Origin of the sequence: Aeribacillus composti (assembly GCF_007827555.1) — a bacterium.
GTDB classification, from domain to species: Bacteria; Bacillota; Bacilli; order Bacillales; family Aeribacillaceae; genus Aeribacillus; species Aeribacillus composti.
In genome coordinates this window covers 1-57,671 of the sequence record NZ_VISS01000025.1, presented here as the reverse complement: position 1 = coordinate 57,671, position 57,671 = coordinate 1, and the positions used below count along the sequence as shown (strand labels likewise).

Here is a 57,671-nt window from a genome sequence, read left to right as displayed (position 1 = left end):
TCGTTCTTCATAAAATGCCTCAAATAATCCATTTATGACAACTTGTTCAATCTCTGCTCCTACAAACCCCTCCGTCATGTCAGCCAATTTTTCCAGGTTTTCAGTACTAATTTCAAAATTACCTTTTACGCTTGGGTTATTTAATCTTTTCTTTAAATGAACTCGGAAGATTTCAATACGTTCTCTATGTGTTGGTAAATCAACAAAGAAAATTTCATCAAATCGACCTTTTCGCAACATTTCAGGAGGAAGTGCCGATATATTGTTTGCAGTGGCAACTACAAATACGGATTTTTCTTTTTCTTGCATCCAAGTTAAAAAGTGTCCAAAAACACGAGAACTTGTCCCGCTATCTCCAGATGAACTAGTTCCGTTAAATCCTTTTTCGATTTCATCAATCCATAAGATGGAAGGAGCAATGGCTTCAGCTGTTTGAATCGCTTTTCTCATATTTTCTTCACTACTACCAACAATGCCGCTAAACACTTTTCCAATATCTAATCGCAGTAATGGAAGCTGCCACATTCCACTAATCGCTTTACTTATTAAACTTTTACCACAACCTGGAACACCTGTAATGAGCACACCCTTTGGAGCTGGTAAACCATACTGTTGCGCAGACTCTAACCAAGATTTATCTCTTTTTTTCAACCAACGTTTTAAATTTTCTAATCCACCGACTTCATCCATATTAAGATTACTCGATATAAATTCTAGTATCCCTGTTTTCTTAATGATTTGTTCTTTTTCTTGAAGGATCACTTCAACATCCTTGATTGATAATTTTCCATCATCAACCATTGCCCGTGCAAAGGCATTTTCGGCTTCCGAAAGTGTTAAACCCAATGATGCTTTTACGAGTTTTTCTTTTTCTTCTTCATTTAAGTTAATTTCAATTCTTCCTGTTTGTCGGTTTACTTCAATCATTTCATCAAGCAGTTGCTTCATTTCAGTAAAGGTTGGTAAAGGAAAATCAACAATTGTAATATCTTTCTCCAAATCTTGCGGTAATTTAAGAATTGGAGATAAAAATACAATATTCTTTGGATTAACACTTTGTTTTAAACTCATTACAATGTCACGTAGTTTTCTTATCACAAGAAGATCTGGTAATCTTCCTTGATCACCAAAATAAACATGGAAGTCTTGCAGTACAAAAATAGCGGGCTCATCATACTTTTCAATAAATTCTAATGCTTTTACAGGAACCTTCGTATCGTCTTTACGTATACCCTCTCCTACAATCCCTTCCGTAATCTTCCAAGTAAATAATTTTCTTGTTGTTTTAATCAACTGTTGATCATAGGCAATGTCATTAATAAGTGCTAGTGCTCTTTGCTCTTCCCAAGTTGGAATATATATAAATGGGAATCTAGCTTTAAACAAATTAGCTACAAATCTTTTTTGCTTTACTAAGTAATTCAATGCTTTCCCTTCTTCCTTTAGATTTTTGGGTTATTAAGAATTTTATAAGCAGTTGTAATGTTTAAAATATATCTTTACCCATATATCCTATAGATACCTGAATCCGTGATAAAAGGTAGCTTACCTAGATAATTTTGGAATAACTTTCTTTTACCTTAACTTTGGATATTTTTACTGGAATTAACGTTTTTGGGTATATCAAATAAGTTTCCCATACTGATAAAAGCTAGCAGTCTAAATAAATCAAAGCTTTGTAATTAGTTTCTTGTTCAAGGCATTTAAGCAAGTGTATGAGTTTAGTGTTGTAATTTTACCTTTCTCTTCATCATTAATATTACATTAATTTTGAACAATACTAAAAATAATAAATTGAATGAATTTTATAAATATTATTCATCCAGACTCAAAGATTTCTAAGCACTAAATAAGAAGTACTCCCGAAAATGTCGAAATAAGTAAGCGGCCAAACAATCTATCGACTTAAGGTTGACCCCCTATGCCTATTATAAGACAAGGAAGCTTTTTTGACATCAAGATTTATGCAGATTTACCAGTTGCAAAGTTAGATCGGAGTGGCTCAAAATTCAATTATCAAATACAATCGGATATTGGTTGATACAGGCTCTGATAGTAACGGTTATTTCAAGTGAATTGGCTGAGACAATATTGTTCTTGAGGAAAATGATACGATTTATAGAATAAGTGGCGTTGGCGACTCTGAATTTGTATTTTCGAAAAAAGTAGATTCTATTAAATAGGATTCGAAAGTGCAGCCGCATTCATATGGTTGGCTGTTCTTTTTTCTATATATTTGGAACGATTATAGATTGAAAGAGGCGTGAGGATAAAAAAATGAAGGATATTTCTTTCGTATCTCGAATTATTTAAAAGAGTTACTTTTTTGTTAAACGAAAAGAACTCTTCTCATCCTCGGTAATTTGTTTTCCATATAAGGATGTCATTCATTGTATAGGCTGCATTATTGAATATGAACCGGCCGATGCTCTCAGTAAACATTTAAAAAGATGACTTCAACAATAAAAGATAGCGGAGGAGTAGTCACTATATGTTACGTTTATTCATTATTTTTGTAGCTACAGCAAATGCGTTCATTGTTCTTTATGCACCACAGCCTCTACTCCCGTTGTGGACTCAAGAATTTAATATATCGATAGCAACGGCAAGCTCAGCTATTTCGATTACCATTATTTCATTAGCCGTGTCATCTTTTGTATTTGCTCAATTATTGGACCAATGGGATCGAAAAAAAGTTATTCTTTTTGCAAGTATATTATTAATTTTTCCGAGTATGATGATTTACATTAGTGAATCATTTTCATCAATTTTATTTTGGAGATGTATGTATGGTCTCATCATACCTGGCATCTTGGCTGTGATGATGGCATATGTATCTGAAGAATTTCCTCTAAATCAACGTGGAAGAGTGATGGGAGTATATGTAAGTGCTAATGTGGCGGGCGGATTGCTGGGACGGGTTATTTCTGGACCGATAGCCGACACATTTTCCTGGAGGACTGTTTTTTCAATAATCGCGGTGTATTCCATGGTCGTTGCTTTTTTAGTTTGGAAATATCTCCCTAAACCTAACTATCAAAGAGAAAGGAAGAAACAAAGTTTTGGCATACATTTTAAAAATCCTGCTCTGATAGGTACATTCACTATAGGTTTTTCGCAATTCTTCGCATTTATTAGCTTTTTCACATATATTCCTTTTTATGTTGCTCAACCTCCTTTTCAGTTAAGCAATACACAAATTTCGTTGCTTTATGCTACATATGCGTTCGGCATTTTCTCCGCTCCTATAGCCGGCATGATATCTGATAAGATTGGCCGGCGTTGGACAATGAGTATGGGGCATATTCTTGGCGGAATCGGTATTTTCATAACGCTTTGGCCAACGATTCCTGCGCTTGTTGTGGGATCATCATTGTTGACGCTCGGAAATTTTGCTTCTCAATCAGCAACAACAGCTTATGTGACAGATATGGCCGCCGATTCACGGGGAGCTGCTACGTCTTTATATTTGGTGTTTTTCTATTTAGGAGGAAGCCTCGGCGGTTGGATTCCCGGCCTTTTATGGGAAAATTACGGATGGCATGGTGTCGTTTTTTTAACAATTGGAACAATCATTTTGGCACTATTAAGTAATTTATTTCTCGCAGGAAGAACCCCAGGGAGATTGAAAGTTTCTGAATTATGATATGAACAAAACAGTATTATTTCCTTGCCGAATCATAGTGAATATTTATGACTAAAATAAGGATTCTTTTTCCACAATGGGATTGTCCCGAAAGTCATTGAAACTTGACTTGTATCGTCTCCTTAATGAATTAAGGTGAAGCAGACGGGAACATACTGCGATTTGATTTTGAGCCACTGTGTATGCTTTTTCAGCCAGGAAGACAGTTAGCTAATTCAGCCTTGTTAGCTTACCTACCACTCAACGTAAAGTTTTTCGTTTGATCGGTGGTGCATGAAAGATTTTTCCCCATGGTTTTCTTAACTTTATAAGAACTTCATTTTATTGTTCGATTAAGTGTAACTTTTCGAATAGGAACCACCTTTTCCAAGGGTTATGTACTTTATCATTTTTGAACATTGTTAGTGTGGTGGAATCATCGGATTTATTTGCAATGGTAGCGATTTAAAATATAAATCTAACGATGATACCTCCCAAAATAAATAAACTAAATATGAGATACCATATACTTTCGCTTCGGTTTTCTTTCCATCCCTTAATTGCGTAATAAAAGGCAAATGCAAAAAGTATAAAGAGAAGTATATCCCCAATATATTTGAACACATTCCTCATCCTTCCTCAGTTGAAAATACATTTAAATAATATTCCTCAAGACTGCTAGCTGTCTCTTTGATCTCGGAAATAGATATATTATTTTTTAATATTTTCCCATTGGAAATTAAAATAATTGAATCACAACATCTTTCACAAACCTCTAGTTGGTGTGTAGACATAAAAATACTGCATCCATTTTGTGCGTATTGAATTAAGATGTTTTTAATATCTTTCATACTGACAGGGTCAATTCCTGATAAATACTCATCTAGCAAAAGCAGCTTCGGTTTTTTCATTAATAATGGAATAAGATTGAGTTTCTTTTTCATCCCAAGCGAATAATTGAAAATTTGCTTATTTAAGGAATTTAATAATCCCAATAACTGGAGCATTTCTTTAATTTCCGGACTGTCTATATCAAAATTTAATAACTCGCTCATGAATTTTAAATATTCTTTTCCGGTCAGCACGGAAAATAATAATGGGGCATCAGGAAGTAACATGATTTCTTTTTGATCCAGATCTGACAGTTTTACACCATTGACGTAAATTTCTCCATCATCGTAGCCGGTCAATTCAGATAAAATTCTAAAGGTTGTGGTTTTCCCCGCTCCATTTGGCCCGAGAAATCCGACAATTTTATTTTCAGCAATTTCAAACGTTGCTTGATCTAATATTTTTTTCCCATTTTCAATTTTGGTCAGATTATGGACTTTCAATAAATAATCAGAAGATGCTGCTCCCACTGGATTTTCACTCCTAATAAATAAATTGTTTTTTATTTAGCTTTCTTTTTACTAATAAAAGTGATATAAAGAGCATTCCGAATAGATAAATAGCAAGAAAAATAGGATTGATGAACAAATATTGTGATTTAGTTAAATAACCCATGATAAATAAAACCATGGGGATTGTCATACTAGGAAGTATGATAAATAAAGACATTGCATCTAAGATAGAATCGACCATTTTTTTATCGCCAAATTCATTCAATTCTTCAGCGTTTCGAAATTCAAAATGAGGATAGAAGGCGCTGGAAATATAATTTAAAGCGCCAAAAGCATTTAAAGCTAAAATTTGCATTGAGAGCAACCATATAATAGTAGTTAATGAAATGGGAGTGAGTATATAAACAATGAAATCACCTATTATGATTAAAGGAATTAACGTGATGATGTAGACAAAAAACTTTTGTTTAAATACATACCAAAGATTTTTTCCAGCATTTAAATAAATTAAGACATTGGTGCCATCACTTTCTAAGGCCATTCCCCCTATAAAATGCTGATAATGACGTTCCGCCAAAAAATAAATATGGTACAAAATAAAAAATGAAAGTACTAATTGCTGCACTTTGTACTCATCATCTAAATTGGCGAGCAATCCGCTAAATATGCCAACAGAAAACCAATAAACGAAATCGCCAAACATATACGGAAGCCTCTTTTGAAAAAAGCTCGATCTAATAAATAAAAGAATCGTAAAAGCTTTTTTCTTTAAAAACGGCACTTTTAATAACGGGGAAGGCAGCCGATCAAAATACTCCGCTGATCGCCTGTTGGGGTTTTCTTTAAAAAGAATGATAAATAACAAGTAAAATACCATAGTAAACATACACATCAATATCGTGCCAATATATGTATATAGAGAATTAGCAGTGAAAATATCAAAAAAGCTTAAATTGATTTTGATCGTCGTTACACTGTCAAACAGAATTTCCCAACCTTTGTTAGACCATTTTTCAAATGACTCGGATGTGGGATTTTCTTTAATAAAGGGAATATCAATAAGCCATCCTGTAAACTTTGCAGCGAAAAAATAGCCTATTGAAAATATGATCATTCTTGATATGACAATTTTGGCTACTTTGTTTACGAAAGGTTTTTCTATTATAAACTTGTATACATAAAATGTGTGCGAAAAAGAGACAGCAATGCTGACAAACAAATATAAAGAAAAGCTGAGCAGTGTTAATCCAATTACCATAGATATGTTTAAACCGATTGCGTATGATAAGCTAAAAAGCAATGTTAAAATATGTATGATGAAACTTCTTATGTTCCAGCAGATTGTTTCGAAAATAACCATAGAGTTGGCTTTACTTAAACTCAATTTAAAATGTGACAACAGCCACTCCTTGTCCATTGAGCTTAAATTCCACTTGGAAGCTTTTATGCCAGCAATAACAGAGAAAACTATTACATATACAAAATAAAACTGCCAGAGAATATAAACATTGTTGTTAATTTGGGAAATTTTTTGCAATAAAAAGTCCAAAAATGGCGCACCTGTCGTTGCTGTATGTAAAAATTCATTCATAATTACCAGTTTTAATACAGCATATGCAGAAAAAAAATAAAAAATAGCCTCTATGACATCAAGAAAAAAAGCTATGATCGCAAATATATATCCTGAATACCCTCTTCTATTTAAAAATTTACTCCATTGATTTTTCCATCTTATATAAATCTTCCATTTAATCCATGCTGCTCTCATTTTGACTCCCGACTTTCATAAATTTAATGTAATCAATCCCTCTACAATGGAAGCTAGAAGGATTCCTATAATTACCATTACGACATGTTTTAATAAAAATTTCAACCCATATTTTCTATTAAAATAAAATGTAAATCCTAAAAAGCCGATAGCTCCTGCTAATAAAAAAAAGGGGATTTCAAATATTCCATGAGGTATAACCTTTAAAAATATATTTAATAAAGGTTGATCAGATAAAATAAGATGAGTTAGACCTGCTCCGATAGATATGCCATTAAAGAGTAAATAAATAAACGTAGGAATCCCAAATGTAAATAAACCCAGCATTAAAACTAGACAAACAAGTATATTATTTAAAAAAATAGAATACACTGAGTACCAGCCAGCTTTATAAGTTCTTTGGAGCTCAGCTGCCTCCTCCATTTGAGGCGAAGTCGAAAAAATTATCATGACCCCAATAATTAAACCTATACCAAATACAATGGCAGAAAGGATAAAAGTGTTTCGTAGACGGGAAAAATAGTTCAACATCACTCACTCGCTAACTTTTTCTTAAATTAAATAGAAGGTAGGATAGAGAAAGACTAACGGCTCTCTATCCTATCCTAAAAACATTATGCTACTACAGCTTTTTTGCCTCCGGCTCTTAGAGCTATCTGCAAGGCTTTTAATGTGAGACCTGCTCCGGTTATCAATGTCAAGAATGAAGCTATTCCTAAACCGGCGTCCAAAAATGCGGCAATAGTATTTGCAGTAGTTTCATTAATGCCATAAGCAACTAAAAGATCAAGTTCCAACATTATAATTCACCTCCTTTCAAATAAGTTCAATTAGTGTGTTAAATATAATTATTACTGGGAATAATATGGAAACTATCTTTGTTAAAGACTGCTTTGTAACAATTGTTAAGCTTAAACAAATTAGAAATAATGACCACAAATTAAATAATTCAATTTTCGATAAAAATATTTGCACAAATTGATTCATGTTTAATCCTGAAAATAGGTAGGCCAAGCTGGTGACAGGAATATGATATTGAGACGGATCAGATAACACGTATTTTATACCGAGCCCCAAAACAACAGGGGATTGAGCGATGATGACAAATCTCAATAATTCCCTGAATTTTACTTTCAATTTTACGATGGAGAGAACTATTTTTATTAAGGCTGTAAGTAAAAGAATATTAACGAAAAATAAGAAGACTTGCATAATTGCGGCAAAAATAGTAAGAGCATTTTTAAACGATTGTGATGGATTGTTTCCTAAAAGATCTGCTATATATTCGGATTCCAATAAATTTTGACTTATAACAATACTTATTGCGGCAAACAATATAACTAATGTCAAAGTAGCTAGTATTCCTAGTTTTTTTTCATTATGTATGTTCAATAAAGTTTTTTGCGGCGAATAAATGATTTTAAATGGATAAAATATCCTTTTGATAAAAACATGACTAGGGTTTCTTACCAATTGCTCTTGCTCTTCAAGACGCATTATCAAATCACCTGCTTACATAATTTAATGAGTTTTCGATATTTATTTGCTAAAAAACAATGTCAATATTTCATATGATCACAATGCTCCGGCTTGTTGTTTAAAGTTTTAGAGAGAAGAGAAGAATTGATATATTTTTGGTAGAATTTACAATTTATTCTTCTTAATTCAAAATATATTACAAATCTTCTAAAAAAACATCGGTATTTTCCACAAAAAATGATGTGGAAAATACCTATTTTTAGAAAAAACAATGAAAAAAACTGTCATTTAGTGTAAAATTTTTACTATAAATACTAGTTGAAGGAGGGATAAAAAGCGAGAATCGATAGGATTCACTGAACTTTGCATTCGCAAAAGAAAAGATTGGATTTGGATGTGTTCTCTCACTTGTGTATATATGAAAAACAGACGGACAGTTAACGGAAAAGTAAATGAGTTTTTGAAAAAAACACTTGTTTAGCTCTAAGCTTGAAAAAAGGCATCTTTAAACTGTTGCGCCTTTAGAGGAAAATGATTTGGAAACGAAGATTATTTTTTTCGAGATGTGTATACGCTTTTAGTCTATAATCGCTAATTGTTTATGCTGGTGCCAATGTACATCTGATTTTAGTGAAGCTAGTCTAAATACATTCTGTTCTAATTGAAATTTTTTTAATGGAAATTTTGTGAATTATTCTCACATCTGTTCTCTTCAATATTTTTTAGACTTATAAAATGCTTTAAAAATAAAAGGGTGTTTATATTGAGTTTTCCGAAAAAATCAATTAGGGTGAGTGACGATCTAAAATCTTCGAAGAAGATGGCTACGCTTAAATGCAGTCAGAACTGGGCATTGTAACTTCCTGATAACTTTGCCGAGATTAGGATGATTGAAATGAAAATTAAAGTACTACTGGTAGATGATCACTTACTAGTCTTGTTAGGAATCAAACAATTATTAGAACACGAATCAGATCTTGAAGTTGTAAATACCATTTGCGACCCTGCCGGCATCAATGCAGCAATATCAAAAAATCATCCGGATGTTGTGGTAATGGACATAAGAATGAAAGGCTACAATGGAATTGAGTTGACAAAGAAATTAATCGAAAGCTATCCGAATCTGAAGATTGTCATATTATCAGCTTATAACGATGATGAATATATTGACGCATCTTATCATGCCGGTGCTTATGCGTTCATTACGAAGGAAAACTCTGCTACAGAACTTGCAAATGCGATCAGACAAAGTTTTTTGGGCAACAATATCATTCCTAGAAAAAAAATAGAATATCAGAATCACTATTTAACCAAAACTGAGTTAGAAATTTTAAAGCTGATTTCTGAAGATAAAACGAACGCAGAGATCAGTGATATTTTGATGGTAAGCAGAAGAACGGTCGAACACCATGTTTCATCAATTATTAAAAAGCTGAATGTGTACTCAAGAGTTGGTGCAGTGGTAAAAGGAATAAAACTGGGACTATTAAAAACTATTTAAAATCGATATATTTTGTTCAAACCGGAAGCCTACATTCCAGCATGTAGGTATTCAAGACATAGATATTGTGTCTGAACTCAATTGCGCTTTAAACAACAAAACCGCTGTACCGTGTGTGAGAGTGTCTATCAAACATAGTGATTCTCTTATTTTTTAAAGCCGAAATGTATAAACTTGACTTTTCCAGGTGGAGGATTTAGCAAAAAGACCTATTTGTTCTCTCAATTTCATTCTTAAGCACTATTCAGAATAGGACATTTTATCTATAGGAAGATAAAGGTAAATATGTTATTTTTAAACAGAAAATTTTTTAATATTTTGAATAGGAGGAATCAAAAATGAAAAAGAAATTGTTTATTGAAGAATTGGAAGTAAGGCAATCTAGCTCTCCGTTATTTGTAAGCCCTATTGTGGATCCGGGATATGCCACAACGTTAGCTTTAGGCGAAGAAGGAGGATATACAACTCAAGCTATCGGGGAAGAGGGCGGACCAATTGTTACCACATATGCACTTGGCGAAGAAGGCGGTTTTATAAAATAGGTTTTGTTAAAAGTTGGACAAGCGCCCCAGAGAATGTTTTCTGGGGCGATAAAATTCGGAAAATTCTCATTTATTTCATCGGAGGTGCGAAATGGCGGAAGTATCTGTTGGTATTATCGGTTCACAATTTGAAAGGCATTGTCTTTATTTACAAAAGGAATTGGTTCGACAAGGCGCCCAAGCATTCATTTTAGATAATTCGCCGGATGTCCCCTACCCCTTAAGCTTTGGCGGTGAAGACAGCCATTATGAAAACCGTGATTTATCGGAAACGAACGTTTACTTTTTGAGAGCATTATTTGTTCCTACTCCTGCATTCGATACTTCTCAAATAAAGGAACAAATCAAGGAGAATGGATTTTTGGCATATGCGGCGGAGCGGGAGAGATATGCTGCTTGGCTGTCTTGGTTAAAATCTTCCTCTTACTTCGGCAGACTCATCGTCAATCCTGTTGATACACTGCTCATTCATTTTGCAAAGCCTTATCACCTTGAGTGTCTAAGAAGAGCAGGTATTCCCGTTCCTAAAACGTTAGTAACCAGCAATCCGGAAAAAGTTTTGGAATTCAGCCATAACTGCGATGTCATCTATAAACCTGTTGCTGGAGGAGCATTGTGCCGTCTATTGACAGAGGAAGATAAAAAACCTGAAAGATTAGAAGCATTGAGCACAGCACCGGTGCAATTCCAAGAATACATACAAGGCCAGGATGTACGTGTATTTGTCCTGGACGGAAAAGTCATCGCATCATTTATCATTGAGGGAGAAGGAATTGATTATCGTGAAGGCGCCCATCAAGTCAAACCCTTTGAGATAACGCCAGAGATCGCTCAGTTATGTATAGAGGCATGCGAAACATTAGGGCTTATTTTCAGCGGAATTGATTTAAAACTACGTCCAGACGGTTCTGTTATATGCATTGAATGTAATCCAAGCCCAATGTTCGAAGGATTCGATCGGGTTGCCCCTGTTTCAATTGTTTCCCAGCTGGCTTCATACTTGATCCAACAAGCCATTCTTAAAGAGGAAAATAAACTGAAAGTGAGAAACTGACGTTTGGAGAGGGAGTATTTGTGAATTACTCACAGTCATTTCAAAAACCGTTAGTATACAAAATAGGAAAGATAAAAGAAGATCGGTACTGGATTGAACGACCGGATGGACTTTTATTGCAAATAGATAACTATTCAAAAAAATTGTTGGAGCAGTTGGCAAACAAAGAGCCTATATCTTCTATTGCAGATAAAATGGAAGTATCGGAGAAGGAAATTTTACTATTTCTTGAAAAGTTAGGCATCGATAAGGATGCAGCCTTTTCCCTTATTGAAGAAAAACAATCTGATTTTGAGCCGGATCAAAAGCCGCTCATAACCTATTACAATCCTTGGCTGGAGCGTAAATGGTTTAACTGGATTACCGCAGGTGCTGTTTTGATTTCGATCATCAGCACCGTTTTGTTCATGATCAACACTCCATTTTTTCTCGTCACTGATCTAAAAGGTCAATGGATCATCGCCGGAGTTTTAACATTTTCAGTCCTCATCCATGAGCTTGGGCACTTATTAACAATGCCGCGTACAGGGAACATTTCCATTTCTGTTCAATGGTCCGGGCCTGTCCCGTTATTTAGCATTGTTTGCAATGAAGCTTGGAAGCTATCAAAATGGCAGCGCATGCGGATCAACATCGCGGGCTTTACGGCAGATTTGATTGTATGCGGATTAACATCAGTGATCGGCTTATGCTTTGCACAGCTTTCACCATGGATTTGGTCCTTTCTTATTGTTCATATGTTTAGAATGCTGTTTGCGATTTTCCCGCTGCTTCCTGGAGACGGCTACTGGATGATCGTTGATCTATTGAATCAGCCGAATTTGTGGAAAAATGCAATAGATCAACTAAAGAAATTGAAAATTAATTTGCTTTCCTTCTATGCTTTTGTGCGGATTGCCTTTCATATCTTTATTTGGATTTTATATACGTATTTCATTTTTTTGTGGTCAGCTATCATATTCACAAGGCCGTTTGAAGACGTTCTTTTATTCTTTTTACAGCCTGCGCCGTTGTTGTTATTCCTGAACCTTTTCTATCAGTTGATTTTCATTACTTCCCTCGGAATCAAGCATATAAGGCGGCTGGGCAAGGCGGAACGGGCTCTGGAACGGTAACGATTTTTCGCCATTTTATGAAAATCATAACTTAATGATTCGCCATAAACGGCTCTCGAGTTGTTGAAAAGATTGCAAGAGTGGAATTTTTGAATGATTATTCCCGGAACGGAGCCAATCTTGAACATAATTTAATTGATTTTTTTTGAAAAAATATTGACAAAAAATTCAATCCATGGTAATCTTTAAACCGCAGTAAATCAATAGGAATAATTTAGGTTCGATCAGACGACTGAAGGGCCTTGCAATGCTTGGAAATAATATATTTTCAGGCGTGCAAGGCCTGTTTTTATTTAATTTAAAGAAATTGGTTGGACCATTGAATGTCTGAACCAAATGCGTTGTAAAAAAGGAAATGGAGGGGTGGTTCATAGTGTCACACAAGTTTTTAGTACATAATGTCGGCGATTCTGTGGGAGTCGCAATAGAAGACATTGAAGCAGGCGAGCAAATCCAAGGGGTCATCTTAGAAGACGATTCAGTTGTTTCAGTAGAGTCTAGAGATTTTATTCCTCTTGGTCATAAGATTGCTTTAGTGGATTTGGATGAAAACAGCAAAGTAATTGAATATCGCGTACCGATTGGTGTAGCTACAAAAAAAATCTATAAAGGGAGCTATGTTCATACTCATAATTTAAAAACGGCGAGGTGGAAATATGGAGAATAAAATTTGGGGTTATCGCAGAGAGAACGGAAGAGTTGGTATTCGGAATCATGTAGTGATCATGCCTGTCGATGACATTTCTAATGCGGCAGCAGAAGCGGTTGCTAAAATTGTTCCTGGTACTTTAGCGATCCCGCATGCATACGGGCGATTACAATATGGGCCGGATTTAGACTTGTTTTTTAAAACGATTATCGGCAACTGTTCTAATCCAAATGTAGCAGCTGTTGTTGTGATTGGTATTGAGCCTAACTGGACAAATCGAATTGTTGAGGAGGTACAAAAAACAGGCAAGCCGGTAGCCGGATTTTCAATTGAACGTTATGGCGATTTGTCTACGATTGAAAAAGCAGCTCGAACAGCACAAAAATTTCTGCAGGATGCTTCTGAAATTCGCAGAGAGCCTGTGGAATTATCAGAAATTTTAGTAAGTATTAAATGCGGAGAGTCGGATACGACAACCGGGTTAGGATCATGCCCTACGGTAGGAAATGTAGTTGATCGTTTAATCGACGAAGGCGGAACTGTTTTGTTCGGTGAAACCTCCGAATTAACTGGCGGCGAGCATTTAATTGCAGAGCGTTGTGCCACTCCAGAAGTAAAACAAAAATTTTTAAGCCTTTATCAAAACTATGTTGAAGAAATCGCATCAAAAGGTGTTGATCTGCTTGGCAGCCAGCCGACAGAAGGAAATATAAGAGGCGGCCTCACAACAATTGAGGAAAAGGCGCTCGGCAATATCGAAAAAACAGGCACAAAACCGGTGGTTGATGCTTTAGGACCTGCGGAGGCTCCAGTAAAAGCGGGATTGAATTTTATGGATACCTCCTCTGCAGCAGCTGAATGCATTACTTTAATGGCAGCTGGAGGGGCGGTCGTACATTTCTTTCCTACCGGTCAAGGCAATATAATTGGTCATCCAATAGTACCCGTTATTAAGCTTTCGGCAAATCCAATTACAGTTTCTACTATGTCAGAGCATATCGATGTAGACGTTACAGGATTATTGAAACGGGAATATAATCTCCAGCAGGCTGGCGATTTGCTGCTTGATATTTTGATCCGAACAATAAACGGACGTTTAACTGCAGCGGAAACATTAGGGCATAGAGAATTTGTTTTGACGAAACTTTATCGCAGTGCATGAGCGGAGGAAAGTAATGAAAATACTAATCTCTGAATATATGCCTGAATCCGGGATTAACAGGATGAGGAAAATAGCGGAGGTCGAATACAATCCGGATTTATGGAGAAATAAACAGGAATTAATAAACAAAATAATAGATGCAGACGCATTAGTCGTTCGAAACCAGACAATTGTTGATCAGGAAATACTGGATGCAGGGAAAAAATTAAAGGTAATCGGCAGATTAGGAGTCGGGCTTGATAATATAAATTTACTTGCAGCAAAACAACGTAATGTAAAAATCGTCTCCGCCAAAAATGCCAATTCGGTTTCAGTAGCAGAATATGTTATGGCCGTTATTTTAACGGCATCGAGGCCTATCATACAAGCCGGAGAAGACGTTAAAAAAGGAAATTGGAATAGGAAATTATTTACGGGAAATGAGATATACGGGAAAACATTGGGATTAATCGGAACGGGAGAGATTGGCCACAGGCTTGCTAAAAGAGCCATTGCATTTGGAATGAAAGTGATCGGCTATGATCCTTATATAAGAGAATTCGATTATCCTTTTTCTGAAACGGGGATTACAAAGGTTGAATTAGCAGAGGTCTTAAAAGAGTCCGACTTTGTAAGCATTCATGTTCCGCTAACGAATGAAACAAGAAATTTACTTAGTACGAAAGAATTTAACTTAATGAAAAAAAATGCAATTATTATCAACACTTCTCGCGGGGGAATTATTGATGAATCCGCCTTATTCAAGGCGGTGGAATCCGGGCAAATAGCTGGTGCTTACTTAGATGTACTTGAGAATGAGCCGGTCGAAAAAGACTATTTTCTATTAAACAGCAGCAAGATTACTGTAACTCCGCATATTGCTGGATTAACAGAAGAGTCCCAAGAACGAATCACTAACATTATTTCAGATGAAATTATGAAAGTACTTGAGGGAAAAGAATCACTATTTTTAGTTTCATCTGATTTTTAAAGGGTGAGTGAAGTTTGACTGTTTATGATGCGAAAGCTCTAAAAAAATTTGTTGAAGATGTTTTGGTGAAGCAAAACGTTAAAAAAGAGAATGCTGAAGTTGTAGCAGATTCATTAATAAGGGCAGATCTTGAAGGTATCACAAGCCACGGAATCAGCAGATTGCCGATCTATTCAAAACGTTTAAAAGAGGGGCGGATTAATCCGACCCCGTCCATAAAAATACAAAAAAAAGGGTTATCCATTTTAACTGTCGATGGAGATAACGGATTGGGCCAGATTGCATCATATTATGGCATTAAAGAGGGAATCAAAACAGCAAGAGAAACGGGAGTTGCTGCCATCGCCATTCGAAAAAGCAATCATTTTGGATGTGCATCATATTATTGCAAGGCAGCTTGCGATGAAAATCTTGCAGCAATTGTGATGACAAATTCTCCGCCTGGGATTCCGCCTTGGGGAGGCAAAAAAGCTTTCTTTGGAACGAATCCGATAGCATTTGGCTTTCCAGTCAAAAACGGACCGGATGTTATTATTGATATGTCTGCAAGCGTCGTTGCAAGAGGCAAAATTATAGAAGCGGCAAAGGAAGGAAAAGCCATTCCAAAAGGCTGGGCAATCGATCAAAGAGGCAATGATACGGAAGATCCTGCAGAAGCATTAAACGGAGCCGTTCTTCCTTCGGGAGGAGTAAAGGGGTATGGCTGGGCTTTGGCAGTGGAAATATTAACAGGGCTATTAACAGGTGCTGCTTACGGCCCACATGTCGAAAATATATATGACGATAACGGCCAAATAGCAAATGTAGGGCATTTTTTTATTTTAATCGATATAGAAAAATTTATGCCTGTCGATCAATTTACCTCTCTTCTGCAAAAAATGCTTTTGGAAATGAAAGCTGTTCCTAAAAAAGAAGAAGTCCATACAATTTTGTACCCTGGGGAACGAAGAGAACAATCTTATATTCATAAATTACATTGTGGTATTCATTTATCTCAGGAAGTGGAAAAGGATTTAGTGCAGCTGGCCAATCAGTTGCATTTGGAATTTCCTACCACAGGTGATCATTATGTTTGAAAATATTCGTTTTGATCGTTCCACTGTTCCGAATAAGATTGTTGAAGAATTGAAATCACTTATTCAAGAAAATAAGCTGAAACCCGGGGAAAAGCTGCCGTCAGAAAGAGAGCTTTCTCTTAAATTAAATGTGAGTCGAAATACAATAAGGGAAGCTTACAAAGTTCTCTCTACGCTCGGATTTATTGAAATTAAACAGGGGAATGGCGTTTTTGTAGCGGATGGAACGAATAATTTAGCTCAATTAGCCAATCATTACTTTGTCAAAAGCGACCAATTTGCAGATTTATTTGAAATAAGAATGTTCATTGAAACGCAAGCAGTAGTATGGACTGTTGAACGGGCATCCGATTCGGAAATTGACGTTTTGTATCAGTTTGTGAAAGAGACTGTACAATTAATCAGCGAAAATAAAGTGAATGAAAAGATATTGTCTGAACGAGATCACAAATTTCATATTAGAATTGCGGAGCTTTCCAAGAACGCAATTGCTTATCGGATAATGAACAGTCTCACTAGCCTTTTTAACAATATCAGGGTGGAGACATCTAAAATACCTGATCGGATGCACCATTCGTGGCTGGAGCACTTAGAAATTGTCGAAATGATCAAAAAGCGCGACATAATTAGGTCAAGGAAAAGCATGGAGAAGCATTTACAAAGTGTCGAGCAGACTTTAGAAAACGCAAAGAGGGATAACGGCTAACATATGACATTTAAGTTTATTTCCGAGAAAAAATCGACGGGTTCACCACTGTATTGTTCGGCCTCTTATCGGTAAATGAAAGCAAAACTCTATCACCCTTATATATGAGCTGATGTGCCTTAGCGCCGACGCTTGTCATTCGCTGATTTTTATAGCAAAAATATATTGTCAGGCGCCATTTTTTCCGAGATTCATTGAGATACTTCTTGTGCTATTTGGAATTGGCTGTGTTTTGAAAGGAAAAAGGCAGAGCTGCCAGCAGGAAAAATTCGCCTCACTTTCATTTATTAAGCTTCTTAATTATGAGCATAGGCTGTGCAGCCAGTCCGTCAGCGGTATCCGTTCGCTGGATTTTTTTATGATGATGAGGAACTTATCATAGAACCAGGCTATTTAAATTCTGAAGATTTTACGAAAGATGTACAAAATGAAACGGAAGCATAAACAAAATTAGCCGAAAAGACTAGAATCCGCAAATGACATGAAGGCCATTTTCTATTAAAATGATTTTAAGATTTAAAATAGATAGAAAATGGTAAGCAAAAACAACAGAGAAAGTTTTCTGTGCTGGCAACACCAAATCGAATAGTTTAATGGGGAGTGTTTTTGAACAGACGGGAGTCAGGATGCACTCCCCAGCTATTTACTATAGGGGGAAATTTTTGTGGCAGAAACAATTGCACCAATGACGGCAAAACATTTGGAACAATGTATTGAACTATATATGAAAGTTTTTAATCGTGACCCTTGGAATGAAAGCTGGACATATGAAACGGCTAAAGAAAGGCTTACAGATTTGCTGCATACTCCGAAATTTACAGGATTTTTTTGGGAAATCGATGGAACTCCCATTGGTTTTATAGCAGGGAACAGCAAGAAAACATATCAAGGAATAACTTTTTATTTAGCGGAATTATGCATCAATCATGAAATTCAAGGTAAAGGCTATGGCTCCAAGCTTCTCCAATATTTAGAGAAAGATTTACAAAAGAAACAAGTTAAAAGCATTTACCTCTTAACATCCACTGGAGGACTCGCAGAAAGCTTCTACAGAAAAAATGGTTATGCTGTGAATAACAATCGAATTGTGATGAAAAAAATTTGTTTTAGACAGTTTTTTCCTAGATGAAATTTTATCCAGCCAATTTTCGGTCTCCGCCAAAGAATCATGCAATCACTGTGCGCATATGAAACCGAATGAGATAATGTTTTAAAACGAGAAACGAATTCAAATTTTGTCAAGTGCTATTCCCCACGCTTATGTTTGGGGAAATTTTTTTGTGATTGACAAAAAATAATGGTAAATAGTTAAATATATTTAATTAAATATATTTAACTATTTATTGGGGGATTTTATGGTTAAAGACAGCATTGCGTTTATTGCAAATTATTTGTGGAGGGAATCGATTAAAAATTTACATATGCATTTGACGGAGGCGGAGATTAAAAAATTCAGCAGCAATGACTACTATTATTTAACGACTATTTACTATATGGGGAAACCCAATTTTTCTCAGGTGGCAGAAGCTTTGAACCTCACGAAGCCGGCTGTTTCAGCGATGATTAGAAAGCTGTCAAAAATGGGCCTTATAGAAAAAATACAATCGCAGGAGGACAAACGAGTTTATTATGTAAGTGTTACAGAAAAAGGAAAGAACATTGTCGAAGGTGATGAAAAGCTCTACAAGAAAATTGACTTGCAAATAAAAGAGTGTTTAGGAAGCGATCATAAATATGAATTTCTGGAAACTTTATTGGCAGAAATCGTTCGTTATTTGCAAAAAACAGATCGCTAATGCATCATATACATTTTTACATGGAGGAGCTGTTCATGAAAAGGAGTTTTGAGGGTAAATCCGTTATTGTCATAGGCGCTTCAGGGGGATTAGGTTCAAGCTTTGCAAAAGCTTTTGCCGATAAAGGTGCAAGGCTTCTTTTAGTTGGAAGGAATGAAGAAAAGGTTAAAAAGACAGCAGAGCAAATAACTGGAGATATAACAACAGCCGTTTTTGACATTACTGATTTACAATCGATTAAAGAACTGAAAAATATTGTAAAAAGGTGGTCGGCCCATATTGATATTGTCGTCAATGCTTCGGGTTATGACGTGAGAAAGTCTTTAGCTGAGCATAGTTATGAAGAAGCGAAAAACACGCTTGATATCAATCTTTTAGGAGCGATTCTTATAACGAAGGCATTCCTGCCGCATATGAGAGAACAAAAAGGCAGCACGATTATGCATATCGGGGGATTTGCAGATGGCCGCTTGGCTTTTCCATATTATAGTGTCGATGCTGTATCACGAGCAGGGCTGTTCACATTTATTGAAGCTGTAAACCGTGAATTGGAGTTGGAAGGTAGTCAAGCAAGGGTTGCCTTTTTTTCGCCAAGTCCTGCAGATACTGAAGCTGAAAGACCATTTCATCCGCTTTGGAGGAAAATGGGTGTTTCCATTATGCCTGTTGAAAAAGTGGCAGAGGATTTGCTTAAAACAATTGAAAAAAAGAAGACAGTACGAATTATGGGAGGGATGTCCACGATCCTTTTTGGCAAGGTTAACTCCATATCACCGAAGCTGGCTGATGCTATCATGATGAAAAAATATGGAAAAATGCTTCAACAATTTTTTTACAGGACAGAGGATTGCGGACAGCAAAAGCCGAATAGGCATAAAAGAGGCTATCTCCGCAAGATTGCTGTCATTCTTATTATTGCCTCGTTTATTTTGTATGGACTAGCCGCCGTTGTCCCATTGCTTCCGCTCACTCTTACTCAAAAAGCGGCGGATGTTCCGGCGCTGATTGCAATTGGCGAAATCGTTTGGTGGGCCGGGCTGGCAATCGCAGGTCGGGAAGTCGCTGCCAAGTACAAAAAATATCTTAATCCGTGCACTTGGTTTTCCTGTAAAAGAAAAACAATTTAAAGATTAGAAAAGTGCCATCAGCTGGAATTCTAAACTTTATGCGAGAAGTGAGGAGCTTGGAATTTTTTTTGCCAGATTGGCATATTCTTATTGTTAGTTGTTGGAATAGGATTCACTTCAAAATTATTGGGTAAATATAGTTTGTATTTTTTGCTGGCTCTCACTTTTACAGCTTTAATTTTTGCTGTTCTAAATACGAATGATTTTAGTAATCGGCCTTCTTATATGTTGTTTTATTTGGGACAGTTTGTCTAGCTTCAATGATAAAATTGATGATCCAAACGTATAAGTTAAAATAAAAGGTTCTTCGGAGCTTTATCAGGTAGACGGCAGCTTATAAATAGCGTAAAAGGACATTTTGAAATTCTTTTTAATGAGAAAGACGTCCTCAACATCTATCTTGCTTTCTTCTAAATGTTGATTCGGTTATTAGGCAGGCGGCAGCATGGATTACTTAAATAAGGAAAAGAAAAGACTCACGTTTTGATAAGGTGAAATCCCTTTAAATTCGAACAGTCATACAATGCCCTAAAGGGGCTGTCTTAGAAAGTCAAATCGTCATTGATAACCACGATATATCAACATTTCTAAAACATTAATGGGGGCGTCAATAAGCCGTAAAAACGACTTATTAGACACCCCATTTTGTGATTGCATTTTAATTCATTCGGTTTTAAGCTTCTTTTTCATTAATTCATTTATTATGGCAGGTATTAATAAATACAATGCGTAGGCAAAAGACATCCATGCTGCAAAAGCGATAACCTGCGGCTCATCAAGCTTAGGAAAAATCAGCTGGTGGTTGGATAAAGAAAAAGTATCTAAAATTAAACCAACGATCGTGCCGATGAATCCAAATTTCAGCGGTGCATTTTCGGCTTTGTCAAACAATACATATAAATACGTGGCTCCTGCCAATAACACCCCTGTTCCAGCTATTAGCAAAGAGAGGCTGACAGCAAACTCCGCTGTACCCGGTCTGAAAAGAACGCTGTCCCCAAACATAACAAAAAACATTGTGGCAAAAAACCAAACAAAAACGCTCCAGCATGCTGTGTGCAAATATCCCTTCATTTGTTCTCCACCTCTTGTAAGCCGCTCAATGCTATAAATAATTTCTCAAGTTCTGCGTATGTTTTCTCTACCGGAAAATTTTTTGACAATAGAGCCTGTAAGGCGATTCCGTCTACAACAGCGTTTAAAATGATCGCCCATGTGTCAAGCGAAATTCCTTTAATTGGTGATAAAGGCCATATTTTTAATAAATTTTCCGCTAGAGCTTTATTTTCTTGTAAAATAATCCCCTCAAGCTGTTCCCTGATTTTATCATTATGAAAACCTGAAACGACGAGTGTTAAGAACAATTTATGAAAAAAAGAATCATGAGAACAACGGCTTTTCGCTGTCTCAATCGCTTGTTTAATGATGTTGCCGTCACTTTTCGATAATTCGTCCCAAGAACTGTCGCAAATATCTTTTACAATATCCAATAATAATTGTTCTTTTGTTCGAAAATGATAATAAACAGTCCCCTGCGTAACCCCTGCCGTTTCGGCGACTGCCCTCAATGTGAACTTTTCAATTCCGTTTTTGACTAAACACTTCTTCGCGGAACGAATTAATTCATTTTTACTAATAACATTCGGCTTTGCCATATGATCACTCCTTATTAGTTATTCATATAACTAACTTAACTCAAAAAAATTTACCGTTTATTCACTGATTCATTTTAGATTATACAAAATTCTTGACAGTACCACAATATAAAATGGTCATAATTACTATCTTTTCAAAAGTCATTTGAATTCTCTAATTTGAATATTGACAAGAAAAGAGTTTTCATGTGACTCTTTTTAAGAGAGAAAGGGCAGGTGAACAAAATGGATATCAATGAGTTTCAACAATGGGTGAAGGAGTATTATGACAGCAGGGGCTGGGCTGAATTAGATATTTTTGTCCGCATTGGATTTTTAGCCGAAGAAACGGGGGAAGTTGCCCGAGCTATAAGAGCGCTTGAAATTGGCAGAGACAGACCAGACGAATCAACAGGTTCAGTTGAGGAAAATAAACAGGCATTAATCGAAGAGCTGGGAGATGTGTTAGGAAACATCATAGTGATTGCAAACAAATACAATATTCCTTTGGAAGAAGTATTTCATTCACATAAAAAGAAGCTGTTAGATCGTTATTCTACTGTTTAAGTTTTATGTCTTAAAAATTCCGTAATAAGGTAAAATTGCGGCATCGCTGTTTCACGTGGTGAACGGATTCTTCCGTATTCTTTGATGCCGCAAACGATTGTTGAATAGATTGTGAAATCCATTTCTTTTTATGGTCGACCAATTGCAAATAAACTTTCTTTTCCGGGCAATAGGGGGGGATGCCCAATTTTCAAAAGTCATTAGCGATAAAAACGATTCCAAGGTTATTAGATAAAAGGCAGTGTTCGCATCAGAGGATGACGATTCTGCGTAAAACGGTCCCGAACTTATATAGCTTGATATTCACATAAGGGAGATGCCGTTTTTATTTGGTTATAAAAATTTTTGAAGTTTAACTTTTTAACTGAAAGGCTTTTATAAATTATTGGTTAGAAAAATCCTGATGGGACTATTTTTCTATTTTTCGTGTAATGCTGCGGCGGCCGTCTATACTAACAGGAACATCTCCTGCAATTGTAATTCTTCTCACAACTCTTTGTTCGTCGCCATAGTCATTTATTGCATAATGCTGGGTTGCACGGTTATCCCAAATCACAACATCTCCTGCACTCCATTTCCAGCGAACTGTATTTTCTAATTGTATAATATGCTGCTGCAGGACAGTGAACAATTGGGCTGAATCGAAGGTGGAAAGTCCGACAAATTTTTTGACAAAATGACCAAGTAAAAGATTGCGTTCACCGGTTTCAGGATGTATATGGACAACGGGGTGCTCGGTTTCATATAAAGTGGAAGTGAATACTTCGTCATAGTGCTTTTTTGCTTCAGGAGATATATTATATCGCAGTGCTGCATAATCATAGGCATTTGTATGGATTGCCCACAATTGATCAGCAAGATTCCGCAGTTCTGTTGGCAGAGTTTCATAGGCAGCAGCTGTGTTCGCCCAAACAGTATCCCCTCCTGCTTCAGGGATCACAACCCCCCGTAAAATGGAGAATTTCGGAAATGCATCTACAAATGTAACATCTGTATGCCATGAATTGGCCCGGTCGCCACGATCAGAGTCTAGCTCAAAAATATAATTGGAGCCGTCTTTTGCTGGAACAGTTGGATGAACAACAGGATTGCCAAGCAGCTGTGCAAAGGCTTCCTGCCCCGCATCATCTAGATGATGCTGATTTCGGAAGAAAACTACCTTGTACTTTAAGATCGCTTCGCGAATAAATTGAATTGTTTCAGCATCTAGTTTATCGGAAAGTTTGATGCCTGATATTTCAGCGCCAATTCGTCCGGCAACTGGTTTGACAATAATCTCTGATTCATTTTGTACTTGTTTGACATCAGTCATAGAGATCGCCTCCTCAAGAAAGTTTATGATTCTACGGAATATTCATCTTTCTCAAAATTTCATCGGCACTTAATAGAAGCCCCACCTCCTTGCTCGTTGAGTGAGCCATTTTAATAAACCGATAATAAGCAAGAAAGCCAGAGCAGATGAGCTCCGGCTTCCAGATGGCTGGTCAGCTTTTTATTCCAGTTGTAAATCCGATGAATTCATATCGGTTTAGTAAAAATATTAGATTCACAAGAAAAAAAATGTCAATATTAAATTTTAAAAATTTTTTATTTATAAAAAATTAATATTTTACAGTAAATTTTAGCTTGACTATTTTTCATTTGCTCAGTAACATTAAGGATAACTAATGTATACTAATTCAATAGGAAATATCGGTTAATTGATTGTTCCCACCGGTCAACCGGAGACATTGCTGCAAAATGTCTCCGGTATTTTTTTAATAGATGAATATGCCGACCAGTACACTGGAGGTCTTTACAGAAAATGTAAAGACCTTTTTTATGCGGGCTGGCATGGACTTAATTGAACTGCCGTATACCGAACGGTACGTACGGTTGTGTGAGAGGTCGGGGGTTAGTCACCTCTTCCTATTCAATTGAAATCAAAAGGGAGGAGTAAGATGAAGTTGTTGAAGAATTGCAGAGTGATAGGAATTTTATTGTTAGTAGGGACAGTTGTTTTATCTGCTGGCTGTCAGAACAAAACAGTTGCTGAAAAAGAAGGCAAAGCCGGAGGTGATGGCAAATATGAGACGCTGACACTGCGCTATCAAGGATCTCCTGGACAAGTCACTTTCCCGGAATTGGCGGAAGATTTAGGTTATTTAGATCCAATCAAACTTGAATGGGTTGGAAATACAACGAGTGGACCACAGGATATCCAAACAGCTGCAACAGGGGAAATTCATTTTGGCGGTGCATTTAATGGAGCAATTATTAAATTAAAAGCCAGCGGCGCCCCGATTAAAGCCGTGATCAGTTATTACGGCAGCGATGAAGATACGTTCAGTGGGTTTTATACATTAGAGGATAGTCCGATTAAAGAGGCGCGAGATTTAATTGGCAAAAAAGTCGGGATGAATACTCTCGGTGCACACCATGAATTCGTGTTAAAAGAATACTTGCGTCAAAATGGATTAACAGAGGAAGAAATTAAAAAAGTAACGATAGTGGTGATTCCGCCAGTCAATGCAGAACAAGCATTGCGTAATAAACAAATTGATGTAGCTGTGTTAGGCGGAATGCTGCGAGACCGGGCATTAGAAAGGGGCGGGATTCGGAAGCTCTTTAGTGATTATGATTTGTTTGGTGCTTTTAATGCGGGCAGTTATGTTTTTACTGAGAAATTCATTAAAGAAAATCCGAATACTGTGAGAAAATTCGTTGAAGCAACAGCGAAAGCAATTGAATGGGCGCGTTCAACCCCTAGAGAAGAAGTCATTGCCCGTTATGAAGCAATTATTGAAAAAAGAAAACGAAAAGAAGATGGTGAAACAGTTAAATTTTGGAAAAGTACAGGAATCGGCTCGAAAGGAGGTTATATACAGGAGAAAGATTTTCAAGTGTGGATCGATTGGCTAATAAAAAGTGGTGAGTTGAAAAAAGGCGAAATTGGGCTGGATGACTTATACACAAATGAATTCAACCCTTACTAAAGGAAGCTTGAACAAAAATGTTTAGGAGGTGTTCAACAGGTGACAGATAAAATTCAATTTGACCATGTCACAAAAATTTTTAAAATTCGGGATGTTGAAAAGGGAAAAGGAAGCTTTAAAGAGTTTACCGCATTGAGGAACGTTCATTTTTCCGTTAAAAATGGAGAATTTCTAACGTTAGTCGGGCCGTCAGGATGCGGAAAATCAACTTTGCTTGATCTTCTCGGCGGATTGTCTCAACCAACATCTGGGAAAATTTTAATAGATGGGAAGCAAATCGACGGCCCCGGTTTAGATCGAGCAATTGTCTTTCAACAGTACGCCTTGTTTCCTTGGAAAACAGCTAAGGGAAATATTGAGTTTGGTTTAAAAGCGAAAGGTGTGCCAAAAAAGGAACGTTCGGAAATCGCCCGTCATTTTTTGGAGCTAGTCGGCTTGTCCGGCTTTGAAGAACGTTATCCCCACGAACTATCAGGCGGGATGAAGCAGCGTGTAGCTATTGCTAGAAGTTTGGCTTTTGACCCTGACGTTTTATTAATGGATGAACCGTTTGCGGCCTTGGATGCTCAAACACGCGAAACATTGCAAAACGAATTGCTTCGTATCTGGGAAAAAACAAAGAAGACGATCGTGTTCATTACTCATGGAATTGATGAAGCCGTGTACTTAGGACAGCGTATCGCTGTAATGACTTCACGTCCGGGGACGATAAAACAAATTATTACAAACTCAGCTCATTCCCAAGCAAAGGAAGACGATGCGCGTTCCACGCCGGAATTTGTAAAGACTCGCCATCAAATTTGGGATTTACTGCGGGATGAGGTCAGTAAATCGCAAAATGATCATAAAAAAGAGCATTCAGCTTAGGAAATTTAATAAAAGGAGTGATGACATTGGCTAGTGTTAGCAAATCCATTCAAACTACATATGAAACGAGAAAACTTATCCGTTTTTCTTTTCACTGGATCCAAAAACTTGTGAAGCAAACAGCTGTTATTATTCTGCTGCTTTTATTTTGGGAAGTGGCGCCTCGCATTGGAGTGACCGATCCGACGTTCTTTCCGCCTTTTTCAAAAGTAGTTGAAGGCTGGTGGGGATTAGTTGTCTCAGGGGAATTATTGGCTCACTTTCAAGCGAGTATTGTACGTTCATTTATTGGATTTGGAATTGCGCTGCTTATTGCTATTCCTCTCGGATTATTGATTGGCTGGTACCCGATCGTTAGCGATTTGTTAAACCCGGTGCTGGAATTATTCCGAAACACAGCTGCATTAGCGTTATTGCCTGTATTTATATTAGTGTTTGGCATTGGTGAAACATCGAAAGTAGCGATTGTCTTATTCGCTTGTACATTTCCTGTTCTGCTAAATACTATTAGTGCCGTTCGAAATGTCGATCCGTTACTTATTAAATCGGCAAGATCAATGGGATTACCGCCATATAAATTGTTTTATCAAGTTATTTTGCCTGCATCTATTCCGACTATTTTTACCGGAATACGTATGGCGGGAACAGCTTCCATTCTCGTATTAATTGCTGCTGAAATGGTAGGGGCTAAAGAAGGATTAGGATACTTAATTAATTATACTCAAATGAATTTTCAAATTCCCGAAATGTATGCCGGTATTATTACCATTGCCATACTTGGCTTTGTATTAAATTATATTTTAGTATCTTTGGAAAAACGGTTCTCTGCTTGGAAGACAAATCAATAATAAAGGAAAGAGGGGAAAATTAAATGACGGCAAATAAGCGCGAAATGAAATTAGGTGCATTTTTCATGATCCCGGGGCATCATGTCGCAGCTTGGCGGCATCCTGATGCAGAAGCTCATAATGTCATGAACTTTGATTTTATCAAAAGGCTTGCGCAAACGGCTGAACGAGGAAAGTTCGATATGATCTTTCTGGCGGACACGTATGCAGTAAGAACAGGCAATCAAAAGGCATTTGAGCAGACAGTGAATACACTTTTTGAACCATTTACTCTGTTATCAGCCCTTTCATCTGTGACCGAACGCATTGGGCTTGCAGCTACCGTGTCGACCACATTTAATGAACCCTTTAATGTAGCGCGAAGATTTGCCTCGCTTGATCATTTGAGCAAAGGCCGGGCAGCATGGAATGTCGTCACATCCAATACGGAAGCAGAAGCTCATAACTTTAGCTTAGAGCATCATCTTCCGCATGAACAGCGTTATGATCGTGCTGAAGAATTTGTAGATATAGTGAAAAAGCTATGGGATAGTTGGGAAGATGACGCTTTAGTGATTAATAAGGAATCGGCTCAATTTGTAGACGGTTCAAAAATACAGGCCATTCATCATAAAGGAAAGTGGTTTTCTGTAGAAGGACCTTTAAACGTTTCCCGTCCTGTACAAGGCCATCCGGTTGTGATCCAAGCAGGTTCGTCTGAAGCTGGAAAAGAGCTGGCCGCACGTACCGCGGAGGTTATTTTTACAGCGTGGCAGACGCTTGAAGAGGCTCAAGCTTTTTATGCCGATGTGAAAGGAAGAATGAAAAAATATGGGCGTTCACCAGATGAATTGAAGATTATGCCAGGTGTTTTTCCTGTTATCGGAAGAACTGAAGGAGAAGCTGAGAAGAATAAGAAGATGCTGGAAGAACTTATTCCTGAAGAAGCAGGAGTTGCTCTTTTATCTGGAATGTTAAGTGTTGATTTGTCAGGGTATCCTGTCGACGGTCCCTTGCCTGATTTGCCTCATTTGGAACAAATAAATGGAGGGAAAAGCCGTTTTAAGCTGTTAAAAGACCTTGCTGAGCGTGAAGGATTAACGATTCGTAAGCTATATCAACGGATAGCAGGAGCACGAGGGCATAGAGAAATTAAGGGAACACCTGAACAAATTGCCGATCAACTGCAAGAATGGTTTGAAAATGGGGCAGCTGATGGCTTCAATATTATGCCGCCATATTTGCCCGGAGGACTTGAAGACTTCGTTGACTTAGTGATACCTGAACTGCAAAAACGGGGATTGTTCCGCACGGAATATGAGGGCAAGACTTTACGAGAACATTTAGGGCTAAAACGTCCTGAAAATACTTTAATTGCCAAAATAGGAGAGACACTGTAGATGAAGGGAAATATTGCATCTAAAAAAATAGTCATGCGAAAATGACAGTTTAATGGTCGAGTCAATTAGTTGGGGTGTCCCAAAAAGTAAAACTTTAGAGCATCCTTTTTATTTTAGAAGTAAGAGCTGGCCGCTTCTTTATTGGAATTAGACTAAGATGCATTTACATAAATTATCTTTTTTTATTTTAAATTGAAAAGTTCATACTATATTTTTGTTGCATGGACTGGAAATTCGATAAAAAAAACTTTCTGAAACTTAGTATACGAGGAGTGAGAGGCTATGGAAATATTTCTAGCTTGGAAGGATAATTCTTGATTGAATGTTTCTTGCTGCTCGATGTGTTTCAATAATTTAGAAATGTGATCATCCGAATGAGGGAACGAACGATTTTCGTTTGGTTTTTCAGCTGGAACGTGGCCCGTTACTTCTTCGAACGCCCCTTTCCCAAACCGGTCAACGACAACGATCGCGGCGTTCTCTAACTGCATGTTGTGTTGTTGAACAAGGGTTTGAAAGTGTCTTAGTTTGCCAGGTCGCTTTCAATAAATAATCGCTGTACACGGTCATTTTTGATGAAGGTATAACCGTTCTTTTCCAATAGCTAGGCACCATTTTCGTAATGTACTATCGCCAATTCCTAAGGTATGGCTCACTTCTTTGGTACTGTAAGCTTGTTCTTGCGATTTCATTCGTTCAACCTCCTAGTGGGATGGGACGGGATATAGAGCGTCTCTCCTATCCGTTTTAGAAGCATTCGACAGATATAATTTATTTACCTGTTCTGTAAGGAGGAAAAGGGAGAGAAGGACTGCATAAAATCCGCCTTTTTTATGCAAGATTTAGAGCTTCATAAAAGGGGAAACCCTTGATCCATCAACGATGTATAAAATCCTGCATAAACGAGTCAAAACAGAAAACCGCCAATTCCTTGCGTATCAAGGGGTTGGCGGTTTTCATTACTTCCCATAGTTGGCTTTATGTTACCTAGATTTGTATAAAGCATTCACATATGTTTAATGATTTATTTTTTGGGTTTAAATTTATTATCTATTTCTTTAAATTCCTCACTATCAATATCTGGTGGTTCATCCTCATCTTTTCTTAATTTCCAACCAATAAATCCAGTAACCATCGCAAATATGAGTGAACCTTGCCATTCGATTTCAATATTTGCCATAAAATTATCTATTACTTCAATCAATAAAAAGGTAAGAGTTGTATTCAAAATAAATGGTAGCCATCCTTTACTCGTTTGAAGTATGCCAACAGATTTTAAAGCTTTTGGTATTGCATCTGTAATAAAAGCAAGAGGTATTTCAAGGAATAAATACAAAATAAAGAACAATACTAAATCCAATAATGAATTATATTGGAAACCTATTATTCTTAAAATGATGTATTCAAAAAAAGCAATAAAGAGTAATATTATCAGTACGATAGAAATAGAGATACCAACAGTTTTAAATTTATTGATATGAACTGCCTCCTTCAAATTATTTTTCTCAATATTTTAAATTAGAACGGGTAATTATCATTACCAATTATTAGTAAAAAATGATTTATATATATATATAAAGAACCTGAGAAAGTCTCTTTTCTAATTTTTATTTATTTATCATCATTAAGGAACTATATGCATTCACTTTTCCTTCTCCAAAATAATTGTCTCTACCAGGCTTACCGATATCAGAACTTCCCTTCTCTAGATATTTAAGCACTTTATTAACAGAAGGCTTATTACCTGTTCGTTCTGTATACTCTGAAATAATAAGAGCTGCAGTAGCACTGACTTGTGCTACTGCATAACTTGTTCCTTCAGTTAGTGTGTATCCTTGAGGAATTCCAAGCCCCTTTACTTTCTGCATATTTTACAGCTTTTTTATATGCCTTAATCAGTAACTTATCTTCTTTTTCAGACTTAATAAAATAAGTACCGACGCTTAAGTTGATCACATCATTATCATTATTAGCTGCATCAATAATAGCTTCTATCACCCATACTGATTTCCCTACCTCATTTCCAATAACTTTGTAAGGAACAATTGTTGTCTCTGGAGCAATACTTGACATTATCCCAGCAATAGTTGTGCCATGACCTAATTCATCAGTAATATCCATGTCATTTGTGACATAATTTTTTGCTAATGTTAAATCAATATTTTCTTTTATCAATGGGTGTTCTATATCTACTCCACTATCTATTAAAGCAATTGTGGAATGTTCCCCTGTATCAATAGATAAATTCTTATAATCACTTGTCACATCTTTTAAATACCAATTAAAAGGCGTAAATGTTTCAGAATTTAGTGATGGAAACTCGATATTAGTGTCAAATTGATTAGATTCTTTAAACTCATCGAGTGTTAATTGCTTCACTTCGTTTAGAATTCTCCATGAACAACTCGAAGAAAGGAACGTGAATCTCATTACATGCGGCGGCCAGGCGACCATTCCGATTGTCCACGCAATTAATCGGGTGAGTCGAGTTGATTATGCTGAAATTGTCGCAACCATTGCAAGTAAAAGTGCGGGACCGGGAACAAGGGCAAACATTGATGAGTTTACACAAACGACGGCACGCGGCATTGAAAAAATTGGCAGAGCCAAAAAGGGAAAAGCCATCATCATTTTAAATCCGGCGGAGCCGCCTATTATTATGAGAAATACTGTTTATGCTCTAGTAGAAGAAGCAAGTATGAATGAAAAAGCCATTGTTCAATCGATTTTAGAGATGGTGGAAACGGTCCAATCGTATGTACCGGGATACCGGATACGTACCGATCCAATCATTGATGGGAATAAAATCACTGTCTTCCTTGAAGTAGAAGGAGCAGGCGATTATTTGCCAAAATATTCTGGAAATCTTGATATTATGACGGCTGCTGCGGTAAAGGTTGCGGAAGAATTCGCAAAACATCAATTAGCAGCACAAACGGCGTAGAGGAGGAAAACCGCATGGCAAAAAAACGTGATGTATTAATTACGGAAGTAGCTTTGCGAGACGGGAGTCATGCCATTGCCCATCAATACACAGTCGATCAAGTCGCAAAAATCACCAAAGCTTTAGATGAAGCGAACGTTCCATACATCGAAGTCGCACACGGAGACGGATTGGCCGGTTCTTCTTTGCAGTATGGATTATCTCGCACAAATGAGCTCGAGCTGATTGAGGCCGCCGTGTCGGTTTGCAAGCAATCAAAAATCGCCGTCTTGCTTCTGCCGGGAATCGGCACGATGAAAGATTTAAAACATGCTGCCGAGCTTGGGGCGAAGATGGCGCGGGTTGCAACTCATGTAACAGAAGCAGACGTTTCTGCCCAGCACATTGGGCTGGCAAAAGAGCTTGGAATGGAAACAGTCGGATTTTTAATGATGGCCCACATGGCGCCAGTTGAAAAACTGGTAGAACAAGCAAAGCTGATGGAAAGCTACGGAGCGGATGTCGTTTATGTCGTTGACTCAGCAGGAGCGCTTCTTCCGCATGAAGTCAGGGATAGAATTCGTGCCCTTAAGCAGCATGTAGGAGTGGAAATTGGCTTTCATGGCCATAACAACCTGTCTCTGGCCATGGCGAACAGCTTGGTTGCCATCGAAGAAGGAGCAATCCGCATTGATGGAAGTGTTCGATGTTTGGGAGCAGGGGCAGGAAATACCCAGACGGAAGTGTTGGTAGCTGTGTTGGATCGATTAGGAAAGGAAACCGGTATTGATCTTTATAAAATGATGGATCTTGCAGAAGAAATTGTGGCGCCAATGCTTCCAGCTCCCCAAGAAATTACAAGAGACAGCCTTGTGCTGGGATATGCCGGTGTTTATTCAAGCTTTCTGCTCCACACCAAGCGGATAGCCCAAAAATTAGGGATTGACTCGCGCGATATTTTAGTTGAACTCGGCAAACGCAAAGTAGTTGGCGGTCAAGAAGACATGATTGTAGACGTAGCAACAGAAATTGCGAAGAAGAGAGAAAAATCGCCAGTTTCATAAGGAGGTGTTGGGGCAATGGCAGTAAAAGTTCGTCACTATCGAAAATTTGCTGAGTTGTTAAATGAAGCGGAATATGAAAAAAGGGAGATTACTCGCATCACAGAAGATATTTTGGACCTTTCTGTGGAGGAATCATACAAGATACAAAAGGAGCTCATCAAAATCAAAATAAACAGCGGTCATCGCATCATTGGTTCGAAAATGGGGCTGACAAGTCAAGCGAAAATGACGCAAATGAATGTGAAAGAACCGATTTACGGATATCTTTTTGATTATATGTTCGTTCCAAGCGGCGGAGTCGTCCATTTGAGCGAATTTATACATCCGAAGGTAGAAGTGGAGATTGCTTTTATTTTAGGTGAGGACTTAGAGGGCCCAAATGTAACGAGAACACAAGTGCTGTCGGCAACAAAATATGTCGCACCGGCCTTAGAAATTATTGATAGCCGCTATAAAGATTTTAAGTTTACGTTGCCGGATGTTGTCGCAGATAACGCTTCATCGTCAAGAGTTGTAATCGGGAGCACATTGACTCCAATCCACACGTTAAAAATTGATTTAGATTTGATAGGTGCAGCGCTTTATATAAATGGGGAATTAAAAGCTTGCGGAGCTGGTGCAGCGGTATTCAATCATCCGGCAAATTCTGCTGCTGCTTTGGCCAATATGCTGGCGCGCAAAGGAGAGAGATTAAAAGCGGGCGACATGATTTTAACTGGGGGCATCACTGAGGCGATCAATCTAACAGCTGGAGATACAGTAATCGGGCAATTAGATCAACTCGGAGATGTTTCGTTTAGTGTAAAAGAATAAGAATGCGGATGCTTTGCTGGCGGTATATGAGATTTCATCTATAAAATAACATTCCATATTTAAGGAGGAATTTTGATGAATAATATCTTGTCATATGAATATGAAATTCACCTCCCTTCAACCGCAGAAGAGGGAAAGAAGTATCCTGTTGTTTTCGCATTGCACGGCATAGGGTATGACGAACAATACATGCTTTCATTAGTGGAAGATTTAAAAGAGGAATTTATTTTAATAGGCATTAGAGGTGATCTTCCATATGAAGATGGATATGCATATTATTATTTGAAAGAATATGGAAATCCAGAACGAAAATTGTTCGATATTAGTGTAAATAAATTAAAGAACTTTATTGAAGCTGCACTAAAAAAATATCCGATTGATTCTGACAAAGTATATTTGATTGGTTTTAGTCAAGGAGCAATCTTAAGTATGACACTCGCTTTAATATTGGGCGAAAAAATAAAAGGGATTGTTGCAATGAATGGATATATACCATCGTTTGTGAAGGAAGAATATCCATTGAAGTCTATCGAGCGGTTGTCTGTGTTTTTAACTCAAGGAGAATCAGATCATATTTTTCCTTTAAACATTGGACAGGAAAACTATGATTATTTGCGCAAACATGCAGCTTCTGTGAAGTATACCATTTATCCGGCTGGACATGAAATATCACAAGACAATCAACGAGACATCGTTTCATGGCTGCGTCAGGATGCTTACAACTACGGTCAAAATAAGACAACAAATCTCGCATGATAAAAGGCATCGATTTAATAATATTGGGGGAGGTTGATTATGATAGAAACGGGAAAGTATGCTGATGTGAAAGGAATCAAAACACATTATCACGAGGACGGGAAAGGAGAACCCCTTCTTCTTATTCATGGCTCTGGTCCCGGGGTTTCTGCATGGGCTAATTGGCGTTTAGTATTTCCGCTCCTTTCCCAGCATTTTCATCTTTATGCCCCAGATGTCGTAGGATTTGGTTATACGGAAAGGCCGAAAGATATTCAATATTCCGTGAATGTATGGGTCGAACACATGATTAACTTTGTCGAGACGATGAATCTTGAGAAGGTTTCAATCATTGGAAATTCCATGGGTGGAGCTTTAGCTCTGCATATTGCAAATCGTCGCCCTGATCTTGTTAAGAAGTTAATTTTGATGGGAAGCGCAGGGATTGAATTTCCAATTACAGAGGAACTTGATGCCGTTTGGGGATATACGCCGAGCATTGAAAATATGAAAAAAATCATTGGCATTATGTCAAATGATCCAAGCATGGGGGAAAATGACAACCTGGTCAAAATGCGCTATGAAGCTAGCATTCAGGAAGGTTTTCAAGAATCGTATTCCGCAATGTTTCCGCCGCCTAGACAAAAACATGTGAATGCTTTGGCGCTTACAGAGGAACAATTGCGGGCAATAGAAATTCCGATTTTACTCATTCACGGAAGAGAAGACCGGGTGATCCCATTGGACAAAACAAGCTGGAAATTATCTCAAATTGTTCCTGACGCCCGACTTCATGTCTTTCCAAATTGCGGCCATTGGGTGCAAATCGAAAAAACAGAATTTTTTGCAGGTCAAGTAATAGAATTTTTGAATAAATAAGCGGATTTTTTACGTACTGCTTCCTGCTTTCAATATGTGCAAAAACCATTTTTTCTTTTCTTAACGTAATCAGAATTCGTTTAATTTAGCGAGGGGATGCTGATGATCACCGTTTGTAAAAAACATATTAAGAACGGAATAAACTTACTCAACACACCGCACGTACAAAAATTATCGCAGAAATATTGGGAGCATGAATGTATTTTTTGTGATGAACCAGCTCATTTTAAACTTTTTTATAGTACGCCTTACAGTACGTCCTATCGAAAATTCCTTTCCTTAAACAAAAATCATTCGTCGCTTACTGGTTAATTCTGAATTTAAAATAGAATCTTTTTGTTTTTAAGCCCGCGCCGGGTTTCGTTTGCTGACCGCCCTCTGCCTATGGCAGTTTGGCTAGAGCATTCGAAGTCCGGCGTTTTAATTTATCTAAAAAACTCAATACAGGCTGAGCAGTTAATTTAAGTAAGAGAGAAGCTTTGATTCTTTAATAAAATTTTAATCTCCGTTCGATATATGAATTTGTAGATAAGCGAGATTCCCTTTTGCAGTGTCTCTGCAATATACCCCAAATATACGCAGAGCGATTAGTCTCATCTATTTCCATTTCCATATGTGTTTACATCAGTTGAGATTAAGAAAATATGATGTCAAAAACGGTACAGTGCGCTTTTAACATTTGGAAAGAAAAATAAATTACAAACTCTGAATTAACTAGTGTTACTCTAATGGGTTCAAGCAACAACAGAGTTTTTAATAAATTCATAGTTTTCAATTGATTAGGTTTTCTTAACAACAACAAGATAGGCTGTAATCTTATTTTCCATAATGATTTTAAAAATCTATTTCTCAATTTGAGCCTGTCGGCTTTAAATATTTCTATAATAATTATTATAATTTCTATTGATTTTATGGGTATTTGCTGTTATATTATTAAAAAATGAAAATTAATTATCAATTATTGATAATTATCGAGTTTCAAATGAAGTAAGGGGGGATGAAAATGGAAGCCATACGAGCTGCAAGGGGTCCCCAGCTTCGTTGTAAAGGATGGCGGCAGGAAGCCCTATTGCGATTATTAGAAAATGTGCTAGAGAATGGGGAAAATCCTAAAGAGCTTGTCGTATATGCCGCATTAGGAAAAGCTGCTCGAAATAGGGGATCATATCAAGCGATTGTCGAGGCATTAAAAAATTTAGAGGAAGATGAAACTTTAGTAATTCAGTCTGGTAAACCGATTGGTATTTTCAAGACACATGCTTATGCTCCGCTAGTCGTTATGGCGAACTGTAATTTAGTAGGGAAATGGGCAAATAGCGAAAATTTCTATGAACTTCAAGAGAAAGGATTGATTGCCTGGGGAGGTTTAACAGCTGGAGCCTGGCAGTATATCGGTTCTCAAGGGGTTATTCAAGGAACTTATGAAATATTCGCCACTATTGCTCGCAAGTATTTTCACGGCAGTTTGGCTGGCCGCTTTATTTTAACGGCTGGTTTAGGAGGAATGGGAGGTGCACAGCCGCTCGCAGGTGTAATGGCCAACGCAGCCATCTTGTGTGTAGAAGTGGATGAAGATCGAATTGATAGACGAATAGAAACAGGATATTTGCAAAAGAAAACACACAGTTTGGATGAAGCGCTGCAATGGATTGACCAAGCGAAAAGAGATAAAAAGAGTTTATCTGTTGGATTGGTTGGCAATGCCGCCCAAGTGTATCCGGAAATTTTAAAACGGGGAATCATCCCTGATATTGTGACTGATCAAACTTCCGCTCACGATCTTGTTTATGGCTATATCCCGGAAAACTATACGATCGAGGAAGTACATGAAGCAAGAAAGCTAAACCCGAAAAAGCTGGCTGCTGATGCTCGCAAATCTATAGCAAAAGAAGTTCGGGCTATGCTGGAATTTAAGCGGCGCGGCGCCATTGTTTTTGATAACGGGAATAACATCCGGACACAGGCATCACAAGAAGGTGTACATGATGCGTTCGAAATTGACATTTTCACCGAAGCATTTTTACGTCCATTATTTAGTCGAGCAATTGGACCATTTCGTTGGATTGCTTTGTCGGGGGATCCAGAAGACATTTACAAAATAGATGACTATATTCTTGAACACTTTCCTGACAATGAAATTGCGACCAATTGGATTAGGCTGGCCAAAGAGTATGTTCCATTTCAAGGATTGCCGGCGCGTATCGGTTGGTTTGGTCACGGAGATCGTACAAAACTGGCAACAGCAGTCAATGAAATGGTGCAAAAAGGCCAATTGAGCGGTCCGATTGCATTTACTCGTGACCATCTCGATGCTGCATCGATGGCTCACCCGAATATTATGACGGAACGAATGAAAGATGGAAGTGATGCAATTGCTGATTGGCCGCTTCTGAACGCTATGCTGAATTGCTCTTCAATGGCGGATTTAGTCGCTATTCATTCAGGCGGAGGTGGCTATACCGGTTATATGACAAGCGCCGGTGTAACGATAGTAGCCGACGGTACTGAGCAAGCAAGCATGAGATTAAATCTTACGCTTGATAATGATACAGGACTCGGTGTTTTACGTTATGCTGATGCAGGATATGAAGAAGCATTGGATGAGGTTGAGAAAAAAGGATTGCGGAGAATTGACATAAAGTAGTGATCAGCAACAGATAAATAGATTAGGAGGAATGATGGTTGTGCGTCAATTAACGAAAGACGACGTATTGGCCGCTGTAAAAGGAGGATCAGTCTTTGCTTCCGGCGGCGGCGGTTGGGTTGATCATGGTCTGGAAATTGGCATGGCGGCCATTGCAGTAGGAAAGCCGAAGTTAGTTTCTGTCGATGAATTGCAGGATGATGACATTATTGTCACTGCAACTGCCATCGGTGCTCCAGCGGGAACAACTGATTGGCAAATGCTTGGAAAAGATTATATAAAAGCAGTGCAGCTTGTACAAGAAAACTATAATGGAAAAGTTGTCGGTTTGATGACCCCGCAAAACGGAATGTCCAGCAGCATTAATGGTTGGCTTCCAGCCGCAGCACTTGATTTGGTTGTGGTTGATGCTACTGGGGATATGCGTGCTCATCCGACTGGTAAGATGGGGGCAATGGGGCTTGCTGGACGTTTGGATTTTGAAACGGTGCAGGCCGTTGCCGGAGGAAAACCAGAAACTGGATCGTACATTGAATTAGTAGTCAAAGGGACGCCTGCGAAAACATCAAATATTTTGCGGACAGCATCAGATATGTCTGGAGGATTTATCGCTTGCGCGCGGCATCCTGTACCTGCTAGTTATGTGAAGCAGCATGCGGCTATCGGCGGCATAAGCCGAGCGTTAGAGCTTGGGTACGCGATTATGAATGCGGAACCGAAGGGGGCTGAAGCGGTAATAGAAACGATTTGTCAGACGACAAAAGGATATATTGTAGGAAGCGGAAAAGTTGTCAAAAAAGATGTCCATTACAAAGGCGCCTTTGATATCGGTACAATTTTGGTTGAAGGAGAGGGGAAAAAACTCACCCTTCATGTCATGAATGAGTATATGGCTGTAGATGACGAAAGAGGCAACAGGTTGACAACATATCCAGACGTCATTACAACACTCAATCCAAATACAGGGGAACCTGTCAGCGTTGGACATGTAGAAGAAGGAATGGACATCATTGTATTTAGCATTAACAAATCAAATATTCCATTGAGTTCTAGTGTGAAGGATCCTTTAGTTTACCCAGAGGTTGAGCAAGCATTAGGTATCAGTATTGCTGATTATGCTTTGGCAACTGATGAGAGTTAAGACAAAGCCAGCTGGAAGGTGTAGTGAATGTCGCTAAATGGTTCGCAAACGTTAAAAAAAGCGTTAGACATTTTATTTGTCCTAGGAGAAGCAGAAACACCATTATCTGTAAGTGAAATTGCTCAACGAGCCTCAATTCCGGAGAGCACTGTCTATCGTTTATTGCAAACGTTAGAGAATAACGGAATTATTGAGAGGAAATCTAAAGGACAAATAACTCTTGGTTTACGCATTCTAGAATTAGCCCGCAGTCTAACGCAACAAATGGATCGTTATTTAAACGTAATTGCACGTCCGATAATGGAGAAAATTACTGAGAAAACGAATGAAACATCGATTCTAGCAGTTCGTTCAGGGATTGAAGTAATTTGTATAGAAAGTATCGCAAGCTCGCGCTTAATTCGATTTGCCATTGAGAATGGAAGATTGCTGCCTCTTCATCGGGGGGCATCTGGAAAAATTATTCTCGCATATGAAAATGAAAAAATAGTAGAACAAGTATTGCAAAAACTTTCGAGTGAACAGGAGAAGAAGCAGCTCATTTCTGAATTAGAAAAAATTAGGAAGCAAGGGTACTGTATAACGATAGGAGAAGTAGATTCGGACATTTGCGGAATTTCAGCGCCTATCTTCAATTACCAGGGACGAGTTGTAGCGAGTTTGACTGTCGCAGGGCCTGTTGAACGGATTGACTTAGAAGCAAGAGAGAACATCGTTAGTGTAATAACGGATGCTGCTCATCAAGTATCGCAAAAATTTATCGAAACAGCTACTTTTTGATCATGGTCAGGAAGAGGGAGTGCAAATGGAGCAGAAAGTGTATGATCTCGTAATTGAGGGAAATATCGTGCTCCCTGATCGGGTGCTATATAATGGTTCAGTTGCTATCAAAGATGGAAAGATCGCATCTGTTTCTAAAATCAGCCATGAACGGAGATCACATAAAGTTTTGAAAGCTCATGGAAAATATGTTCTTCCAGGAGCGATTGACGCTCATGTTCATAGCTACAGCGCTTTGACAGAAGGCTTTACAGCCGCCACCCGCTCTGCTGCTGCAGGGGGAGTAACCACGATTATCGAAATGCCGTATGATGCTGATCAACTTATATGCACAAAAGAAAGATATGCCGCAAAAAAACAAAAGCTGTCCCAAGAGGCAGTAGTGGATGTAGCGATGCTGGCAACGATTAAACCGAAAAACGGGCTTGATCAAATTCCTCTTCTTGCTGAAGAAGGAGCATGCGGCTTCAAAGTTTCTATGTTTAATACGGATTCCGTCCGTTTTCCACGCATTGATGACGGTGAGCTGTTGGAAGCTTTTTCTCTCATAGCGAAAACCGGTTGTCCAGTTGGTGTTCATGCAGAAACGGACGAAATTGTTAGAAAATATATAGAAAAATACAAACAAAAAGGAGAGACAGACCCACGCGCTCATTGCTGGAGTCGTCCGAAAGTCGCAGAGTCTACCGCGGTTTTAACGGCGTTAGAACTAGCTTACTGGACTGGAGTTCACTTACACATATATCACTGTACGTTTCCGCGCATTTTTGAGCTGGTTCAATGGTTCCGCCAACAAGGCACTAAAGTGACCGCAGAGACGTGCACTCACTATTTGATTTTATCCGAAGAAGATATGCCTTCCTTGCACGCAAGGGGAAAAATAAATCCGCCGTTGCGGACAAAGGAAGATGTGGAACAATTATGGATTCAGCTTTCACAAGGAATGATCGATTTGGTCACTTCAGATCACGCTCCTTGGACGATTGACCGAAAAAATCATGCGGATATTTTCCAAAACTCATCAGGGGCCCCGGGAGTTGAAACGCTGTTGCCGCTGCTTTACAGCGAAGGGGTTGCAAAAGGAAGAATATCTATGCTTACACTTGTCCATCTACTTAGTGAGAATCCAGCCAAGACGTTTGGTTTATCGCACTGTAAAGGAAGGATAGAGGAAGGGATGGATGCTGATTTAGTGGTATTAGATCCCAACCAAAGCTGGGTATTAAATGAGTCTGAGTTGCACTCTCATGCCGGATGGAGTCCTTATCATGGTTTTACTGTTCAAGGGAAAATTATTAACACATTTGTAAGAGGAAAGCTTGTATATGATGGAACAGTCATCGGAAATCCGGGTGATGGCAAGTTCATCCACGCAGAGCACGATGCGGTTAAAAAATCATTGCAAAGCGATACAGTGAGGTGCTCTGTTCAATGAGAGTCAATACTGAGCGTTTGAAAGAAGATATTGAAGCTTTGGCTAATTTTGTCGACAAAAGTCAGATTGGTTGGACAAGAAGGGCCTTTACACCGTTTTACGAAGAGGCAAGGGGCTGGCTCAAGGATAAAATGAAATCATTAAATTTAGAGGTTAATGTTGATGCCGCAGCCAATGTGATTGGAACTCTTCCCGGAAAAGAAAAGCATCTTCCTGTCATCATGATCGGTTCTCATATTGATACCGTCAAAGGCGGCGGAAGATTTGACGGCATCATCGGGGTTGTCGCCGGTCTAGAGATTGTTCGTTTGCTTAAAGAAAATGGGATACAGCTGCGTCATCCGTTGCAAGTGGTTGATTTTACAGCGGAAGAACCAAGTGAGTTTGGCATTTCAACGATCGGCAGTCGAGGAATGGTGAATAATTTGCCGGAAACAATGCTGCTTAGGAAAGATTTGCAAGGAATTACGCTGCGGGAAGCATTAAAGCGATCTGGAGGAAATCCAGAGCGATTGACGCTTGAAGCGCGTAAACCGGGAGATGTAGCTCTATATTTAGAATTGCACATTGAACAAGGTCCGGTGCTTGAGCAGACAAACCATCAGCTTGGCGTTGTTCGAGGCATTGCAGGTATTCAGCGTTATCGTCTCACTGTTGAAGGGGAACCGAATCATGCTGGAACAACACCTATGAACCTAAGAAAAGATGCGCTTACTGCAGCTGCTGAGATCATTCTTTGTTTCGAACAGCTTTGCCAGGAAACCTACACGGAAGAAGTTGTAGGAACCGTTGGAAAACTCATGAATGAACCGAATGCAGCGAATGTCATACCAGGAAAGGTGACTTGCGAACTAGAGATTCGCTCGTTGGATAAAGATATTCAAGACATGATCATAACTCAGCTCCATCATGCTGCCTTGCAAATTTCAAAGCGACGCGGGGTTTCTGTTCAATTTGACTGCTTGTCACAATCAGAACCGATTCTTGTACAAAATAATGTCCGCAGTGTAATTGAGCAGGCATGCAAAGAGGTGGCACCCACAATGTTTTTATCGAGCGGTGCCGGCCATGATGCCAATCAAATAGCTCGTATTGCTCCAATCGGTATGATCTTTGTGCCGAGTAAAAACGGCAGAAGCCACTGTCCTGAAGAATGGACTGATTATGAAGATGTCGCTTTAGGTGTGCAAGCATTGTTGAAGGCGTTGCTGCTGTTTGACCAGCAGCTGGACTAAAATGCCGGTAAAAAAATGAAAAAACGAAAGTGTGGATAGGGATGGAGTACTTAAAAGACACCGTGACCTATATTTTTGAAAATTCAGATCGTTTTTTGGAGGCTTTGCAGGTTCATTTGGGGCTTAGTTTTATCGCGTTATTGATATCAATGTTAATTTGTATTCCATTGGGGATCGTATGTGCCAAAAAGCCAAAGCTTTCAGGATTGATTATGAATGTATTCAATTCTTTACGAGTTATTCCTAGCTTGGCTATTATTGTGATCATATTGCCAATCATGGGAATGGGATTTTATCCTGCATTAATCGCTTTGATCATTCTGGCATGTCCGCCGATTACGATCAATACCTTTTTAGGATTTCGAGGAATTGATTCTTCCATTATTGAAGCTGCGTCTGGTATGGGGATGGACAGCAAACAAATTTTGACCAAAATAGAAATTCCTCTCGCTCTTCCAGTCATCATTGCTGGCTGTCGAACAGCTGCAGTAGAGATTATTGCTAGCGCAACCTTAGCTGCCTTTATTGGAGGCGGAGGATTAGGAACATTCATTGTTAACGGAATGGGAATGTATAACATTCCTCTGTTGCTAGTCGGAGCATTGCCAGTTGCTTTTTTGGCTATCTGTTCCGAAGTTTGCTTCGCAGCTGTAGAGCGTTTGGTCACGCGCTATCAAAGGGATTAGAGGAAACGTAAGTTGATTGATCTGAATACTATGTATTTTACTTTCTGTTATGAAAATAGGAGGAATTATCATGAAAAAAAGACTTATTCTTTTATTTACTTTAGTCGTTTTACTAATATCCACGGCTGCTTGCGGCGGTCAAAAAGAATCAGAAAACACAAGTGATAAAAATGAGACGACTATCAAAGTTGGATCGAAAAACTTTACAGAATCGCTTATTTTAGGAGAGATTTATTCTCTAGCTTTGGAGGAAGCTGGTTATAAAGTTGAAAGAAAATTAAATTTAGGCGGTACAATGGTTGCTCATACAGCATTGAAAGAGGGAGAAATTGATATGTATCCGGAATATACGGGTACAGGGCTAATCAATGTTTTACAAGAAAAACCTATGTCTGATCCGCAAAAAGTATATGATCTTGTATCCCAAAAATATAAAGAGAAGTTTAATCTTGTTTGGCTAGAACCAACAGATGTAAACAATTCCCAAGCTTTAGTCACGACAAAAAAAGTAGCAGAAAAGTACGGAGTAACGACTTTGTCGAAATTGGCGGAAGTCGCTCCAAAATTAAGACTGGCGGCTGTTCCAGAATTTGAAGAACGCGATGACGGTTTAAAAGGTTTGCAAAAATTTTACGGCGGGTTTCAGTTTAAATCGGTGCAATTATTTGACTACGGAATTAAATATCGCGTAATCCTTAATGATGAAGCGGATGTGACAGTTGGATTTACGACTGACGGCGATTTGACTAATGAGGAATTGGTACTGCTTGAGGACGACAAAAAGTTTTGGCCTCCATATTATGTAGCACCTGTCATTCGTGAAGAAACTTTGGAAAAAGATCCGAAAATTGAGGAAGTGCTGAATAAAGTTTCCAAACACTTGAATAATAAGGTTGTGCAAAATTTGAATGCTGAGGTTGATATTCAAAAACGTGAATACACTGAAGTAGCAAAAGAGTTCCTTGAAGAAAAAGGCATTATTAAAAAGTAATTATGCCTAAATCCGAGTGAAACCAGGAACTTTCAAAGGCGGTGGTTTCGTGTCAAACATAATCATTCAGTTTGATAAGGTGAGCAAGACGTTCCCTAAAGCCAGCAAACCTTCTGTCTATGAAACTAGCTTATCAATAGAAGAAGGAAGCTTCATCACCATTTTGGGAACATCGGGATCAGGAAAGACGACATTATTAAAAATGATAAACAGAATTCATGAGCCTTCATCAGGAAAAATTTTTGTTCAAGGAGAAGATATTACAAAAGTTCCAGTGACACAACTTAGGCGTAAAATAGGATATGTCATTCAGCAAATCGGTCTGTTTCCTCATATGACTGTCAAAGAAAATATAGCAACAGTGCCGAGAATTTTGAAATGGGATGGAGAAAAGATCAACGAGCGCGTAGACTTTCTTTTAAGGCTTGTTCATCTGCCGCCTGAGGATTTTCGAGATCGATATCCAAGACAATTGTCTGGAGGGCAGCAACAGCGAGTGGGGATTGCCAGAGCGATGGCTAGTGATCCAGATATTTTATTAATGGATGAACCTTTTGGTGCAATTGACGCCATTACCCGTTCCAGTTTACAGGATGAACTGCTGGCAATTCAAAAAAAGATGCGCAAAACGATTCTTTTTGTGACACATGATATTGAGGAGGCGCTCAAGCTAGGGGACAAAATTATTGTGATGAATGAAGGAAAAGTCCAGCAATTTGATACGCCGATTAACATCCTTATGAACCCAGCTAATGAATTTGTCAGCCAACTTGTTAAATCAGACGATGTTTTCCAATTACTTTCTTTTTTGAATGCAGAAAAAGCAATGGTTCCGTTGCAAGGGGAAATGCATGAAAAAAGTGCGGAAGTTTCAACGGAAACAAATCTTAAAACGGTTCTTTCTCTGTTGCTGAAAAAGGATATAGACAATGTGGTTGTCGTCGACAATCAAAACAAACCTGTAGGACAAATTGGTCTGGATCAATTGAAAATAAAGGATCAGGATTCCTTATATTCGGTAAGCAGGTGAAGCCTATGGTAAATTATATTACTAATTATTATGACACTATTTTGGCGCTGTTTCTTGATCACCTTCGCTTGACGTTTGGTGCGCTGGCAATTGCCCTATTATTTGCTCTTCCAGTAGGTTATCTTTTGACTCGCTGGAAGAGTCTTTCTGTACTGGTATTGTCAATATTGGGAATTATTTATGTTATTCCCAGCATGGCATTTTTTGCTTTGCTCATTCCTTTTTTAGGATTGGGCATGAAGCCGGCTATCTTTGCGCTTGTCGCTTACAGTCAGCTGATTTTGGTGCGTAATGTAATGGTTGGTTTTCAATCAATTGATCAAGCGATTATTGAGGCGGGTAAGGGAATGGGGCTTAATTGGTTTCATTTATTTTGGAAAATAGAGTTGCCTCTAGCGTTGCCAATTATTCTTGGCGGCGTACGGATTGCAGCTGTTGCGATTATTGGCATTGGAACGATTGCAGCATGGATAAACGCCGGCGGCTTAGGAGTTCTTTTATTTGAAGGTCTTTACCAAAATTCAACTCATAAGATTATCATTGGGACTATACTCGTTTCCACCTTAGCGCTCATAACGAACTATATTTTGTTAAGACTTGAGAACCGTTTGGCATTAAAAGCGAAAGGGCAGCTATAAAACATTCATAAAAGAGAGGGTTTTTCATGGGGCAACAAACAATTATCCTCGATGGTAAGTCACTCACGATTCAACAAGTTGCTCAAGTTGCTGAACAAAAGGCTGAAGTAGAAATCAGCCAGGAAGCTATGGAACGGCTTCATGCTGCCAGAGAGTTAGTGTTGAATTGGGATTCGGTCCATGCCCCTGTTTATGGATTTAATACAGGGGTTGGGATTAATAAAGATCGTCAGGTGCATGAAAAACAATATGAGCAATTCAATAGAAGTTTAATTTTATCCCACTGTATTGGTGTAAAGCCGGAAGCAGATGAGAAGACGGTTAGAGCCGCGATGCTCATTCGTTTAAATACATTGTTATTAGGTTATACCGGCGTACAGCCGGAAATAGCACAAATGTACAAACGCTTTTTAAATGAGGGAATTCATCCGGTCATACCAGAAAGAGCCTCTGTTGGGGCAGCGGATTTGGGAAATCTAGCTCATATCGGATTAGCTATGATCGGCGAGGGAGAAGTCGTTTATCGGGGGAAAAGAATGAATGCAAGCGAGGCGCTGAAGAAGGCGGGTATAAAATCAATTGTTCTCGGTCCGAAAGATGGCTTAGCCATTGCCAGCTCTAATGCTTTTGCTGCAGCCAAGGCATCGCTGCTGCTGAATGAAGTTAAACAATTAATCGACTTGTCCGACATTGTATTTGCTCTTTCTCTCGAAGGGTTGAACGGCAATATTTCCCCTTTAGATGAGTCTGTTTTAAGAATACGGCCTTTCCTTGGAAATTTAGCAAGTGCCGGATTAATAAAGGCCTGTCTTGAAGGAAGCTATTTGTCGTTGCAGCACTTAAATCGGCCGCTTCAGGATCCGCTAAGCTTCAGAGGAGCTTTTGCCGTGCACGGCGCTGTTAGGGATGCGATCGATTATACTGAAAAAAATCTGCTCATACAATTAAATTCAAGCGATGATAATCCATGTGTTCTGGTGGATGAACAGCGGATATTGTCATGTTCCAATTACGAAGTAACGACTTGGGTGCTGGCAATTGAAATGCTTGGACAGGCTCTTGCACATTTGTCCAAAATATCTTGTTTCCGTACGATCAAATTGTCATCACCCAATTTTTCAGGACTGCCGCGCTTTTTATCTCCTGATAATGGCCAAAACGTATTGGCTTTTAGTACAATTCAAAAAACCTTTGCGGCGCTTGACGCAGAAATTCGCCATCTGTCTAATCCAATAAATGCTGATTTTATAGCGTTATCAGGGGAAATTGAAGATCATGCCAACAATTCTGTTCAAGTGGTTGACAAAACAGCAAAAATAGTTGATAACTTGTATTACATTTTGGGAATAGAAGCGATGCATGCTGCTCAGGCGATTGATTTGAGAAAAGATATAAGTCTTGGTCATGGAACGGAATTGGCATATAAGATGATCAGGCAGGAAGTCCCTTTTTTAGATGCTGACAGAAACCTGTCAGTTGATATTGAGAAAATGTACAAGTTGTTGAAGTCAGGAGAAATTTGCCGTGCAGTAAGAGACAAATTAGGGGGAAATTTGTTGGGGCGTTATGAGGTGTCATAATGATCAAGATTAATGTACAGCGATTAATGAAACATATAAAAGATTTGAGTAAATTTGGTCACGACCCTAATGGAGGCGTGACCAGATTTCCTTTTACAGCCGAGGAACGCGAAGCTAAACAATACATAGTACACTTGATGAAACAAATAGGCTTAGAGATTTACGAAGATGAAATAGGAAATTTATTCGGAAAACGTGTAGGCACTGATTCTGCTTTGCCGTCAATTTTAATCGGCTCCCACTTGGATACAGTGAAAAATGGCGGGATGTTTGATGGTGCCCTAGGGGTATTAGCCGGTATAGAAATATTACAGACGATGATGGAGCAAGGCATTCAAACGAGGCATTCCATTTCAGTTGCGGCATTTACTGATGAAGAAGGAGTGCGATTCTCAACCGGAATGCTTGGCAGCCGGGCATTGACGGGGGAATTGCAAGAAGAAGAGCTTTTTCAGTATAAGGATGAAAATGGCATAAGCATTGCTGATGCGATGGTGCAATGTGGATATAATCCGAAATTAGTGCACCGTGCGCGACGTTGCTCTAAAGAATTCAAAGCTTTTCTCGAGCTGCATATTGAACAAGGAAAAGTGCTTGAAAGTGAACAAGCACCTGTAGGAATCGTTACTGGCATTGTAGGTGTCAAATGGTTAAAGGTAACCATTAGAGGAGAAGAGGGACATGCAGGAACGACACCAATGGCGATGCGAAAAGATCCAGTTACAGTAGCCGCCCGCTTAATTGATTTTGTGGAACAAAAAGCACAGCAGAGCGACGGATTGCGAGCAACCGTTGGAAGTATCCGCGTGTTCCCCGGGAGTATAAACGTTATTCCGCGTGAAGTGGAATTATTTTTCGATATTCGTCATCTATCTTGGGAGCTTATTTGTCAAATGGAAGATGATATCCAAATGTTTTTATCTGCATGCTGCAATACAAAAGGCATGACTTTTACAGTAGAAGCGACTCATGAGCTAAAACCGGTTAGCTGCTCTCCTGTATTAATCGAAGCGATACAAACAGCAGCGAAACGAACAGGGACAAAATTTCTGATGCTGCCAAGCGGAGCGGCTCATGATGCTATGATATTAGCTTCTTTAACAAAAATCGGAATGGTATTTGCCCGGTCAAAAGGCGGCATCAGCCATAGTCCATTAGAGTGGTCGAATGCTGATGATATTGAAGCAGCCGCCAATATACTGCTGCACGCTCTTTTAGATATCGCCGAAGCTGAAAAAATATGAAAAGATAACATGATCTAGAGAGATTTTTTAACAATTTAGGTTTTGCCGACGAGTAAATAGTTAGAATATCATTTTGGTTAAAGTTGCAAAAAATCGTATATAGATTTTCTTCTCGGCTGACGGCTTCTTCGCCTTTGGCATTCCGCTTAAAGCCTCTGAACCCCAACGCTTAGTTCATGGAAAGAGGCCGCTCAGCAAGGAGAACAAATCATCCAGCCATGCGAAACGGCCTGAAGAAGCTGCTCAATGCATCGCTTTATGGTGAACAGAAAAAACACATTTCTATGGAAGCGGATCTATCATTATTTTTCAATAAGATTGTCGATACAACACTTGCGCTCTTGGCGATCTTCGCTTCGGTGTGCCTCGGACTCATTTAGCTTCTTTTGAGAGTCCTTAAAAAATAATTTGTTTTTTTCCGCTTGTCATCATCATTCGAAACTATCTTCTTTACCACAATTGATTTATTCTAGGTGCAAAAACCGTTAAAGCCGCCCCGGTATGGAGCGACCATGTTGTTTTTTGATCTTACTCTGCGTATGAATACGTAATTTAGCATGCCAAATTTCTGCTGCAATCCAGTTCCGGCAGGTTGGTCACAGCACTTTCAACGAGAATAACGGTCAGCTTGCTGGAAACGTAAACCTTGAAAGCTAATACACAAACTGCTTAGCGCAGGTACGGCTGTCATTGTGACGGATCACTTGCATCCGGGGGAATGCTTTCTCGGATCAGACCCGGTAAATATCGTCACAACTTGTCTGTTCTTATAAAAGTTTATGACTGCTCGGTCTTGACATGGCGAAACCGATTCAAGCCGACGCGGCGGCAAAAGCTGCCGAAATCCTCACCAGGCTCACGCTCGCGAACGAACGCCTCGAGTACAGGTCGGACGGTGTCGACCAGTTGATCGAACGGTACAGTTTCCGTGAATCGTTCGTTTAGTGCTGTGCCGAGTGAATTTCCGCCTAAAAAAATATCATACTTGCCAGGTGCACGGCCGATAAAAGCGATGTTGGCGTTGTACGGGCGCGCACAGCCGTTTGAGCATCCAGTCATGCGGACGGTGATGGTCTCGTCCGAGAGGCCAAGTTCATGAAACAGCTGCTCAAACTGTGGCAATAGATCGGGCAGAGCCCGCTCCGACTCGGCTAGCGCAAGTCCGCAGGTCGGCAGGGCTACACATGCCATTGTATTTTTTCGGACTGTTGATAGCTCATGTGGAAGCGGCACTCCCGCAGAGCGCAATCGCTCTTCAATCGCCGGTCGAAATTCGTCTGGAATGCCGCTCAGGATCACATTTTGCTGCGTGGTGAGGTGAACGGTCGGACGAAATTCGCGCACAATGTTTTGAAGTGCCGATTTCAATTTCATGGTTTCAGTATCTTTAATACGACCATATGGAACGAACAGGCCAAGGTAGCTTATCCCGTCACGCTCACGGTGCCAGCCGAGATGGTCGTGCCCGTTGTGCCATTCCAGCTTTCTCGGTGGCTCTAAAGTACGCCCAAGCCTTGTCTCGACCTCTTGCCGGAACCAATCCAGTCCTCGCCGGTCGATTAAATATTTCATGCGGGCAAAACGGCGGTTTGAGCGATCTCCGAAGTCCCGTTCGATGGTCACAATGGCTACGCAAGTATCAAGGATTGTGTCTACGACATCCTTCCTGGGCACATAGCAAAGCGGACTCGCCAGCCTCGGATAAGTTGCCTGAACGACCGCCGTTCGTCCCATACCGCCGCCTACCAGCACAGTATAGCCAGCAACGTGTCCGTTCTCGATATGTGCCACAAGTCCGATGTCATTGTCGTACACATCGATGCAGTTATCTCCTTCTGGTACCATCGCAACCTTGAACTTGCGCGGGAGGTATACATCACCGTACAGCGGCTCCTCAGTCTCTCCATCAGAATGCTGAACCGGTTCGCCGTCAAGCCAGATTTCGTGATACGCATTTGTCTTAGGACTCAGCCGATCAGTCAGTGCAAGCAGATCCTCCCGCATCTCGGCGCGGAACGGCTCATCGCCCGGCTTTGCGCAACAGATGATGTTCCGCCCCGAATCGCCGCAGGCGCCAAGTGTTGTGATTAGTGATTCGTTCAGCCTTTTGATGGTAGCCTTCAAGTTCCCTTTCAGTATGCCGTGAAGCTGGATGGTTTGACGCGTCGTAATGCGCAGCGTCCCGTATTCCGAATATTCATCGGCCAAGCGATCGAACACCAAATATTGATCCGGATTCAACACCCCGCCTGGTATTCGGGCACGCACCATCATTGAGTAATGCTTCTCTTTGCCTTCTTTCAAAAGCTTGTGCCGCAAATCCCGGTCGTCCTGCTGGTAAACACCGTGAAACTTCAATACCTGTACATTTTCTTCCGAAAACATCGGTTTGCCATCCTGAAGAGCTTCCTTGATTGTCCCACGTAAATAGCGGCTTTGTCGCTTAATCACTTCGATTTTTGATTCTTTTTTGTTTTGAGTGGACAAATACAATCACTCCTCCTTGAATTCTGATTTGTTTACTATGATATAAAGAAAAAGACGAAAACACACCATCCAAAAGGACGTCAATTTGACCCATCCACTACAAAGCTTGCTATATTTTTCAGCCGATCTATAAGGTGAGCTGTAGGAGCAGTCATCAAGAAAGGAGGTGTCTCCATGCTGGGAAATGTGTGCGGATCAGATTCAGGATTTGTGAAATCTGCGTTTGCAAGATCAGGAAAAAAATCGGTCTAGAGGATACAGATTTAATTAACACGCAAAAAAAATAAACGAATGGAATTTCTCTTTTTGCTGTAAATGTCAGGATAAACATGGTTCTTACGTTCTTTTGGTGAAAAATCGAGGTCATTGATAACACAGAGCCAAAAATACTTATTTGCACACTCATTTTCTCCATTAACCCCCTTCCCATCACCAAGATTGAGTAAGAACCATAAACATGTACATTTTTGACTGTTTAAGAGTGTACATGTTTACTCGTTTTCTTTTTCACTTTAAGTGATTTTGATATGTACAATATTAATCAAGGTCGCGCATGTAAAATCTTATCCAATCACTTTTGTGCATTCTTAAACTAGCATTTCATTTCTGCCGATTCACCCCGCACCTTTAAATGTAATGAAGGGGGGAATCAGTTTTTTTTTATCATGATATTCTTGAAATACCTTCCTATATTGTAATAAAATGAAAATAGATTCATAGAACTTTAGTTCTATCAGGAGGTGGGATGCGAAAAAACTTAGTACTTTTGATATATGGTCAGGTAAATGAGAATTTCCTTTTTTCAACCGGCATGATCCGGTAAGGAAGGGAATTTGCAAACCCTAAAACCTGTGAAAAATGTGCTTGCCCTCATAACAGTGTGTGCATGCTGCAGACAGCTGGCAGAAAACTATATAATTGATCAAATATCACTAAATTCAGGTAAAGAGGCATTTGGCAAATAGAACATTTGAAAGAAGAGGGCTGACTTTTATAATGAGAGATTTTTGTAATTTAAGGCTTGAGCTGACCTCATGATCATGGTAATTGCCGCATGACAAATATGCATCCTGTTCCATGAAGCTTGTACATATCATGGTTTGAAAAAGAGCCAATCACAAAATAAGCAATTTCATTTATAAAATAATTTCACATTTTTTCGATATGATAAAAATAGGACTAAAAAATGATACAATGAAAGCGATTATAAAATTGGGAGGGGAAATGAAATGAAAGCAGCAAGATGGCACAACGCTAGAGACATTCGAGTAGAGGAAGTAGAAGAACCGAAAGCAGGGAAAGGAAAAGTAAAAATTAAAGTAGAATGGGCAGGAATTTGCGGAAGCGATTTACACGAATATGCGGCAGGTCCAATTTTTGTTCCTGTTCAAGAGCCTCATCCTGTCAGTAAAGATGTGGCGCCTATTATCATGGGCCACGAATTTTCTGGTCAAGTAGTTGAAGTTGGAGAAGGCGTTACGAAAGTAAAGGTTGGGGATCCTGTCGTTGTAGAACCTATTCTTCGCTGTGGAGAATGCCCAGCTTGTAAAAAAGGTAAGTACAATCTTTGCGAATCTTTAGGATTCCACGGTTTATCCGGTGGCGGCGGCGGATTCTCTGAGTATACTGTCGTTGATGAGCATATGGTGCATAAAATGCCTGAAGGTCTTTCTTATGAACAAGGAGCATTGGTGGAGCCTGCGGCTGTAGCCTTGCATGCTGTTAGATTAAGCAAAATCAAACCTGGCGATAAAGCCGCTGTGTTTGGAACAGGTCCTATAGGTCTTCTTGTGATTGAAGCATTAAAAGCAGCTGGCGCTGCAGAAATTTATGCAGTAGAAGTTTCCAAAGAACGTTTGCAAAAAGCGAAAGAGCTTGGTGCTACATCTGTCATCAATCCAATAGAGGAAGATCCGGTTCAAAAGCTTCGTGAACTGACCGATGGCGGGGTCGACGTTGCGTTTGAAGTAACGGGAATACCGGCTGTTTTACAACAAGCTATTGACAGCACTGCATTTGAAGGAGAAACAGTCATCGTTAGCATATGGGAAAAAGAAGCGGGCATTCAGCCAAATAATATCGTATTAAAAGAAAGAAACGTAAAAGGAATTATTGCATACCGCGATATCTTCCCTGCTGTAATGGAATTAATGAAACGAGGCTACTTCCAAGCAGAAAAACTCGTTACGAAACGAATTAAGCTAGATGATATTGTAGCAGAAGGATTTGAAACGCTGATAAAAGAAAAAGACCAAGTGAAAATTTTGGTAAAACCAGAATAAACATTTAAGCAGAGTAGGGAGAAAACGGTGCGGACAAGCTGATGCTTCAATAGATGGATGCAATGCGAAAAACGCGGTGCACCGTTTGGCGAGCAGGGAGAAAGTTGCAGGGGATTTGCCGATGCTTAAAAATACATACAAACCAAATAAGTAAGGTTAAATCCCCTCTCTCTATCCAAATTTTTTTTTTCGGGAGCCTTTATCATTCCATAAAAATTCCGTTGGTTCAAAAACATGTAAATACGTTAAGACATCGGTACTTGGGGGATAATTTTGCCTTCGATACGTTCAAAGATGTCATCTAAATCAGCGCCAGTTATGGTTAGTCCATGGTTTTTAAGACCAATAATAGCTTTAGAAGGCTCTTTTGAAATTCGGACAAGTTCAGCCACCGTTTTTGCAAGTTCAATTGTTCCACAAGGATAGTTAATTTCTGTAGCCTTTATGCCGTCCATCCAAGCATGAACATGTACAATCGCTCCTACCTCCGGGTGTTCTTTATAAATCATCCAGTGCTCAATAGCGTCGACAGATGCCCTTTTTGGTGTTATATTCGGGGGAACGCTTACTTTCATGGCATTTTTATCAGGATCATATCCACTTATTAAGAGAAAATCTTCACCAACTGTTTTCATATCTGCTTTGTTAATTCCGCTTGCACTCATCCAAAAGCTTTCACTGTCCCGTCTGGCACTGAGGTTTCCATAGCTTAGTCCTCCTAATCCGTAAAGTTTTTTTAAATGGCGAAGATCACGAGGTGTAAGATATTCTTCCAATGGAAATGGAGCGGGAAGTAAATTCATGCGATCAAGCTTTTTTCCGGATTCGCTTAATGATCTCGTAATCTCATCTCCGTTCCACATCTCTTCCGGAAGATCATCATAAAAATTATTGTCAATGACTAACTGCGAAGCTGCGAGCGGTTCCAATCTTTCAAAAATTTGTTTAAAAAATGTTGCTGCTTCTCCTTTTCTATACTCCAATTTATAAAAACCTTGTTCAGGTGTAAGAAAATAAATATCTGTTGTTTCATTATCGTTATGTAAGATATACATTAAATGATTTGCTAAAGACCTGATTAAATACGGATAGGCTGATTCCCTGAAGGTAAAAGATGTAAAAACGGGGAAGTGTCAATCCGAAAAAATGGGGTAGCTTTTTCGGGTTAAAAACAGGAGCGCCTGTTCTTCCGATTGCGATTATTTTTCTAGATGCGAAAAAGTGGTTTCGAAAGCCAGTAAAAGTTGTTGTTGGGCCAATGATGTATTTAGATGAACTTGAAAGTTCCAATTATACTGCACTTGCTGAGGCTGTTATGAAACTTATGATGTTGTTGCAGCAATCAAAAATGGTTAGTCTCCCATAACTAGAACTGATTTTGCAGGAAAAAATCAAAAATTTCCTCGAAATCTAACAGGAGGAACGGCATAGAAGCTACCATCGAAACTCAGCGAATATGTTTGAAAATGCTACATTTAACCATATTATATTAAAATAAGGGGAAAAGGGATTCTTCCTTTCCAAACAGGAGACTGCCCTATCTATCTTGCATTACACACAAAATTCTTGACGGTACCGTAAAGGACGTCAACGACATTTAGTTAGCAAATATTGATGATAACGATAACATCAAAATTTTTTTGTACTAATAAAAATAGAATGCCAAGTCATTATTAGTGCAAAAACCACTCTCCGATCAGTACTTGAAGCAAATCCGTACTCTATTTCCACCGCTTAATCCTGTTAAGCGTAAATCCACACAAAAGGCGGCAGATCAGAATAAAAATTGTTGCTTTGGAACAAGCCGCAAAACTTAACGGATGGATAAATGGAAATTATATGTGGTAGCAGGAAATTAAATTAAGGGGTGGACAATATTATCGCTTCAATATAAGAGGAACAAATTTTCAAGCAAAAAACGGGCAACTCCATAACGAAGCTGCCGACCACATAAATGTATTAATTAAGAAAACGGAAATGAAAAACGGCGAATCCTTGAAAACGGGAATCGGAATCTCCTAAATCTCCGAAAACGAAATGGGGAATGCCCAAACCCTCCAAATCCACCGAAAGGACCTCCAAATCCACCAAAAGGGCCTCCAAATCCACCAAAAGGACCTCCGAATCCACCGAAAGGAGATCCAAATCCACCGAAAGGAGATCCGAATCCACCAAAAGGACCTCCGAACCCACCAAAGCCAAATTGTCTTTCTTCTTCGTTATCTTCTTCTCGTTGGTCGCCAATAGGTACTAATAAATAGGCATGATCATTATCGGCTTTATCAATAATGCCATCATACATTTTTCCATCGTCCATTTCCAGCAAGACGTAATAATGCTTATGTCTTTTGCAAAAATCATGCTTGCTCACATGGTGATCATAATGATCCCGATAATGCATATTTTCTTCATACGGCTCCTGAGGATTCGCATATGGAACTTGATGATCTAGGTTATAAGTATAGTTCGAGTTATAATCATATTGCATGTTGATTTCTCCTTTCCTGAAATTCGATTATATTGTATTCACCTAATTTTTCTTTGCTACAAAAAATAACATTTGATTGGATATGTCAAGCAATCATCCCTTTTGCAACATAATACAACTCCTTCAATCTATGTCTCATTCATTTTTTCTGCAAAGATAGTAAAGAAGTTTTTTCTTTTGTCTTTTGTTACTCATCAAAAAATTTTTTAAAGGATTGCCAGTAAACTTAAGAAAAAACAAAGATCAATTCCTTGTATTTCAAGTGATAGCCGACGGTCATTGGGGATTTTTCACATTGACAGCATAAATGGAATTGTGTGAATAGATTCCTGTAAATAGGAGAAAATTGTAATAAAATAGATAGAGAATTTACAAAAAACTTGGCAAGACAGTGCATGGGAACATCTTTCATTTGAATGTGCAAACGAGATGAATGTATCAACGGATTGGTAACCAAGCAGGAAAGTGGTTGAACCGCTTAATCGGCAAACAAGCAGTTGTTGCTTTCTAATCCATCTAGAAAACTTCCGACAACCTTCTTCTGTACAAGAAGCTTCATCGAGAAACACCCACCTCTAAACGAAGTGAATGTGGAGATGATAAAACCATGCCAAATAAAACGGTTTTGGCATAATATATAAAACTTTCATATCTTTAATAAAGGAAAGATCTTTAGTATGTATTATTTTATCGTCAATAAAATCTCAGGAAACGGAAAAGGATTAAAAGTTTGGAAAAAGACTGAAAAGTTGCTGCAAGAAAAACAGATAAATTATCAAGTGCGCTTTACCAATCGTCCAAAACATGCAGCAGAAATTGCTAAGGAGTTGTCTTCTGAAAAATGTTATGCTGTTGTAGTCGTAGGAGGAGATGGTACAATCCATGATGTTGCTAACGGGTTAATCAATTCGAATATACCTTTGGGTGTTATTCCTGCAGGATCGGGAAACGATTTTGCAAGGGCTCTTGATATACCAAAGGACTATAAAAAGGCTTTAAAACGTATTTTAATGGGAAAACAAAGAAAAATTGATATTGGAAGAATTGGCAACGAATACTTCATTACTGTAATGGGGATCGGTTTTGACGGTAAAGTCGCCGAGATAAACAATGGCTCGAAATATAAAAATTGGCTGAATGTTATTAGATTAGGTAATCTTTCATATGGACTTAGCTTCTTGCATGTTTTATTAAAATATCGTCCTGTCAGCATTCAATTAATGGTTGATGGGGAGAAACTAGTTTTTTGTAATGTATGGTTAATTGCAATTGCCAATATCTCAAACTATGGCGGAGGTATTAAAATATGTCCAAATGCTTGTTATAATGATGGACTATTTGACATTTGTATAGTACACGGCATGAATAAATGGGAGCTGTTGCGCACTTTTCCAAAGGCGTTTAAAGGCAAACATATACTACATCCTGGTGTAACCATGATAACAGGGAAACAAGTGGAAGTTATCTCCGAATTACCTGTTATTGTGCAAGGAGATGGTGAGATACTCACTAAAACTCCGATGAGTGTGACGATTCAAAGAGGTGGGTTGCTTATCATTTAAATAGTGGCCGGTCATTGTAAAAATTAATGATCTTAGTGAGAACACGACTTAGGTATTTCTGTTTGGGAAGTCATTCACCATAATTAGTATAAAAATGGAAAAACAATTTAATACACGATGCATTCCAAGTCTTTTCTTGTTAACTTATAAGGGATGTAAATGTCTCTCAATAAAAAGATTTTCTTAAGATAGCTTTATTATCAATTTGAAAATTTAGGAATTATAAAATCGTTATTGGACTTTAAATGCAAAAGTTATTTACTGAATGTTTGTAAATATAATAAATTTTAATCTTTTCAACGTTGCAGATATATTAGTTTTAGGCCAAAAAAAACAGTCAGGAAATTAAAATCTTTGGAAGATGTGGCGAGTTTCTGATATTTTTCGTACAAGTTTGTATTTTTTCTCAGAGTTCATGAGCGTTTGTACATTTGATTTCGCTAACGAACTGTTTGATGATTACAGCTTACTCATAACGCATTTTTTATGGATTTTAGTCTATTACTATATTAATCTGTGTCTCTTTTTTAATCTAACTTTATTTAGAACGAGAATATGTTCGTGGATCCAAAATAATGTTTTGCTCACTTCTCATTGTAAAATTGTTGCAATTTAAATTATTTGCCAATAAATAGTTTGAAGAGAAGGCTCTTGATCGTTCAATCAAAAAATAGGAGAAAGTAAAAAAATGATAAAACATTTTCATGGAAAAGGGCAATGAATCAATTCAGAATTTTAACCCATTTTTTATTAAAAACTCAGCTTTCGCAGTCCAAAATCTTGTTTAAATGCTTGATGTAAATGGTTTTGGGAAGTACAAAATTATCATTTGACATTTTTTAAAACATAAA

Annotated in this window: 51 protein-coding genes and 2 pseudogenes (1 of these 53 running past the window's edge); 37 read left to right on the top strand and 16 right to left on the bottom strand. The window is 38.6% G+C overall.

The features are described 5' to 3' along the window. On the bottom strand, positions 1–1,425 hold the 5' portion of the coding sequence (locus tag FB379_RS13225; RefSeq protein ID WP_130157217.1) for an AAA family ATPase. Its footprint begins 216 nt before the window's first position; 1,425 of the gene's 1,641 nt are visible here — the first part of the coding sequence; it begins with the start codon at positions 1,423–1,425; its stop codon lies off the left edge, out of view. 1,066 nt (positions 1,426–2,491) lie between these two features. Here FB379_RS13225 and FB379_RS13220 point away from each other — a divergent pair. Next, positions 2,492–3,646, top strand: coding sequence for an MFS transporter (locus FB379_RS13220; protein WP_066248068.1), 1,155 nt, complete (start codon positions 2,492–2,494; stop codon positions 3,644–3,646). Between the two features lie 608 nt (positions 3,647–4,254). Here FB379_RS13220 and FB379_RS13215 read toward each other — a convergent pair. The 5 genes from FB379_RS13215 to FB379_RS13195 all read right to left on the bottom strand — a co-directional run bounded on the left by FB379_RS13215 (position 4,255) and on the right by FB379_RS13195 (position 8,233). Then, positions 4,255–4,986, bottom strand: a complete 732-nt coding sequence (locus FB379_RS13215; RefSeq protein ID WP_158640201.1) for an ATP-binding cassette domain-containing protein — start codon at positions 4,984–4,986, stop codon at positions 4,255–4,257. A gap of 13 nt (positions 4,987–4,999) precedes the next feature. Further along, on the bottom strand, positions 5,000–6,736 hold the full coding sequence (locus FB379_RS13210) for a hypothetical protein (protein WP_144598181.1): 1,737 nt from the start codon (positions 6,734–6,736) through the stop codon (positions 5,000–5,002). Positions 6,737–6,751: 15 nt separating this feature from the next. Continuing rightward, complete coding sequence (locus FB379_RS13205; protein ID WP_158640200.1) at positions 6,752–7,264, bottom strand: stage II sporulation protein M; 513 nt, start codon at positions 7,262–7,264, stop codon at positions 6,752–6,754. Between the two features lie 86 nt (positions 7,265–7,350). Next, positions 7,351–7,536 (bottom strand): hypothetical protein, encoded by a 186-nt coding sequence (locus tag FB379_RS13200; RefSeq protein ID WP_063388392.1) that lies wholly within the window; start codon positions 7,534–7,536, stop codon positions 7,351–7,353. 16 nt (positions 7,537–7,552) lie between these two features. Continuing rightward, positions 7,553–8,233, bottom strand: a complete 681-nt coding sequence (locus FB379_RS13195; protein ID WP_144598180.1) for a YIP1 family protein — start codon at positions 8,231–8,233, stop codon at positions 7,553–7,555. A gap of 877 nt (positions 8,234–9,110) precedes the next feature. Here FB379_RS13195 and FB379_RS13190 point away from each other — a divergent pair. The 13 genes from FB379_RS13190 to FB379_RS13135 all read left to right on the top strand — a co-directional run bounded on the left by FB379_RS13190 (position 9,111) and on the right by FB379_RS13135 (position 19,913). Continuing rightward, complete coding sequence (locus FB379_RS13190; protein ID WP_063388394.1) at positions 9,111–9,716, top strand: response regulator; 606 nt, start codon at positions 9,111–9,113, stop codon at positions 9,714–9,716. A gap of 338 nt (positions 9,717–10,054) precedes the next feature. Further along, positions 10,055–10,258: a hypothetical protein gene (locus FB379_RS13185; protein ID WP_063388395.1), complete on the top strand. Its 204-nt coding sequence runs from the start codon at positions 10,055–10,057 to the stop codon at positions 10,256–10,258. Positions 10,259–10,349: 91 nt separating this feature from the next. Continuing rightward, entirely contained in the window at positions 10,350–11,312 is a 963-nt protein-coding gene (locus tag FB379_RS13180) for an ATP-grasp domain-containing protein (RefSeq protein ID WP_144598179.1), read from the top strand. A gap of 20 nt (positions 11,313–11,332) precedes the next feature. Next, complete coding sequence (locus tag FB379_RS13175; protein ID WP_144598178.1) at positions 11,333–12,427, top strand: hypothetical protein; 1,095 nt, start codon at positions 11,333–11,335, stop codon at positions 12,425–12,427. A gap of 373 nt (positions 12,428–12,800) precedes the next feature. Continuing rightward, positions 12,801–13,094 (top strand): UxaA family hydrolase, encoded by a 294-nt coding sequence (locus tag FB379_RS13170; RefSeq protein ID WP_232515603.1) that lies wholly within the window; start codon positions 12,801–12,803, stop codon positions 13,092–13,094. Continuing rightward, on the top strand, positions 13,084–14,238 hold the full coding sequence (locus tag FB379_RS13165; protein ID WP_066248079.1) for a UxaA family hydrolase: 1,155 nt from the start codon (positions 13,084–13,086) through the stop codon (positions 14,236–14,238). Before FB379_RS13170 ends, FB379_RS13165 begins: the two co-directional genes overlap by 11 nt. 13 nt (positions 14,239–14,251) lie before the next feature. Further along, positions 14,252–15,208, top strand: coding sequence for a hydroxyacid dehydrogenase (locus FB379_RS13160; RefSeq protein ID WP_144598177.1), 957 nt, complete (start codon positions 14,252–14,254; stop codon positions 15,206–15,208). Positions 15,209–15,222: 14 nt separating this feature from the next. Beyond that, positions 15,223–16,284 carry an Ldh family oxidoreductase gene (locus FB379_RS13155; RefSeq protein ID WP_130157224.1) on the top strand — a complete coding sequence of 354 codons (1,062 nt, stop codon included), beginning with the start codon at positions 15,223–15,225 and terminating at the stop codon, positions 16,282–16,284. Continuing rightward, the gene (locus FB379_RS13150) at positions 16,277–16,990 is read left to right on the top strand and encodes a FadR/GntR family transcriptional regulator (protein ID WP_144598176.1); all 714 of its coding nucleotides are present in this window, start codon (positions 16,277–16,279) and stop codon (positions 16,988–16,990) included. The genes FB379_RS13155 and FB379_RS13150 overlap by 8 nt, the downstream gene beginning before the upstream one ends. Positions 16,991–17,305: 315 nt before the next feature. Next, entirely contained in the window at positions 17,306–17,434 is a 129-nt protein-coding gene (locus FB379_RS19035; protein WP_277874807.1) for a hypothetical protein, read from the top strand. Positions 17,435–17,654: 220 nt separating this feature from the next. Further along, complete coding sequence (locus FB379_RS13145) at positions 17,655–18,119, top strand: GNAT family N-acetyltransferase (RefSeq protein ID WP_144598175.1); 465 nt, start codon at positions 17,655–17,657, stop codon at positions 18,117–18,119. A 226-nt stretch (positions 18,120–18,345) separates the two neighbouring features. Further along, entirely contained in the window at positions 18,346–18,786 is a 441-nt protein-coding gene (locus tag FB379_RS13140) for a MarR family winged helix-turn-helix transcriptional regulator (RefSeq protein WP_063388404.1), read from the top strand. Between the two features lie 35 nt (positions 18,787–18,821). Continuing rightward, positions 18,822–19,913 carry an SDR family NAD(P)-dependent oxidoreductase gene (locus FB379_RS13135; RefSeq protein ID WP_144598174.1) on the top strand — a complete coding sequence of 364 codons (1,092 nt, stop codon included), beginning with the start codon at positions 18,822–18,824 and terminating at the stop codon, positions 19,911–19,913. A gap of 663 nt (positions 19,914–20,576) precedes the next feature. Here the strand turns inward: FB379_RS13135 and FB379_RS13130 are convergent. Both FB379_RS13130 and FB379_RS13125 read right to left on the bottom strand, forming a co-directional pair. Further along, a complete protein-coding gene (locus FB379_RS13130) occupies positions 20,577–20,987 on the bottom strand; it encodes a DUF5367 family protein (RefSeq protein ID WP_144598173.1) in 411 nt (136 codons plus the stop codon). After that, complete coding sequence (locus FB379_RS13125; RefSeq protein WP_144598172.1) at positions 20,984–21,568, bottom strand: TetR/AcrR family transcriptional regulator; 585 nt, start codon at positions 21,566–21,568, stop codon at positions 20,984–20,986. Before FB379_RS13125 ends, FB379_RS13130 begins: the two co-directional genes overlap by 4 nt. A 225-nt stretch (positions 21,569–21,793) precedes the next feature. On the opposite strand from FB379_RS13125, the gene FB379_RS13120 reads away from it, so the two are divergent. Then, entirely contained in the window at positions 21,794–22,114 is a 321-nt protein-coding gene (locus FB379_RS13120; protein WP_063388408.1) for a MazG nucleotide pyrophosphohydrolase domain-containing protein, read from the top strand. 409 nt (positions 22,115–22,523) lie between these two features. On the opposite strand, the gene FB379_RS13115 is transcribed toward FB379_RS13120, so the two are convergent. Continuing rightward, positions 22,524–23,426, bottom strand: a complete 903-nt coding sequence (locus FB379_RS13115) for a TauD/TfdA dioxygenase family protein (RefSeq protein WP_199757346.1) — start codon at positions 23,424–23,426, stop codon at positions 22,524–22,526. 628 nt (positions 23,427–24,054) lie between these two features. Between FB379_RS13115 and FB379_RS13110 the strand changes: the two genes are divergently transcribed. The 4 genes from FB379_RS13110 to FB379_RS13095 are packed head-to-tail and all read left to right on the top strand — an operon-like array spanning position 24,055 to position 28,183. Further along, entirely contained in the window at positions 24,055–25,089 is a 1,035-nt protein-coding gene (locus tag FB379_RS13110) for an ABC transporter substrate-binding protein (protein WP_063388410.1), read from the top strand. Between the two features lie 39 nt (positions 25,090–25,128). Continuing rightward, on the top strand, positions 25,129–25,956 hold the full coding sequence (locus FB379_RS13105) for an ABC transporter ATP-binding protein (RefSeq protein WP_063388411.1): 828 nt from the start codon (positions 25,129–25,131) through the stop codon (positions 25,954–25,956). A gap of 26 nt (positions 25,957–25,982) precedes the next feature. Continuing rightward, positions 25,983–26,804, top strand: coding sequence for an ABC transporter permease (locus FB379_RS13100; protein WP_144598171.1), 822 nt, complete (start codon positions 25,983–25,985; stop codon positions 26,802–26,804). A gap of 23 nt (positions 26,805–26,827) precedes the next feature. After that, positions 26,828–28,183, top strand: a complete 1,356-nt coding sequence (locus FB379_RS13095; RefSeq protein ID WP_144598170.1) for an LLM class flavin-dependent oxidoreductase — start codon at positions 26,828–26,830, stop codon at positions 28,181–28,183. Between the two features lie 566 nt (positions 28,184–28,749). On the opposite strand, the gene FB379_RS19030 is transcribed toward FB379_RS13095, so the two are convergent. The 4 genes from FB379_RS19030 to FB379_RS13080 form a co-directional block, all read right to left on the bottom strand. Further along, complete coding sequence (locus tag FB379_RS19030; protein WP_277874806.1) at positions 28,750–28,875, bottom strand: hypothetical protein; 126 nt, start codon at positions 28,873–28,875, stop codon at positions 28,750–28,752. 332 nt (positions 28,876–29,207) lie between these two features. Then, positions 29,208–29,678, bottom strand: coding sequence for a YrvL family regulatory protein (locus FB379_RS13090; RefSeq protein ID WP_235600456.1), 471 nt, complete (start codon positions 29,676–29,678; stop codon positions 29,208–29,210). A gap of 112 nt (positions 29,679–29,790) precedes the next feature. Then, positions 29,791–30,051, bottom strand: coding sequence for a hypothetical protein (locus FB379_RS13085; RefSeq protein ID WP_063388371.1), 261 nt, complete (start codon positions 30,049–30,051; stop codon positions 29,791–29,793). Further along, the gene (locus FB379_RS13080; protein WP_158640199.1) at positions 30,002–30,562 is read right to left on the bottom strand and encodes a S8 family serine peptidase; all 561 of its coding nucleotides are present in this window, start codon (positions 30,560–30,562) and stop codon (positions 30,002–30,004) included. The genes FB379_RS13085 and FB379_RS13080 overlap by 50 nt, the downstream gene beginning before the upstream one ends. A 19-nt stretch (positions 30,563–30,581) precedes the next feature. Between FB379_RS13080 and FB379_RS13075 the strand changes: the two are divergent. From FB379_RS13075 to FB379_RS13000, 16 genes and pseudogenes are all read left to right on the top strand, one after another. Then, a pseudogene (locus tag FB379_RS13075) lies at positions 30,582–31,127 on the top strand (acetaldehyde dehydrogenase (acetylating)); the annotation flags it as partial. Between the two features lie 14 nt (positions 31,128–31,141). Then, positions 31,142–32,170: a 4-hydroxy-2-oxovalerate aldolase gene (gene dmpG, locus FB379_RS13070; RefSeq protein ID WP_144598168.1), complete on the top strand. Its 1,029-nt coding sequence runs from the start codon at positions 31,142–31,144 to the stop codon at positions 32,168–32,170. Positions 32,171–32,185: 15 nt separating this feature from the next. Further along, positions 32,186–32,983, top strand: coding sequence for a 2-keto-4-pentenoate hydratase (locus FB379_RS13065; RefSeq protein WP_144598167.1), 798 nt, complete (start codon positions 32,186–32,188; stop codon positions 32,981–32,983). Between the two features lie 75 nt (positions 32,984–33,058). Further along, positions 33,059–33,739, top strand: a complete 681-nt coding sequence (locus tag FB379_RS13060) for an alpha/beta hydrolase (protein ID WP_144598166.1) — start codon at positions 33,059–33,061, stop codon at positions 33,737–33,739. A 39-nt stretch (positions 33,740–33,778) separates the two neighbouring features. Beyond that, complete coding sequence (locus tag FB379_RS13055) at positions 33,779–34,597, top strand: alpha/beta fold hydrolase (RefSeq protein ID WP_144598165.1); 819 nt, start codon at positions 33,779–33,781, stop codon at positions 34,595–34,597. 1,003 nt (positions 34,598–35,600) lie between these two features. Continuing rightward, the gene (locus tag FB379_RS13050; protein WP_144598164.1) at positions 35,601–37,241 is read left to right on the top strand and encodes a urocanate hydratase; all 1,641 of its coding nucleotides are present in this window, start codon (positions 35,601–35,603) and stop codon (positions 37,239–37,241) included. A gap of 40 nt (positions 37,242–37,281) precedes the next feature. Then, positions 37,282–38,382: a DUF917 domain-containing protein gene (locus FB379_RS13045; protein WP_242009332.1), complete on the top strand. Its 1,101-nt coding sequence runs from the start codon at positions 37,282–37,284 to the stop codon at positions 38,380–38,382. 27 nt (positions 38,383–38,409) lie between these two features. Beyond that, entirely contained in the window at positions 38,410–39,162 is a 753-nt protein-coding gene (locus tag FB379_RS13040; protein WP_144598163.1) for an IclR family transcriptional regulator, read from the top strand. Positions 39,163–39,187: 25 nt separating this feature from the next. Then, the gene (locus tag FB379_RS13035; protein WP_144598162.1) at positions 39,188–40,597 is read left to right on the top strand and encodes a dihydroorotase; all 1,410 of its coding nucleotides are present in this window, start codon (positions 39,188–39,190) and stop codon (positions 40,595–40,597) included. Beyond that, positions 40,594–41,832, top strand: a complete 1,239-nt coding sequence (locus FB379_RS13030) for a Zn-dependent hydrolase (protein ID WP_144598161.1) — start codon at positions 40,594–40,596, stop codon at positions 41,830–41,832. The genes FB379_RS13035 and FB379_RS13030 overlap by 4 nt, the downstream gene beginning before the upstream one ends. Positions 41,833–41,873: 41 nt before the next feature. Continuing rightward, positions 41,874–42,518 (top strand): ABC transporter permease, encoded by a 645-nt coding sequence (locus FB379_RS13025; protein ID WP_130157397.1) that lies wholly within the window; start codon positions 41,874–41,876, stop codon positions 42,516–42,518. A gap of 70 nt (positions 42,519–42,588) precedes the next feature. Continuing rightward, positions 42,589–43,509, top strand: a complete 921-nt coding sequence (locus tag FB379_RS13020; RefSeq protein WP_144598160.1) for an ABC transporter substrate-binding protein — start codon at positions 42,589–42,591, stop codon at positions 43,507–43,509. A 49-nt stretch (positions 43,510–43,558) separates the two neighbouring features. After that, positions 43,559–44,539, top strand: coding sequence for an ABC transporter ATP-binding protein (locus FB379_RS13015; RefSeq protein WP_144598159.1), 981 nt, complete (start codon positions 43,559–43,561; stop codon positions 44,537–44,539). A 5-nt stretch (positions 44,540–44,544) separates the two neighbouring features. Beyond that, a complete protein-coding gene (locus tag FB379_RS13010) occupies positions 44,545–45,177 on the top strand; it encodes an ABC transporter permease (protein WP_130157402.1) in 633 nt (210 codons plus the stop codon). Positions 45,178–45,203: 26 nt separating this feature from the next. Continuing rightward, positions 45,204–46,757 carry an HAL/PAL/TAL family ammonia-lyase gene (locus FB379_RS13005; protein ID WP_144598158.1) on the top strand — a complete coding sequence of 518 codons (1,554 nt, stop codon included), beginning with the start codon at positions 45,204–45,206 and terminating at the stop codon, positions 46,755–46,757. Beyond that, a complete protein-coding gene (locus FB379_RS13000) occupies positions 46,757–48,001 on the top strand; it encodes a Zn-dependent hydrolase (RefSeq protein WP_144598157.1) in 1,245 nt (414 codons plus the stop codon). Before FB379_RS13005 ends, FB379_RS13000 begins: the two co-directional genes overlap by 1 nt. Before the next feature lie 777 nt (positions 48,002–48,778). Here FB379_RS13000 and FB379_RS12995 read toward each other — a convergent pair. After that, the gene (locus FB379_RS12995) at positions 48,779–50,488 is read right to left on the bottom strand and encodes an NADPH-dependent assimilatory sulfite reductase hemoprotein subunit (RefSeq protein ID WP_144598156.1); all 1,710 of its coding nucleotides are present in this window, start codon (positions 50,486–50,488) and stop codon (positions 48,779–48,781) included. Positions 50,489–51,717: 1,229 nt separating this feature from the next. On the opposite strand from FB379_RS12995, the gene FB379_RS12990 reads away from it, so the two are divergent. Further along, a complete protein-coding gene (locus tag FB379_RS12990; protein ID WP_130157410.1) occupies positions 51,718–52,770 on the top strand; it encodes a 2,3-butanediol dehydrogenase in 1,053 nt (350 codons plus the stop codon). Between the two features lie 245 nt (positions 52,771–53,015). Here FB379_RS12990 and FB379_RS12985 read toward each other — a convergent pair. Further along, positions 53,016–53,870: pseudogene (locus tag FB379_RS12985) on the bottom strand (class II aldolase/adducin family protein); the annotation flags it as partial. Positions 53,871–54,733: 863 nt separating this feature from the next. Beyond that, on the bottom strand, positions 54,734–55,258 hold the full coding sequence (locus FB379_RS18590) for a hypothetical protein (protein ID WP_242009331.1): 525 nt from the start codon (positions 55,256–55,258) through the stop codon (positions 54,734–54,736). Between the two features lie 677 nt (positions 55,259–55,935). Between FB379_RS18590 and FB379_RS12975 the strand changes: the two genes are divergently transcribed. Continuing rightward, positions 55,936–56,820 (top strand): diacylglycerol/lipid kinase family protein, encoded by an 885-nt coding sequence (locus FB379_RS12975; protein ID WP_144598155.1) that lies wholly within the window; start codon positions 55,936–55,938, stop codon positions 56,818–56,820. Positions 56,821–57,671 lie beyond the last annotated feature (851 nt).

Coding starts and splice junctions, on each gene's coding strand:
- FB379_RS13065 (WP_144598167.1), top strand. CDS start 32,186: ATGGCAGTAAAAGTTCGTCACTATCGAAAATTTGCTGAGTTGTTAAAT.
- FB379_RS13010 (WP_130157402.1), top strand. CDS start 44,545: ATGGTAAATTATATTACTAATTATTATGACACTATTTTGGCGCTGTTT.
- FB379_RS13115 (WP_199757346.1), bottom strand. CDS start 23,426: ATGACTGATGTCAAACAAGTACAAAATGAATCAGAGATTATTGTCAAA.
- FB379_RS13185 (WP_063388395.1), top strand. CDS start 10,055: ATGAAAAAGAAATTGTTTATTGAAGAATTGGAAGTAAGGCAATCTAGC.
- FB379_RS13210 (WP_144598181.1), bottom strand. CDS start 6,736: ATGAGAGCAGCATGGATTAAATGGAAGATTTATATAAGATGGAAAAAT.
- FB379_RS13130 (WP_144598173.1), bottom strand. CDS start 20,987: ATGAAGGGATATTTGCACACAGCATGCTGGAGCGTTTTTGTTTGGTTT.
- FB379_RS18590 (WP_242009331.1), bottom strand. CDS start 55,258: ATGCAATATGATTATAACTCGAACTATACTTATAACCTAGATCATCAA.
- FB379_RS13000 (WP_144598157.1), top strand. CDS start 46,757: ATGATCAAGATTAATGTACAGCGATTAATGAAACATATAAAAGATTTG.
- FB379_RS13200 (WP_063388392.1), bottom strand. CDS start 7,536: ATGTTGGAACTTGATCTTTTAGTTGCTTATGGCATTAATGAAACTACT.
- FB379_RS13120 (WP_063388408.1), top strand. CDS start 21,794: ATGGATATCAATGAGTTTCAACAATGGGTGAAGGAGTATTATGACAGC.
- FB379_RS13085 (WP_063388371.1), bottom strand. CDS start 30,051: ATGCAGAAAGTAAAGGGGCTTGGAATTCCTCAAGGATACACACTAACT.
- FB379_RS13125 (WP_144598172.1), bottom strand. CDS start 21,568: ATGGCAAAGCCGAATGTTATTAGTAAAAATGAATTAATTCGTTCCGCG.
- FB379_RS19030 (WP_277874806.1), bottom strand. CDS start 28,875: ATGAAATCGCAAGAACAAGCTTACAGTACCAAAGAAGTGAGCCATACC.
- FB379_RS13160 (WP_144598177.1), top strand. CDS start 14,252: ATGAAAATACTAATCTCTGAATATATGCCTGAATCCGGGATTAACAGG.
- FB379_RS13055 (WP_144598165.1), top strand. CDS start 33,779: ATGATAGAAACGGGAAAGTATGCTGATGTGAAAGGAATCAAAACACAT.
- FB379_RS13050 (WP_144598164.1), top strand. CDS start 35,601: ATGGAAGCCATACGAGCTGCAAGGGGTCCCCAGCTTCGTTGTAAAGGA.
- FB379_RS12990 (WP_130157410.1), top strand. CDS start 51,718: ATGAAAGCAGCAAGATGGCACAACGCTAGAGACATTCGAGTAGAGGAA.
- dmpG (WP_144598168.1), top strand. CDS start 31,142: ATGGCAAAAAAACGTGATGTATTAATTACGGAAGTAGCTTTGCGAGAC.
- FB379_RS13140 (WP_063388404.1), top strand. CDS start 18,346: ATGGTTAAAGACAGCATTGCGTTTATTGCAAATTATTTGTGGAGGGAA.
- FB379_RS13035 (WP_144598162.1), top strand. CDS start 39,188: ATGGAGCAGAAAGTGTATGATCTCGTAATTGAGGGAAATATCGTGCTC.
- FB379_RS13220 (WP_066248068.1), top strand. CDS start 2,492: ATGTTACGTTTATTCATTATTTTTGTAGCTACAGCAAATGCGTTCATT.
- FB379_RS13195 (WP_144598180.1), bottom strand. CDS start 8,233: ATGCGTCTTGAAGAGCAAGAGCAATTGGTAAGAAACCCTAGTCATGTT.
- FB379_RS13060 (WP_144598166.1), top strand. CDS start 33,059: ATGAATAATATCTTGTCATATGAATATGAAATTCACCTCCCTTCAACC.
- FB379_RS13110 (WP_063388410.1), top strand. CDS start 24,055: ATGAAGTTGTTGAAGAATTGCAGAGTGATAGGAATTTTATTGTTAGTA.
- FB379_RS13180 (WP_144598179.1), top strand. CDS start 10,350: ATGGCGGAAGTATCTGTTGGTATTATCGGTTCACAATTTGAAAGGCAT.
- FB379_RS13150 (WP_144598176.1), top strand. CDS start 16,277: ATGTTTGAAAATATTCGTTTTGATCGTTCCACTGTTCCGAATAAGATT.
- FB379_RS13005 (WP_144598158.1), top strand. CDS start 45,204: ATGGGGCAACAAACAATTATCCTCGATGGTAAGTCACTCACGATTCAA.
- FB379_RS13040 (WP_144598163.1), top strand. CDS start 38,410: ATGTCGCTAAATGGTTCGCAAACGTTAAAAAAAGCGTTAGACATTTTA.
- FB379_RS13095 (WP_144598170.1), top strand. CDS start 26,828: ATGACGGCAAATAAGCGCGAAATGAAATTAGGTGCATTTTTCATGATC.
- FB379_RS13030 (WP_144598161.1), top strand. CDS start 40,594: ATGAGAGTCAATACTGAGCGTTTGAAAGAAGATATTGAAGCTTTGGCT.
- FB379_RS13190 (WP_063388394.1), top strand. CDS start 9,111: ATGAAAATTAAAGTACTACTGGTAGATGATCACTTACTAGTCTTGTTA.
- FB379_RS13135 (WP_144598174.1), top strand. CDS start 18,822: ATGAAAAGGAGTTTTGAGGGTAAATCCGTTATTGTCATAGGCGCTTCA.
- FB379_RS13025 (WP_130157397.1), top strand. CDS start 41,874: ATGGAGTACTTAAAAGACACCGTGACCTATATTTTTGAAAATTCAGAT.
- FB379_RS13165 (WP_066248079.1), top strand. CDS start 13,084: ATGGAGAATAAAATTTGGGGTTATCGCAGAGAGAACGGAAGAGTTGGT.
- FB379_RS13020 (WP_144598160.1), top strand. CDS start 42,589: ATGAAAAAAAGACTTATTCTTTTATTTACTTTAGTCGTTTTACTAATA.
- FB379_RS12975 (WP_144598155.1), top strand. CDS start 55,936: ATGTATTATTTTATCGTCAATAAAATCTCAGGAAACGGAAAAGGATTA.